Raw genomic sequence first — 56,984 nt, 5'->3', positions numbered from 1 at the left:
GAAGCGCGCGCAGCAGTATGTACGCCATGGAATTGGCAATGGGTACGAGCTGCAGCGTGCCGTCGCCCGGGCCTTGCGGCGTCAAGGCAGTCCAGCCCTGGAAAGTGCGGAACATCGAGCAGACGGCGGGCGACGCGATCTCCTCTACGTCAGGGCGAAAAGCTGCGTCGAATGGATCATAGTCACGCCAGTTTCCGGCAAATACATGGCGGTACACCTTGCGGAAATTGCTTTCGATCCAGCGCTCCACTGAGCCGCCGTCGCAATGCGCCGACAAGCCGAGCGACGCTGAACCCGGTGGCCTGCGACGCAGACGATCGGCATACGCCGGCACGCGTTCCGGATCGAAGTGCACGCGCCCCTCGCTCTCGTTGCGCCATAACCGGTTCAGGAATACACGTGCTTCGGTCAGCGATTCCGACTCACGGGCCAGCACTTGTGGTTTCGACCAGTACACGCCATAGATTTGCGGCTTGCTGGAAGCCAGTTGTCCGAAGTATTTGTCTTCAGCGCGATTTTCCAGGTGTTTGTCGAGATTATTGCGCTCGACATAGCCGGCAATATCCTCGTCCCAGCTCTGCACCAGCGCGCGGGGGAAAACCTGACGAATCACGCATGCCCCGCGCGCCTTGACGAGCGCGATCTGATCCGCGGTGACGCGTTTCCCGGCGATATCGGAAAACTGAATCTCGGGAATGACGTTCTCTCCACGATCGCGTTGCGCGGCGATTCGCTGCGCCTCGGCACCGATCGATTCATCGAGTTCCGCGAAGACCTCCCGGTAGTTCGGCAACGCCGCGCGCAGCTCTCTTTTCGCTTGCCGGATCGCACCTGGCAAATCGTCGATTCTCAACGCCATGACTGTCTCCACATCGAATTGATAGCGCTGAGCATATGATGTGAAGGCGATCTCCGGTGATACTATTCAGACAATCAATTTGCGTTTTCGGCCATGAAACCAGCCTACGAGCACGTCGAGTTCGGTCGGGACTGTTCGCTCCGGGTTTACCATCGGCGGCTCGCGCGTATTCCGTTCGAATGGCATCACCATCCCGAGTACGAGCTGACGCTGACGATGAACAGTCATGGCAAGCGCTACATCGGCGACGCTGTCAACGACTACGAGGCGGAGGATCTCGTGCTCGTGCCGCCGGATCTTCCCCACACCTGGGCGTCGAATCGTTCGATCGATTCATCCTCGCCGCAGGTCGCCATCGTTATCTGGTTCGACGGCGGCTGGGCGCGGCGTATGGCGGATTGCTGCCCCGAATACGAACCGCTGCGCAAGCTGCTCCGCAGGGCCGCGTGTGGGCTAGCCTTCGAACCGCCCGCAGGCGAATCGATGCGCAAGCGCCTCGCGCAACTACTCTCGAACGACGCACGCGAGCGCCTTGGCGCAGCCCTCGATACCTTGTGCACGCTTGCCGATGCGCCCGGCCGACCGCTCGCCTCACCGAGCGCGTTCAATCATCCAGACGCCGGACCATCCGGCCACGAACCTGAACGGATCAACCGGGTTCTTTCAATGATCGATGCGCGCTTTGCCGAACCTCTGCGACTGTCAGAACTCTGTGCGGTCGCCAGCCTGTCAGAGCGCACGCTCACACGTTACTTCGTGCAGCATATTGGTGAGAGCGTGGGCCGGTATATCGCCCGGGTTCGTATCGGACACGCATGCCGGATGTTGACAGACACGTCTCTGCCCGTCGCCGTCATCGCCGCTCGCTCCGGCTTCGCGAACCTCGCCAATTTCAACCGACAGTTCAGGAGCGCAAAGCAAACAACGCCCGCCGAATATCGGCGGCTGTTCGCGGCTGCGGGCGCGCCGGATAATGACAACGCCCGCTTGACCGAGCGGTCCCCTTCGCTTCAAAGGGAACAGACACTAGCCGGTAAGCGAGACGACCGAGAGGCCGGAGGTCCGCAACGAGGATAGGTCCCGCAGTTCGTGAAGGGGCAAGTCATGAGTTCACTTGCAGACAAGACGAACGGTTCGCCAAAAATTATCCTCGTCTCATTGCGGCCAGAGCCAGTTCAAGGAGAGTGCCATGCATTCGGTTTCAAATCTGGATCTGCCGTACGCACCGACATTCAGGGACATCCACCCTGTGGGACCGCAAGAATGGAAGCGCTCGCTCGACGATATCGTGATGCCGGGCGATCTGCTGTTTCCGGATACCGATGAAGCCGGCCAGGTGCGTGCCTGCCGGCTGACCGGCGGCGGGGTGCTCGCAACGGTACGGCTGGGGCACCAGGAAGTGCGGCACGACGCCCGGCACGCCGCGGCGTTCCCGGACGACGACGTGATCGTGCTGGTTGCCCTGTCCGGCAGCGGTTCGATCAGTCAGAAGGGCAAGACGCTAAACTTTCGGGCGGGAGACATCACGTACCGGCGCGCCCGGCTACCGTCGCATGCGAGGCTCGAGGAAACCACCACGCTCGTCATGATCCGTCTGCCGCTCACGCGGTTCTTCGGCCATGCCATCTCGCGGCATGCTTCATTCGAGCCGCATTGTGCGGATGCGCAGTCCGCTCCTGTTCGATTGATCCACCATTTCATCGATACTGTGTTGCCGGAATTCCCGCACATGAGTGCCGACGCGGTAACGGCCGCCGAGCAAGCGTTCGTGTCCCTGTTGTGCGCTGCTTATCTGAACGCCGCGGATCAGCACGCTCGCACCAGTGCACGGGTCCCGGCGTCATGCAATGCATTGCGCTGGTCGCACCTGAGCGCCTACCTGATGGCCAACATCCGCGACCCCGAACTCGACGTCACGGCGTGCGCAACAGCCTTGGGCGTATCGCGGCGTTACATCCATAGAATGTTCGAATCCACCGGTACGCCGTACCGGACGTTTGTCCTGCAGCATCGCCTCGAGTGCTGTCGCAGCGATCTGCTCAATCCAATGTGTGCTGCGCTGTCCATCGAGCAGATCGGCTGGCGCAACGGGTTCAAGGACGCCGCCCATTTCAGCCGGCGTTTTCACACCCGTTACGGCCTGTCGCCACGTGAGTTCCGCAAGCTGGGGGGCGTGCGGAGCGCCGTCCAGGCGGCGGAATCCGCGCGGACCTGATTCGGTCGCCGGAAACCGGCGCCGATAACCATCGTGTTGCAAACCTCATGGTGACGCACCGGAGCGCTCTTCCTTGCAATACGCTCAGAACAGCACCTCCGGCTCCCGCTTGATCACACGACGGCCGAACAACGCAAAGCTCGCGTTGACGATACTCGGCAACAACAGAAAATCATGCGACTCGGCGGCACGTTCAGCGTCGATGCGTTGGATCTCGCCCACCGATTGCGCAAGGATCTGACTGCGCGCGGCCCGTTCGATCAGCACGGACAGATACGCGGATTCCTCAAGCGACCGTGTCGCCGCCAGAAATCCGTGATTCGCGAGCAGGATCGTGCGTTTGGCTCCCAATGCGCCCGAGATGATTTCCCCTTCGTCATCGCCAATGGGCAAGCCTGGCCATTCGCGCAGGAACGCACAGTCGTCGAAGAAAGGCGTTGCGTCCATGTGCGCGACTTCCAGCGGCGTGCCGGTCATGGAAAGCGCATTGATGTAGGGCGGATGAGTATGAATAATGCACTTCACTTCCGGACGCCGCCGATAGATCCAGAGATGAAAACGGATCGCGGGATTCGCCATGCCGTTGCCCTCGACAACCTGCATGGAATCGTCGATACGAATCACATTGCTCCGTGTAATCTCATCGAAGCCAATGGCCATGGGTGTAGTCAGGAATGTGCCGTCTTCTTGCCGCACGCTAATCTGACCCGCAAGCGTCTCCGAGTGCCCTTCATGCGCGAGCATGCGGCACGCGAGTGCGATTTTCTGCCGGCTGTCCCACCTGCCCTGCTCCAGTTTTTCATCCATCTGCGAAACCAGGGTTTCGTTGTTCTTTTCGACCATCTGCATCTCCAGGAAATGTCTATCGGCAATGACGGGTTGCGAATCTCTACGGATGATTCCCTTGTGCGGGCGTTTCATTGCCCGCGAGATTGCCCGCGAGAACGGCTGCATGCGACGCGTTGCGCTCCCTCGATCCGCGCGGAGCGAGTGCAACAAAACATGCGGCAATCAATGCGCTGATCGTGATGTAGAGCGCGACACTGAATGGATCGCCGCCGCGATGTGCCAGCAGCGATGAACAGATCACAGGATTGATCCCGCCGCCGACCACCGCGCCGATAGCACCGATGGATACACCGGAGAAGCGCACTCGCACATCGAACATGTCAGCGAAGAAGCCACCTTGCGGTCCATACATCAATGGATGCACGATACCAAGCGCAATCACGATAGCAAGCGTGATGATCACCGGATTACGTGTATCGAGCATATGAAAATATGGCCACACATAAACCGCGCACGTAAGGAGTCCAAGAAGATAGAGGGGTTTGCGTCCGATCCGATCAGACAACGCCGCGAGCAACGGCACAGTGAACACCGCGCTTGCGGCGCCCGCCATGATGGCGGTGAGAACCACGGACCGCGGCACCTTGAGTTGCACGGTCACGTAAGCGACGGAGAACAGCAGAACAAACACGGACCACGTGATCTCCCCTAGCCTCGCCATAAACACGATTACGACCTGGCGGCGGTGATCGCGTAACAGATCACGTAACGGAAATCGGGCGACGGATGCAGTCGCCTTCAACTGCGTGAATTCACGCGTCTCCGGCAATCTCGCGCGCCCTACCAGACCAATCACGACCAGCACCGCGCTGAACAGAAAGGGAAGACGCCAGCCCCAGCTGAGAAAGTCCTGCTCCGGCAAGCGCGACGTCAACAGCAGCGCCCCGGTCGACAATAGCGCGCCCCCATAGCTCCCCGAATTGCTCCAGCTCCCATACAGCCCGCGCCGATGCACCGGCGCGCTCTCGACGCCCAGCACGATCGCCCCGCTTTGCTCGCCACCGATGGCAAAACCCTGCAACACGCGCAGCGACGTCAGCAGGATGGGCGCCCAGATCCCGATCGACGCGTAGGTCGGCAAACAGCCCACCAGCGTGGACGCGATGCCCATCACCAGCAGCGTGGTCAACAACAACGTCTTGCGCCCGATGCGATCCCCGAAGTGTCCGCAGATCAGCGCACCTGCACCACGCGCAAAGTACCCTGCCGCATACGTGCCAAGTGCGGCGATCGTGCCGGCAAGCGGATCTAGGTTGGGGAAGAAAATCCTGTTGAAAACGAGTGCCGACGCGGTGCCGTATAGCAGGAAATCGTATTGCTCGATGGCGGTGCCGAGGAAGGCCGAAACGAACACATAGGGCCGTCGGGAACGAGGACTGGATGACATGGGGGACCCGGATGATTTTGCTTTGGTGCCGCCAGTATCAATTTTGTCCAGTCAGCCGATTTGTCCGCAGATGAACCGATGTCTTGATTTTGAGTGAACCCGGATGCGCACCGCGATAGCTGCCGCGAAGCGGTACTGGAGCGACCGGTTGCAGTAATGAGAACGCCGGGACGATGTGTCACGGCGTTCTCAGGGCTCAAGACGCAGGGCTCAGGTCTCGATCAGATGGAGGAACTGCCTGACGCGCGCACTGCTCCCCTCACCAAAGAAGGCTTGCGGTGTCGTGTCCTCGGCAACCACGCCGCCGTCCATGAAAACCACCCGATCCGCAACGTCTCGTGCAAACCGCACTTCGTGCGTGACGATCAGCATGGTCATGCCCTGTCTGGCGACGTCGCGCATGACCGTCAGGACATCCTCTCGCAGCGCCGGATCGAGAGCGGAGGTGGGTTCGTCGAAGAATATGACCTCCGGATCCATCGCAAGCGCCCGCGCGATCGCCACGCGCTGCTTCTGGCCGCCAGACAGCCGCGCAGGGTACTCATTGGCTTTCGCGGCCAGGCCAACCTGAGTCAGCAGACGCATTGCGCGTTCCGACGCCTGAGCGCGGGGGACGCCCTTGACGCTGACCGGACCTTCCATCACGTTTTCCAGTGCCGTCCTGTGCGGAAAGAGATTGAAGGACTGAAACACCATTGCCGTGCGCTGCCGGATCGCGCGTATCTTCTTCTGTTGCACGCGCGACGGTTTCGACGAGCCATTACATTCGACATCGATGCCGCACACCGTCACCGTGCCGGCATCCGGCATCTCGAGGAAATTCAGTGAGCGCAGCAGCGTGGTCTTGCCCGATCCGGACGGCCCCATCACAACGACAACTTCGCCTTTCGATACGCTGAAATCGACGCCGCGCAACACCGGGTTATCGCCGAAAGTCTTTGACAGACTTCGGACTTCAATCGTACTGATATCCGTATTCATACAAAACGCCTCGACAAGCGATTCTCGAGGACCGTCTGGACTATCGTGAGAATCTGGTTGATGCCCCAGTAGATGAGACCGACCATCAGGAACATTTCCATGTAGCGGAAGGTGGATGCGCCCACCTGGTCGGCCACGCGGGTCAGTTCTACCACCGTAATGGTCGAGGCCAGGGACGTGTCTTTGATCAGTGCAATCATGCGGCTGCCAACGGGCGGAATTGCGATGCGTAGACCCTGAGGGAGGATGACCCGCGACATGGCCTTCCAGTAACTCATACCCAGCGACATCGCGGCTTCCCACTGCCCCCGGTCCACCGCATTGATGCCGGAACGAAAGTTCTCGCTCAGGTACGCGGCCGAAAACAGCGTCAGCGCGAGGAGCGCGGCAGGAACCGGGTCAAGCGTCAAACCGTAACGCGGCAATCCGAAATAAATAAGCAGGATCTGCACGAGCAGCGGCGTGCCGCGAAAGATGGATACGTACGCGAATGCGAACACGCGCAGTACACCGATACTCGAGATGCGGGCCAGCGCGACGAGCAAGCCCAGCGTCGAACCCAGCACGAACGACGATAACCCGAGGAAGAGTGTCATCAGCACCGCGCTCTTCAACAGCGGCAGCGAGCGGATGAAAAGTTCGATCATGACTACTCCTTCTGTGCCTTGGCTTTGGCGATCGTGCCGACCATATCGTAATCGCGCCCCACCCACTTCTTCGCGATGGCCTGAATCGTTCCGTCAGCCATCATTTCCGCGACCGCCTTGTTGACAGCCGCACGCAGGGCCGGCTGGCCTTTTTCCATAGCCGGCGCCGAAAGCTGATAGATCAAGGGTTCGCCCACTTCCTTCACGGGCAAGTGGTTGACGTTGGCGTATTTCATGCCGCCGAAGTGAGAAATGATCACCGCGTCGATGCGCCCGCTACCGAGATCGTTGAAGACAAGTCCCCCGTTGTCGTATGAACGAATATCGGAATCCTTAAGGTGTGCCAATGCCCATGTTTCATTGCTGGAGCCGGTAGCCACGCCTACTCGCTTGCCTTTAAGCGTGTCCTTGCCCTTGATATCCGTGTTGCCGGCAGAGACGAAAATGCGGAAATCCTCCACGCCGTACGGGTCACCGAAATCCACCTGCCGCTCACGTTCCGGCGTGGGCGTGAGATCGTTCATCACGAGATCGTACTTACCGGTCTTCAACCCTTCCACGAAGTTCTTGAACGAATCAGCGACGAATACGACATTCGGCACGCCAATGCGCTTGCCGACTTCCTTTGCAATCGCGACGTCATAGCCAACCGGCTTGTTGTTCTCGTCAAGCATGCTCCATGGCGGACTGCTCTGCGTATTGGCGATGCGCAGCGTGCCGTTTGCCTTCGCCTGTGCAAGCAGGTCCGCCGCTTGCACCGTTGCGGGTGAGCTGATTGCCGCGCAAAGCGCCACGAAACTCACTAGCGTGAAAGCGCGTCCCCATCCATTGATTGTTTTCATCTTGTACTCGCTAATTCAGGTAAGTTAAGCGAAAAAATATTACGTGGCAGTCGCACGGGTTCGTTTGAATGCATCGAGACCGGCGTTCAGGTCCGCAAGCAGCATCGCGGGATCCTCCAGTCCGATCGAAAGACGTACGATGGGCTGGTCGGTAAGCGGAAACGCGCGTTCGGCCTGCAACGGCGCCGGATAGTAAGCAGCGAGGCTATGCACGCCTCCCCAGCTCGCGCCAATAGCGAAATGTTGGAGCGCGTCGAAGAAGGCGTTGAATGCGACCTCGCGTGCTGGCTGAAGAATCAGTGAGAAGAGACAGCCGCTGCTCGAAAAGTCCCGTTTCCAGATCGCGTGGCCCGCGTCGGACGGTAGTGCCGGGAACAGCACCTTGCTTACTTCCGGGTGGCGTTCCAGCTCCCTCGCGATCTGCAGCGTCGCGGCACTCTGGGCGGCGAAACGGACTTTCAGGGTCTCCAGACCGCGCATCACGAGGAAGCAATCGTCGGGGCTCGTCTGCTGGCCGAGAATGCTCTGCGTCTCGCGCACGGTCGCGTAGTAACCCGCGTCGTTCATGCTGATACAGCCCACCAGCAGATCCGAATGCCCGCCGAAAAATTTCGTTGCCGCCTCGATGCTGAAGTCCACACCGTGCTCGAGCGGCTTGAAGGCGAGCGGACTTCCCCAGGTGTTGTCCATCATCGTCATTACGCCATGACGTTTCGCGACTTCGACAATCGCCGGAATGTCCGGCATCTCCATCGTCACCGTGCCCGGCGACTCCAGGCAGATCATGCGCGTATTGGACTTGATGCGCTTCTCGATCTCTGCCCCGATTGCCGGCGGATACAACTCGACCTCGACGTTGAAATGCGCCAGCCAATTATGCGCGAACGTCTTTAGCGCACCGTAGCAGGCAGCCGATACGAGCAGGTGATCGCCGCCGCGCACGAAACCCATGACGGTCGTCATCAACGCGGACTGTCCGGAGGGTGTCACCACGCAATGTGCTCCTCCTTCGAGTTCCGCGATGCGATGTTCCAGTTGGCGGGCCGTCGGAGTGCCCGTGATGCCATAGCTGTAACCGTCCGGTTGCCGCTCCTTGCGGCGCGTAAATTCGGCGAGGGAATCGAATACGACGGTGGATGCCCGCACGACGGCGGGCGAGAGGCTGCGAAACGGCTGCGGCATTTTCTGGGTAGTACTTGTCATCATGCTCTCGTTGGTTGCCTGGTGATGAATCGATGAGCACAGTTTACTTTCGCCCTGGATTCCATCAACATCGGAAATAATTAGGTCAATAAGTCCACGTTATGAGAATTCGCGATATCGAGGTATTTCGGGCAGTTATGACGGCGGGAAGCACGAGCAAAGCGGCCGCGCTGCTCGGCATTTCGCAACCGGCTGTGAGCCAGTCCATCAGACGCCTGGAAACCATGGCGGACTTCGCGCTGTTCGAGCGGGTACGCAGCCGGCTCGTTCCCACCCAGGAAGCCGTTGCCCTGATGCGTGAGGTCGATCAGTACTTCCGCGGATTCGAGGTCATCGAACATCGAATCCGTAGTTTGCGATCCTACGGATTGGGGCGAATGGCGATCGCCTGTCTGCCGGCCCTGGGCACCGGTTTTCTGCCCCGCGTCATCGCAGCGTTCGATGCCCCGTCCAGAAACGTGCAGATATCGCTACAGGTAATGAGCTCACGCGAAGTGCACGAGAAAGTCTCGGCGGGCCAGGTGGATTTCGGTCTGATGTCAGACGAAATGTCGATGGCCGGCCTGGAGCACTCGGAATTCGTGCGTATGCCGGGGGTGGCGGTGATGAACCGGCATCACCCGCTGGCCGCGCGCCCCTTCATCGCTGTCGCGGACCTGCCTGCCTTTCCCTTCATTGCGCTGAATCCTGAAGACAGCACCAGACTTCGCCTGGAAACACAGCTCACAGCACGTGAAATACGCCTCAAGCCTGTCGTCGAAACGCCTTATTCACATACGGTATGCGAGCTGGCGCTCGCCGGAGTCGGTATAGGCATCGCGCATCCGATCGTGACGCTGGACTTCGCGCAGCGGGGGCTCGTCGTGAAGCCGATTGATGTCGAAGCCATGTTCTCGGGCGTACTCGTGTTTCGCCCGGGTACGCCACTCACGGAAACCGCGCGGCAGTTCATGCGGCACATGAGAATGCAGCTCGATCGTGACCAGAAGGCGCTCAAACTGGCGCTAAACGTTGCGGAACAGGAGAGGGACGAACTCGCCACTCGCAAGCGTAGTCGCCGCCCGGCGAGTGGGCGTACGGCAAGAAGCCGTTAGCGCTTGCAATCAGGAAAATGCATAACCGGGAGTTATAGAGTTAATTTTGGACAGACTGGGTTCGCGTCAAGGAAGCCTTAAGCTTTATTGCGTGTGAGGCACGCAATGTTTGAAGAGCCGTTAGCACAGCTATCACTTCAAAAAGCGAAGAGGAGACGACATATGAACCGCAGAGAGTTTTTCCCTTTTCTGGCAGCCCCTCTCGTAGGCGCGCTGCCTACGATCAGCATGGCCGCTCGAACCGATGACAAAGTCATCGTCATTGGCAGCGGCGTCATGGGCGCATCGATTGCGTACCATCTCGCCAAACGTGGCGCCGATGTCACGCTGCTGGAGAAAGAAGCGCCGGCGTCCGGTACAACGCGCAATTCATTCGCCTGGATCAACGCCAACAACAAGACGCCGCTTTCTTACTATGCGCTGAACTACGAGGGAATCCTTGGATGGCGCCGCTTGCAGCTGGAGATCGGACCGTCTCTGCAGATTCAATGGGGTGGCGGAATCGCCTGGTGCGGCCCCGATCAGAAGCAGATCGACAACCTCAACTACACGACAGCCGTTCACCAACCGTGGGGGTATCCCATTGAGAACATCACTCGCGACGATCTGTTGAAGTTGGTGCCCGGGGTCGTACCGGGAGACTTCGGCGCCGGTTGGCATTCGACGATTGACGGCACGCTGGATCCGGTCGCAGCGACGCTCGCACTGGTTGAGGCCGGCGTGAAAGCGGGCGTCAAGCTGGTGAAAGCGAACGTGTCCAACCTGAACTTCAAGGATGCAAAAGCGACGGGCGTGACAACGGATCGGGGCAATTTCCCGGCGGATCATATTGTGATCGCGGCCGGTAACGACTGCACCCGTCTGGGCGCACAAGCGGAGATTCCCGTACCGTTGCGGACATCGAGGGGGATTCTGGCTCATAGCAAACCCATGCCGCCGCTGGTTAATCAGGTGCTGATGCCCTCAGGTGCCGATATCAAACAGAATCCGGACGGCCGGATCGTAACAGGCTCAAATTTTGGTGACACCGGGTCGCTTACGCCGACGCCAGAACTCGGAGCCAAACTGCTGGAGTACGTAACGAAGGTTCTCCCGAGCACCCGGGGCATTGAGCTCGACTATATGACGCTGGGATATCGAGTCATGCCAAGGGACGAGTATCCGATCATGGGGCGTGGCAGAAAGTACAAAAATGTACACGTAGCGGCAATGCACAGCGGTATGACGTCGGCACCGGCGATAGGGCAGTTACTGTCGATTGAGGTTCTCGACGGGGTTGAGACTGCCCAATTGCAGGAGTTCCGCCCACTGCGCTTTTACTCCTAGTTTTTTGCACGCGTGTCGAACGCTTCCGTATCCTGAGCAATCGCGCCATCGATCGTGTTCACGTGTCCACCTAATCGTTAGGCAGACACGTTTCTCCTCTTCATACACCTATTCCGACTACTGCTCCGCCGGATAGTGGATGGTCGAGATTGGCGAGAAATCCCTGGAATCACGGTTGATGAGGCGGTCGGGTGAATAGTCGTTGAGCAAGCCGTCTCTGCGTTGATGTATCAACTCCTCCGCAACCAGCCGTCCGAGCAAAGGGCCAAGTGTCATGCCACTATGCGTGGCGACAACGTACGCGCGTTGCTGTTTCGTTACGAAACCCACGGCGGGGAGCCCATCGGCAGGACGCGAACGCTGACCGACCGCGAGCCGCTCGATCCGCGCATAGTCAGTGTTGCAAAATAGACGACGCAAACGCGTCAGCATCTCCTGACCAATGAATCCGTCCACCGCGGCCTGATACGCGGGGTCTGCCCGATCGTCCAGGTCGGGGGCTTGCAGCAGCAAGCGCCCACCGCCGTCGGGACGCACGTTCATATCCGGGCTAATAATGTTGGCGCGTAGTTGAATGAATTGCGCCGTGGTGGAAGCAAGGAAACCGCATGCACGCTTGTCGGGCCGGTTGGCATCAATCATGGCCAACGACACGCCCAGGCTCGAGATAAGTTCGGGCGTCCAGCGTCCAGTCGCGAGGACACAATAGTCGCCCTCCCAGCGCTCGTTAGTCGATAGCTGCAGCGTTATGCCGTCCGGCGTTTCCGCGACATCGACCACGCCGATATGCTCGCGCAAAACCGCGCCATGGCTTCGTGCCTCCGACCAAAGGCGCGCCATCAATACCGACGGAGAGACCAACGCCTCCGTGGGAAAATGCCAGATATCCCCGCTACGCGGATCGATGCGCAATTCAGGGATGCGTTGCTGCAAGGCGGCGCGCGAAACGTCTTGCACTGGGTAACCCAACGATCTCAGCGATTGCACGCGAGCGCCAAGCCGCTCCTGTTGAACCGGACTGACCGCCCATTCAAAGGTGCCGCACACATCCAGCCAGCGGGCTTCAGTGGGGCTGCCATCTTGCAGCGTGACGTGTTCCGCCATGCCTGCGCAGTTAAGCGCGTGGTAACTTTCAGGATTCTTTCCGTTCGAGTTAATCCACGCGAAGGTCGTACTGCTTGTACCCGAACCCAGATGCGAGCGCTCGAAGAGCGACACTTGCGCACCGAGCAAAGCAAGCGAACGTGCCACCGACAAACCGATGACGCCTGCCCCTACAACGGCAATACGGGGAGATCTTTGGTTCATTGAATTTCCGCAGAGAATAATGAGTCAGCAAGCTACGGTGAACTGAACGTGTGGCAGTTCCGCCGATCGCGCGGCGAGTGGCAAAAATGCACTCGCAGAATGTGAACGAACAGCCGTTATTCTTGCTCAATTCGTGGCGAGTGAACAGCGATGATTACTCACGCGACTCCTGTTCGGTTTCCTCGAACGTCTGCGGCCTTTCTGTCAGCGCCGGCACGCAATATCAGGCGCGCCGGCGTCAACTCACTTCAAGCCAAAGCCTGCACGCGCGATCGCACTGCGCCCTGATCGACGCCCAATTGAGTCGCGAGCCAGTCGCAGATAAATTCCTGACCCAAGGTCGGATTGTCGACCTGGCAATGCGCGGCCCCTGTCTCATCCGGGTCGAACAGTTTGAGCTCCGCTTTCACGCCGTGCGCCTTTGCATAGTCGTAGGTGTCGGTCGCCGTCTTCAGACCGAGCCAATCCTCCGTGCCCTGCAGCACCAGATAGGGCACGGTGATCTTGTCGATGACGCCCTCGAGGCTGAACACTCTGGCCTTTTCCACCACGTCTTCCGGCGTGGCGCAGCCGAACACCCATTTCAGATGTCCCCAGATCAGCTTGTCAGGTGCATTGAGCCAGCCAGCGAACAATGAGGACATGTCGAACATAACGGAGTCGGAAACCGCCGCGACAATACGCTTTTCAAACGAAGCCGCACGCGCGGCATAGACCCCGCCGACGCTTGCGCCATACAAACCGATTTTCCTCGGATCGACGTCGGCGCGTGTCAGCAGGTAATCGACACAGGCGCCTACCGGCACCTCCGTATCGGGGCGGTTGACGATCTTCTGCCGGCGTAACGTGGCGCCCTGCCCCGGCAAATCCACCAGTAGCAAAGACATGCCACGCGTCAGTGCATGCTTCGGCATTTCATGCAGCAGTTCATCCTTGTACTCGTCAAGGCCGCCAAACGCGATCACGACTGGCGAACGTACCTCTTTCCCGGCGCACGGAATGAAATAGGCATCGAGATGCGCACCGTTTTCGTACGGGACTTTCACGACCTCCCCTGCCGGCGTCAGGCCAGCGAGATAGCGATGCGAGCAACGCTCGACGCTGTTGAATGTATCCAAACGCCTGAGATCGTCGTGCCCGAGATAGAACTCGGACGAACGATAGTAATTGGCCGCACGCAGCCAGTTGCTGCTGGCGGTCCGGAAACAGGCCCGTTCGAACGCATCAATTGCGCGCCGCTCACTGGTTTGTGCCAGAGCCTGCCATTCGCGATACCAGCTCTCAGTGTCGCCCGGAGTCATGCGCGAGGCGGCAAAGAAACACTCGCTGATGAGGCTAGCGCCTTCCTGTGCACCACCAAGCGTGCGCGCGAATTGAAAGCTCAGTTCCGGCTCGCCCGGCCATTGCACCCAACCTTCCTTCTGATAACGCCCTTGTGAAGTCACTTTTGTATCCACGATTTTCACTCCTAAAATTTACATATATGTAAAAACAGGGTCGTGCGCCGACCGTGCCGAACTCACATCGGCACGAACAATTGGGCTTCGCCTCGCTATGCACGAGGGTGGCGAAGCCGTACATCAAGCGTGACCTGCCAACTGGCACGCGAATCAACTCAACCCCGCAAACCACTTTAAACAATTTGCGATAGCTCAGCAAACGAAATTTGCCATTTTTCTTGCAAGCTTATGTTTTAAATGATATTTTTCTGTACATATATGTAAAAACAGGATCGGTGCCGAGGCAACTGCCGTTGCACAACCGTCGCGCCGCCATCTGCCAAAGACATGCTCTCAGGACTATTCATGACCCAGAAATCACGCACGGCGTCCATTCTCTCGGCCCTCCCGGCGCCGTCGAAAAAGAGATCTGCTGCGCGCATTCCCGCCGAAGAACTCGGCCGGCGCCTGAGACAACTCAGAAAATCCCGGGAGTTCTCGCTTACCGACGCGAGCCGTATGACCGGCGTCCCGGAGGCAACGCTGTCGCGCATCGAAACCAACAAGATGTCGCCCACCTTCGGCATGCTGTACAAGATCGTCGAAGGTCTGGGTTTCAAATGGCAGGACATCCTCACCACATCGCCCCGGGCGCCTTCGGCAATCAGTATTTCCCGCCTCGACAGCACCGCTACTACCCGCCTCGCCGACATACCGTACGGCTACTCCGTCCTGCATCAAAGAAACGCCAGTGGAATTGTTAGCCTGCTTCTGCGCGTGTATGCCACCGACCTTGGCGATGCAGGCGGACTCGCGGGTCATGAAGGAACGGAGTTTTGCTACGTGCTCAAGGGTGTCCTTGAATTGCACGTGAAGGACAAGGAACCGGTTACGCTTTCCTGCGGAGAAAGCGCCCTCTTCGACAGTTCCACGCCTCACGCGTACGTCACCCCGCTGCCTGACGTGACCGAAGTTCTTCTGGTGCTGACGACTCAGGACGCCACCGTCAAATTCTGACCCTGTCCCGTAGATTCGCGCTGTTTCGGCCCGTGGGCCGTCGGCACCGCTGTGTCATCCCTGAGCGGCACCATCCGTCACAGAAACTGAAAAAGATTAAAAAAATCCTTGCAGGACGGTTTTTGCCATGCTGGTATACCAGCTATGAACCAGACACAAACCAGTGAATCCGACGAGCCGTATGACCGCCTGCGCGCATTGATCGTCGATGGCTCGCTTCGCCCCGGCGAAGCGCTTTCCGAACGCAGCCTCGCAGAACGGCTTCAGGTCGGCCGCACGCCGATTCGCGAGGCGGTTAAATGGCTTGCGCGCGACGGCTTGCTCGAAATCGTGCCGATGCGCGGCACGTTCGTGCGAGAGATGTCGGTAAGCGACCTGCGCGAAATTCATGAAATGCGAATCGCGCTGGAGGGAATGGCAGCGTTCCTCGCAGCCCGTCATGGCTCATGCGCTTCGCTCGATGACGCGGCCGCGCGGCTGCAGGCGCTTGCAGCGGGCGTGGCGGCAGGAGAGGCACTCGACGTTGATGAGGCGCAAACAGTCGGATGGACATTCCACGATGCCATGTTCGAATGTGCCGACAATCAACGCCTGCGGCAAACCTACCAGAACTTGCGTGCTCAAAGCGGGCTCGCGCTGCGGCGCGTCGAACGCTATAGCGTCGAGCGGACAAAAGAGGCCGTGCTCGAACACCTTGAGATTTGCGCGGCCATCCAGGCCGGCGATGGCGAGCAGGCGCGCCGGCTCGTCTATGGGCACCTTGAGCGGGCAATGCAGATTCGCCTGAAGTTCCTTGCACACCTGGGCGAAGAGCGGGCGTAACCCCTCTCGCACTCACTTAACACCTGCCGTCACGCTGTTCCGGGAGAATCACCATGCAATCGCAGCACGGTCGTCGAAAAATCCCTTTGCCTGTCCAGATGCTCCTCGGGCTTGTGCTGGGGTGTGTTGTCGGGTTTCTGTTTCCGCATTTCGCTGCGGCGCTCGAGCCGATCGGAACGGCGTTCGTGCAGGCGATCAAGATGATCGTCGTGCCGCTCGTATTCACAGCGATTACGCTCGGCATCTATCAGATGGGCAATCAGGCGCGCTCGCTCGGACGGGTATCGGCGATCAGCCTGGGCTACTTCTTTGTGGCGACGGTGCTCTCTATTTTTATCGGTCTGGCGCTCAACGCGCTGTTTCATCCTGGCCTCGGCGCTAACCTTGCCGCAGCGGCTAAACCCGGCAAGGTGATCGCGACCAGCGTGGACTGGACGAAGTTCTTTCTCGACATGATTCCGAGCAACATCGTGGTCGCGATGTCCGGCGGCAATCTTTTGCCGGTGCTGTTTTTCGCCGTGCTTCTCGGACTCGCGCTCGCCTCGCTGGGCAATCGCGCAAAGCCGTTGATCGATGTACTCGACGCGCTGATGGGCGCCGTCTTCAAGGTGACTCACTGGATCATTTCGCTCTCGCCGATCGCTATTTTCGCGATCATCTCGTGGCTGTTCGCCACCCAGGGACTCGCGACGCTGCTTTCGCTCGTCAAGCTGGTGGGTGTGATGTACCTCGGCCTGGCGGTGCTTCTCGTGCTTTTCGCTATCGTCCTGAAGGTGATCGGCGAGAGTCCGCTGCAAGTGAGCCGCCAGATCAGCGAGCCCGTACTGCTGGCGTTTGCGACCCGCTCGTCGGAAGCGAGTCTGCCGGTGCATATGGAAAAGCTCGTCAAAATGGGCGTGCCGAAAGCCGTCGCATCGGTGGTGCTGCCGCTCGGCTACGCGTTCAATCGCGACGGTTCGATCATGTACTTTGCGCTCGCAGTCGGTTTTCTGGCGGATGCGTACCGGATTCCACTCGACTGGCACACGCTGCTGTCCATCGTGATCGTCACCACGCTCGCGAGCAAGGGCAGTGCGAATGTACCGTCGGGCGGCCTCGTGGCGGTCGCGATGGTGCTGAGCACGATCGGGGTTCCGGTCGAAGCCCTCGCGATCATCGCCGGCGTCGATGCGTTTCTCGACATGGGTCGCACTGCGATCAACGTCTATAGCAACACAGTAGCCGTCAAGTTAGTGATGAAGCTGGCCCATGTCGCGTATGAACACCCCGCCACCGAGCGTACGGCCGAGCCAGACGCACCGGAGAGCGGAACCGCCACACCCAGGGGACTTGCATGATCGATCTGCGCAGCGATACGGTGACACATCCCACTGAAGCGATGTGGGACGCGATGCGCAACGCGTCGCTCGGCGACGATACGCTGGAAGGCGACCCCACTGTCCACACGCTGGAACAGGAAGCAGCAAGCTTGCTGGGTAAAGAGGAAGCGCTCTTCGTATGCAGCGGCACGATGGGCAATGCCATTGCCACGCTCGTCCACGCACATCGCGGCGGTGAGGCCGTGCTCGATCAGCAGGCCCATATGGCCAACTCCGAAGGCGGAGGTGTCTCGCGCCTCGCAGGCCTGTTCTGCCGCACGATTCCGTCACATCGCGGGGAAATGGATCTCGACATGCTGCGCGATACCGTCCGCGGCGGGTACTCGCGCTACGGGGAGCCGACTGCGATGGTGGCGATTGAGACAAGCCACAATGCCGCTGGGGGATGCGTGCAGGGGCTCGACTATCTGGCGCAGATCGCCGGCATGGCGCATGAGCGAGGCGCTGCGGTCCATCTTGACGGAGCACGTCTATTCAACGCGGCCGTCGCTCTGGAGACCGATGTAAGCAATATTGCGCAGCATGGCGACAGCGTCACGTTTTGCCTATCAAAGGGGCTCAGCGCTCCGATGGGTTCGATATTGCTCGGCTCTCGCGAATTCATCGGGCGCGCGCGAACCTTTCGACGAACCCTTGGTGGCGGACTGAGACAAGCGGGAATTATGGCCGCCGCCGGTTTGGTCGCACTACGAACAATGCCCGCGAGGCTCGTGGAAGATCACCGGCGTACGCTGCTGCTTTGGGAGCGCCTGCAGAATAGCGTGGGAGTGGAGACCGACCCGCATCCGCCGCAAACCAATATTCTTCGGCTGGGGATACCGGGCGGGCAGGCGGAGGACTATGTGCGGCGGCTCGCAGATCAAGGCATCGCGATCCGCGCGAGCGGTCCGTACGCGGTGCGTCTCGTCGTTCATCGGCACATTGACGATGCGGCAATCGATGCGGTCAGCGAGGCGTTCGAAGGGCTCAGTCGCGATACGGCGATTCGCGACGATCTGGGCAACACCTGAACAGGTGCGATTCAAGGCACATCGTCAGAAGCTTTTTGAACCCACCCGGGAACGCCGTCCGGCAAATTCTTCACGACCTTGGTAACGATGTAGGTGAAGTAGCGCTCGATACCCAACTCATCTATCAGCAACGCGTCGATGAAACGCTGGTAGTGATCGATATCGCGCGTAAGCACATGCAGCACATAGTCCACGCCGCCGCCTGTCGCATAGCACTGCACTACTTCGGGCGCCGCCTGCACCCGTTCCTCAAAACGCCGCATGTCGTGCGCCGTATGTCTGGCCAACGTAACTTCCACGACAATGCGGCTGGCCGCCATCACGCCGGTCCAGTCGAGTTCCGCACGGTACCCTCTGATGACGCCGCTTTCCTCGAGTTTGCGCACCCGCTCCCAGGCGGGAGAAATCGACAGATTGACTTCTTCGGCGAGCCGCGACTTGGTAATGCGTCCATCTCGCGCAAGGATGCTCAGGATCGCGATGTCGTAGCGGTCGAGTTTGATCAACTTAGATCACCACCGGAACATTGCGCTCGACGATATCGGCGACGACAGCCACCGTGTCGCCAATCTGCACGCGCCCCGGAAAATGGCGCGCCGCGAGCAGCCCGCCACGGCGTGCGCGGTATTCGATCGCCGCCGCACCGGTGCGCGTCGCGTCGTGCACACGCGCAAGCAACTCGCCTTCCTGCACGACATCGCCTAAATCACGCCACATTTCGAGCAGACCAGCGTGTTCGCTCGTGATGTAGCACGTGCTGTCCGGCATATCCAGCAGCGTGGTAGTGCGTCCGGTTTCGTCGCCACCGAGCGTGTCACGCTCGAGTACGCCAGCATGCGCGAGCAGACCGTATATGCCGCGCTCCGCGACCGCGACGCTCGCGGCCGTCGCCGATCCGCCCCCGCCCAATTCGGTCGATACGAACACCTTGCCCGCTTCCTCCACGGCGCTGTCGAACATGCCGACGCTGTCCTGTTCGAGCATACGCATCGAATAGGGGGCGCCGAAGGCGCGCATCGCCGCTTCGCAGCGTGTCTGCTGTTGCGCGTCACTCAATTCGTGGACCGCCGCGAACGGGACGAAATCCAGCGTGCGGCCGCCCGCATGAATATCCAGCACATAGTCGGCAAGCGGCAGCAGATGCCGCTGAAAATAATCGGCGATACGTTCCGTCACGGTGCCATCGGGCTTGCCCGGAAAACTGCGGTTCAGATTGCCCGCATCGATCGGAGAAGTTCGCGTGCCCGCCTGAAAGGCCGGGAAATTCATGAATGGAACCACGATCACGCGGCCGGTGATGTCGCCTGCCTGAAGGGTGGAAGCGAGCTTGGACAGCGCGATCGGTCCTTCATATTCATCGCCGTGATTGCCGCCTGTCAGAAGCACCGTCGGTCCGTCGCCGCGCTTGAGCACGGTGATCGGGATCATCACCGCGCCCCATGCGGAATCGTCACGGGAATATGGCAGTTTGAGAAAACCGTGCTGTTCTCCGTCGGCGTCGAAGTCCACCGTGGGACAAATCGTGGAAGCCCGCATTCAATATTCCTTCACGAACAGTGTTCCTCAGCCTTATTGCACTTTGCTCGCCGTGGCGACCCATTGATCGAATTGCGCTTTGTTGGCCGCCAGCCATTCGTCCGCGAGCTTCATGATCTGCGCCTGCGAGCCGCCGTTCTTACTGATCGCGTATTCCCAGCGCGACCAGGTCGGGACCGGAAATTTGATCTGCTCGATCAACACCTTGATAGCAGGATTGGCGGCGATGAACTGGCGGTTCGCGACGGCGCCCCAGTTCCAGGATGCCATCGCCATCCGGCACGGATTGGCCCCACCCGCACAACCGTCCACGCCGCTCACAAGTGCACTGCCCTTGTTCGGCACGTTGGGCGGCAGCGCATCCGCGGGCGTGGGCAACCAGACGACGTCTTTGCCCGGCACCAACGCATTCGTCACCCAGGACGGACTCCACGCATAGAACAACGCCGGCTTGCCGTTCTTCACACGCGTCACCGCATCCACCATCAACGCCTCATACTTGCCGCGCACCGCGCGCACCGTTTGCTTGAGACCGAATTTATCCAGCTGATAGTCCACCACGTCGCCGCAGCTCCAGCCCGGATCGCAACTGATCAGTTCCGCCTTGCCGTCCGAGCCGAACAGCCCGGCGATCTTCGGGTCCTTCAGTTGATCGAGGCTGGTGATGTTGTAGGCCTGCGCCGTTTTCTTGTCGATCAGATAGCCGTTAATGCCGCCGCCCATGATCATGCCGCTGCCGACGATAACCGCCTGCTTCTCGACCGCACGAAATCCGGGTTCGCGCTGCGGAAAGTTCACGTCGGTCGCGAGGTCGACGTCGCCCTGCGCCGCGGCCTGGAAGAACAACGTTGTGTTCATGGTGCTCAGCGTCACGTCGTAACCGAGCGCCCTGATCGCTTTCAGCACGAGTTGCACAGCGACGTAGTTCCCGCCGAGGCTGTCACCCTGTGCATAGTGAACCGTCTTGCCCTTGCCGGGCAGCGTCTGCGCGAAGGCCGCCGTACCAACCGAAGCCAGCGTGACGACAGCTGTCACAAGCAGTTTTCTTACCAAGGATCGCATCAATTTTCCTCTCCCGTGATCGTTCGATCGTCTGGTTGCCGTTGCGCCGCGCGATCACCCCGTTCATTCCGCCTGCACATGCAGCCGGTCCCATGCTTGCGTTGCAGCGCGGCGGCGATTCGCTCTCCCAAACGAAGGGGCCGCCGTTTCGCGTCGACAGGCTTTATTGCGCTTTGCTCGCCGTCGCAACCCATTGATCGAACTGTGACTTGTTCGCCGCGACCCAGTCGTCCGCGAGCTTCGCGATCTGCGCCTGCGAGCCGCCGTTCTTGCTGATCGCAAGCTCCCAGCCCGACCACGTCGCGCCCGGAAATTTGATCTGCTCGACCAGTGTCTTGACCGAAGGATTCGCGGCGATGAAGCTGCGATTCGTCACGGAACCGTAGTTCCACGAAGCCATTGCCATCCGGCACGGATTAGCGCCGCCGGCACAGCCTTCGACGCCGTTCACGAGCGCGGAACCGCGGTTCGGCACATTAGGCGGCAGCGCATCGGCGGGCGTGGGCAGCCACACGACGTCTTTCCCCGGCACCAGCACATTCGTCATCCACGACGGACTCCATGCGTAGAACAACGCCGGTTTGCCGTCCTTCACACGCGTCACCGCGTCCGCCATCAAGGCCTCGTACTTACCCCGCACCGGATGCACGGTCTGTCTGAGACCGAATTTATCGAGCTGGTACTCCACCACGTCGCCGCAGCTCCAGCCCGGGTCGCAACTGACCAGTTGAGCCTTGCCGTCGTCGCCGAACAACGCGGCAATCTTGGGGTCCTTCAGTTGTTCGAGGCTCGTGATGTTGTAGGCGAGCGCCGTCTTCCTGTCGATCAGATAGCCGTTGATGCCGCCCCCGACAATCATGCCGTTGCCGATCAGCTCCGCCTGTTTCTGAACCGCGCGGAAATACGGGTCGCTCTGCGGGAAGTTCGCATCGGTCCCAAGATCGGCGTCGCCTTGTCCGATGGCCTGGAAGAACAAGGGCGTGCTCATCGTGGTCATCGTCACGTCATAGCCGAGCGCCTTGATCGCTTTCGTGACGATCTGCACCTCGACATAATTCGCGCCCAGGCTGTCGCTCTGCGCGTAGTGCACCGTCTTGCCCTTGCCGGGCAGCGTCTGCGCCGATGCCGTCACGCTCATCGAAGCGAGCACGGCGAGTGCCGCCACTGCGAATGTTCTGGTCATTGTCCTCATGAACGTCTCCTATCCTTATCTCTTATGAAAATTCGAGTGTGTGTTCGACCTCGGCCGCACTCGCGGCCAGGCGATCTGCCAGTGCGCCGGGCGCCATCGCGTCCGCGCGCTTTGCATCACAGTGCTTTTTCCGCGTCGTGGGGATGATGTGCCGCCGTCTCGGCGGCAGCGCTGCGGTTGCCGATGAACAGACGCATAACGGTCGACAGCAGCGGGCTGCGATTGCCGGCCCGCGGTTGGGCGAGCTTCTGGGTGATGCGATCGAGCATCATTGCCAGCAGAACAATCGCGATGCCACCCACTGCCGCCTGCCCGACGTCGAGACGCCCGAGCCCCTGAAGCACGACCAGACCCAGTCCTTCCGCGCCGATCATCGCGATCACCACCGACATCACCATCGCGGTGAGCACCGTCTGGTTCAGGCCGCCGAGAATGGTTGGAATCGCGAGCGGCAACTGAACCTCCCACAACAGCTGGCGCCGGTTCGCGCCGAACGCGAGCCCCGCTTCGACGATCTCATGCTCGACCATCCTGATCCCGAGGTTGGTGAAGCGGATCAGCGGCGGCATCGCGGTGATCACGACCGCGACTTCCCCCGGCACGGTGCCGACGCCGAACAGCATCACGACCGGCACGAGATAGACGAAGGTCGGTGTCGTCTGCATGATGTCGAGAATCGGCCGCACAATCCGCCAGACCCGTTCACTGCGTGCACAGCAGATACCGATAGGAATGCCGAGCACGGCGCAGAACACGATCGCCGTGGCGATCAGCGAGAGTGTGGTCATCGCATCGCCCCAGACGCCGAGCACGGCGATCGCGACCAGCCCCGCCGCACTGAACACGGCGACGCCGAGGCTCGTCAGACGCCACGCCAGCACGAACGTCAAGAGCACCATGACGGGAAACGGGATCGCGTGCAGCACGTCGCCATTGAACGTCAGAAGCTTCTCGATCGGCCACTTGATCGCGAGAAAGGTGGGGCGCAAATGGAGCGCGATCCATTGCACGCCTTCCTGAATCCACTGGGCGATCGGCAAAACCGCAAGGTCGTCGGCTTTAAACATGGCGTGCTCCCACAGCGCCCTGGGCGCCGATACGGGCAAGAATCTGCCCCGCTTCCAGACGGCCGATCAGGCGGCCGGCATCGTCTATCACACCGATCGGTTCGTCGGTGTTGCAGCAGCCTGCCACGTCGACGAGCCGGGTATCGGCGCGCACACAGGTGAAGCGGGTATCCGGCCGGGGCAGCAAACCGCTGCCGCGCGCCTGCTCGATCTCGGAGGCCGTCACGGTGCCAAGAATCCGCTCGTCCGCGTCGAGCACGAAGCCCAGTCCCGGCCGCCCCGAGGCATCGCCTTTGAGGACCCCGCCCGGCCCGCTCAGCACCGTCACGAGCGAGGTCATCACCGAGCCCGCATCGAACAGCCGCGCGCGGTCGACTTCGCGAGTGAAAGCGGCGACGTAATCACTGCCGGGTTCGAGCACGATCGATTGGGGCGTACCCTCGCGAACCAGCCGTCCTTCCGACATGATCGCGATGCGCGTGCCGAGCTTGAGCGCCTCCTGGAAGTCATGCGTGATGAACAGAATGGTCTTGTTGAGCGTGCGTTGCAGCCGCAGCAGCTCGTCCTGCATCTCGGTGCGGATCAGCGGGTCGAGCGCGCTGAACGCTTCGTCCATGATGAGGATGTCGGCATCGGTGGCGAGCGCGCGCGCGAGGCCGACGCGTTGGCGCATCCCGCCGCTGAGTTCATGCGGCAGGTGATACGCCCAGCGCGCAAGACCGACAACGTTCAGCACTTCCTCGGCACGCCTGCGCCGTTGCTGCGCCGGCATGCCGCGCAGCTTGAGGCCGAACTCGACGTTTTCGATCACCCGCCGGTTCGGCAGCAAAGCGAAATGCTGGAACACCATCGAAATCCGGTTGCGCCGCACGTCGCGCAAACCGGCTTCGTCGAGTGTGCAGATATCCTGGTCGTCCAGCAGGATCCTGCCGGCGCTCGGTTCGTTAAGCCGGTTGATACAGCGCGCAAGCGTCGACTTGCCCGAACCCGACAGGCCCATGATCATGTACATCGCACCGGAGGGCACGCTCAGCGAAACATCGTCGAGACCGACGACGTGCCCCAGTTCCTGCTGCACCTCGGACTTGGTTTTGCCGGCCTGCAGCATCGCCAGCGCCTGTGCAGGTTTATCCGTGAACACCTTGTACAGGTGCTCGATCTTCAAGCGCTCAGTCATAGTCTCGTCTCCTCGTGTTGGTGGGAGAAACCGGACGGCAGCCGCAACGGCGAAAAGTCGGTCGGCACCAGAATCCTGTTTTCAGCCTGCTCGATGTTCTCCGACAGCTTCGGCAAGAAGGCCTGCCATCTATCGTCGTTCGCCAGTTGCCGGCGGCGCCGCGCACGGTCCTCGTAATCGGCGTAGCCCCACAGATGCGTCACCTGGCTCAGCGTACCAAACTCGGTCGTGAAATAGCCGATCAGATAGCCCAGAATCGGCTGCTGAATCGCGAGGCCTTCGTCCCGTACGAGCTGCAGATATTTGCCCATCCTGCCGTTCCTGATGCGATAGATACGCTCTTCGACAATCATGGCCGCACCTCCTTGCCGTCGTCGCTCAAAAAGCGGCGCATCAGCGCAGCCACCACGTCGGGCGCCTCGATCAGAATCGAATGGCGCAGACCCGGCAGGATCGCCAGTTGCGACTGACGAATGCACTGGTGCATGAAGTTCGCCATGCGCGGGTTCGAGCCCTGATCGTCTTCACCGGTCGCAATCAGCGTCGGCACGGCTATCCGGTCGATCAAACCGCCGAAGTCCGTTTGTGCCAGCACGCGGTAAGCAGCGGCGTAGCAGTCGGGATCGTTGTCGGCGTTGCGCTGACGCAGTTGAGCGACTAGCTCAGGATTGCGCTGCTGGAATTCTTCGGTGAGCCAGCGCGACAGCGACGCATCGTAGTGCGAGCCGCGGTCGCCGGACTCGAGCGCCGCGAGCCGCGCCGCGACCCGTTCGCGCTCCTCCGGCGTGCGGCCGGCAACCGTCGCCAGCAGCACGAGCTTGCGCAGACGCTGTGGATGCGTGAGCGCGAGCCGCTGCGCGACCAGCCCGCCGAGCGAAAAGCCGGCGAGGTCGAACTGCTCGAAGCCGGCGTGATCGGCAAGCGCCAGCACGTCGCCGACGAAGTCGTCGATCTCATAGCGCCCCTTTACCCGCGACGACCGGCCATGACCGCGCAGGTCGAAGCTCAGCACGCGGAACGCGTCGCCGAGCCGCGCGGCCACGCCGTCCCACGCTTCAAGATAGGAGCCGACACCATGAATACAGATCAGCGCCCGCGGCCCCTCTCCCTGAAGGCGATAGTTCAGCTCGACGCCGCGCACGCAGAGCGTGTGGTCGCCGCCCGTTTGAGTCGCGGTAGACACTGTCGCTTTCATCGCGGGTCACCCCTGGGTCGCGCGGTTCGACTCGAGTTCCCGGCTACGCTCGCGGGCAGCGAAGTGCGGCATCACCTCGTCGATGAACAGACGCAAGGTTCTGAGCTGAAACTCGAACGGCAGGTTGAACGACAGACCGAGGCAGAACTGGTCGACGCCCTGATCTTCATAAATCTGCAGCTTCCTGATCACTTCGTCCGGAGTGCCGAACATCAGATTGTCGCGCAGCGCAGCCGGATCGTAGTTGGCGCGGTTCGCTACGATTTCGTAAGGCACGGCTTCGGGGAACCCATTCGTGACGGTGCCAATGTTCTGCATCAGATTCTCGAAGGTACGGCCATAGTCGACACTGTGCCGCACGGCAACCTCCCAGTCCTCGGCCCGGTCGTAGACGCAGGTGCGCCGCTGCATCATGAATCTCGGGCGCGGCCGCTCGGGATGATCGGCCACCGCCTTGCGGAACTTCTCGCCGAGCACGGCCACCTCCGACGGCGGCGCCGACAGCGGCGTGGACAGAATGTTCGCGCCGATGCCCACGGCCCAGTCGAAGCTGCCCGGATCGCGAGTGGCGACCCAGATCGGGGGATGCGGCTGCTGCAAAGGTTTCGGCACCGAGGTCGCCAGCGGGAATTTCCAGTAGTGCCCATCATGAGCGTAATCGCCCGCCCATAGCTTCTGCACGGCCGGCACGAGCTCCTTCATATAGGCGACGCCTTCCTGCTGAGGAATACCGCCCGCCATCCGGTCGAACTCGTACTGATAGGCGCCGCGCGCGATGCCGAACTCGAGGCGCCCGCCGCTCAGGTGATCGCACATGGCGGCCTCACCCGCGAGCCGGATCGGCGACCAGTACGGCGCGACCAGCGTCGCCGTGCCGAGCCTGATGCGCTCCGTATGCTGGGCGAGCCACGCCAGCACGGTGAACGGGTTAGGCGACACCGTGCACTCGATCGTGTGATGCTCGGCTGTCCATAGCGTTTCGAAACCGCCCTCGTCGGCCATGCGGACCAACGTGAGCATATTGGCCATCTCGTCGGCCATCGAATCGGTCGGCGAGAAGCGCTCCATGCTGAGCGAAACGGCAAATTTCATTTGAAACCTCCTGATCTGTTTTCCGGTCGCGCGAAAAAGTTGTTGCCGCTTAGCGCAGACGAATCACGAATGGGTCTTGCATCGCGCCCGAGTAGTCGATCACAACATTCTTCAGACGCGAGAATTCGCGCATCACTTCGAAGCCGCCACGACGGCCATAGCCGCTGTTTTTGGTGCCGCCGTTCGCGGACATGTACGCAGCCGAGCGATAGGTGTTGATCCAGACGGTGCCCGCTTCCACGTCGCGCGCAAAGCGCAATGCGCGGTCGATGTTCTGCGTCCAGATGCCCGACGCGAGACCGTATTCGGTGTCGTTGGCGAGCCCGATCAATTCTTCTTCAGTGCTGAACGGCACCACGCCGACAACCGGACCGAAAATCTCTTCCTGCATGAAGCGCATGTCGTTGCGCGCCTGCGTCATCACGGTCGGCTCGAAATACCAGCCACGTTCCAGCGCCGAGTCGCGCGGCTTGCGCCCGCCGATCGCGATCTTCGCGCCCTCGTGCACGCCGGAAGCGACGTAGCCCTGCACTTTGTCGAGCTGCGCGGCAAGCGCGAGCGGTCCGATGTCGGTGTCCTCGGTCATCGGATGGCCGACCTTGATGCGCCGCGTGCGCTCCACCAGCGCCTCGACAAAGCGTTCGTACACCGGCGCTTCGACGAAACAGCGCGAACCCGCCACGCAGGTCTGCCCGGCCGCCGCGAACACACCCGACACCACGCCGTTCACCGCGCGCTCAACATCGACATCCGAAAACACGACGTGAGGCGACTTGCCGCCCAGTTCCATCTGGCACGGAACCAGATTTTCCGCGGCATTGCCGGCAATCTTGCGGCCGGTCACCGTGCTGCCGGTGAAGACGAACTTGGCAATGCCCGGATGCCGCGTGAGCGCGTCGCCGGTTGTCACGCCGTCGCCCGTGACCACGTTGAAGACACCCGGCGGAATGCCGGCTTCGATCGCCAGTTCGGCGAGCGCGAGGGTCGAGGCCGTTGCGTGCTCGGAGGGCTTGACGACAATCGTGTTGCCGATGGCGAGACACGGCGCCAGCGTGCCCGTCAGCATCATGAGCGGCGAATTCCACGGAATGATCATGCCCACCACGCCGATCGGTTCACGCAAGTTGAAATTCAGCGTATCGAGCTTGTTGACCGGAATCGTGTCACCCTGGAGCTTGTCGGCCATCCCGGCGAAATACAGATAGGAATCCGGAATGGCGCGCATCTGCGCGCGCATTTCCTTGATCAGCTTGCCGTTGTCGCGGCATTCGATCAGCGCCAGTTCCTCGGCATTCGCAAGCACGAGGTCGGCGAGGCGGCGCACCAGCTTGCCGCGATCCGTCTGCGTCATGCGCCGCCAGGCCGGATTCTTAAGCGCGGCCTGCGCCGAACTCACGGCGGCATCGACGTCCTCGGCGTCCGCCTGGGCAAACTGATACCAGGGTTCGGCCGTGGTCGGGTCGTAGCTCGGCACATACTGGCCGCTGTGCGGGCGCACGAAGCGTCCGTCGATGAACAGGTCCAGACGCGAGCCCTGCAAGTTTTCAACTGTCGTTTTCATCATGTCCTTCGAGGATCAAGGTTGCTGATGCGGGATTCGCGGCTGCGCCGCACCGACCATCGCGATACGGCCGCCGTCGTGCGAATCCATGTAAATACCGAATCGGCCGCCCGCACTTTCGCTCACGTAGCGGCGCAGCATCCCGCGAATTTCCGGGGTCGGAATTTCGTCGTAGGGGAGCTGATCGAGAGGGAAGAAACTGAATTGCTCAGGGAGATCGCAGGCCGCACGCGGCTGGGCAAGTCTTGCCCGGTAGATCAGGTAACCCGAATCGCTGCCGTCGACGTCGAAGACCGAGTAGAGAAAGGTGTCGTCCGGCAGCAATGCCAGATCGCCGCCGCCGGCCACCGGCAGCCGGCCGTTGGCGAGGCGGCGTGGCGCGCTCGGCAGCGTCCAGCCATGCTTGCCATCGCGAACCAGCAACAGCGTGCCTTCCGCCTCGACGAGGTAGCCCACGATCATGTCGTGTGATGAAAGCCAGCCAGGCGGCAGCGGATTCTTGACCTGCGCATAGCTGCCGCGACAGAAGCCCAGCGGTGCCGACGGACTGGTGCCGAACGCCTGAACCTTGCCGATCAGAATCGTATGATCGCCGGCGTCGACCCGGTCATGGACCGTGCAGTCGAACCAGGTCAGACAATCCGTCAGCACCGGTGCGCCGGTATGAATGCGATCGTGACTGACGGCTGCGAACTTATCCGCCGACTTGGAGGCGAACAGATTGGAGACGTCGGTCTGCGCCTCGCGCAGCAGATTGACCGCGAAGTGATCGGTTGCCTGAAAAACGGGGAAGCTGGACGCGCCCTTGCCGACACAGACCAGCAGCAGCGGTGGATCGAGCGACACCGAGGTGAACGAGTTCGCGGTCATGCCACGCGGGCGGCCTTCTGCGTCGCGCGTGGTCACCACGGTCACGCCCGTGACGAACGTGCCGAAGGCCCGGCGCAAGGCCACGGGATCGATGGCGATCGGTTTGTCTGTAACTTCGGCTTGCATGTCCTTCACCTCGAAACGTCATTGCGTTGAGGTAGAAGTTAAGCCATGCAAAAAAAGGTTTCTTCCGCTGGATCGGAGGACAAACGCAATTAATTAGCCTCGCATTCGAGGCATCGACTCCAGTGGACTCGCGGACGGTACGCTGTTCTCGATCAGGCTATGCAGTTGCAGCGCAAGTTCGATCGCGAAACGTTGCTCCGGTGTTTCAACCACGATGCCGAACAGGTCCGCGATCCGCGCGAGGCGGTAGCGCAGCGTTGTCACGTGCAGACCGATCGCATCGGCGCAGGGCTGACTGCGGCAACCGGAACGAATATAGGCAGCCAGGGTTTCCAGGTAGGTCGTGCCGTTCTTTCGATCATGGGCGACCACCCGGCCGATCGCGCCGTCGATAAAGTTGCGCACGTCGGTGGAGTCGGCCGCGCCGATCAGCATCGGCAACGGTCCCAGATCGGGAACGGCGATCACGCCTCTGCGGCCGAAGGTACGGGCAACCCGGATCATGCGCCAGCAGCGCTCCCACCCCTTCGCGTAGGCTTCCAGACCCTCGCACGTATCGCCGAACACCACGATGGGCTCGCTACCGAACGACCGTCCAAGCGTTTCGGAAATACGATGTGCGAGCCGCGCGACCAGATCCAGATTTTCGCCTGGCTCCTGGGGTACCAGACAGACGAGACCGCCGCCAACAGCGACAATGTGCACCGCAATGTGCTGCTGCGACGCAAGCAGCGCGACGGCATGCTGGGCGTCGACCGAAACATCCGCAGACGTGTCCGCGCGATCCGGAAAATCGATCACGAGCATGCGCGTCGGCGCGGCGAGCGACAACCCGAGACGCCGGGCCCGGTTAAGCACATCCTGCTCATCTCGCCAGCGGCGCTCGACGATTTCGAAAAATAACTCTGTGAACGTTCGTGTCTCGAAGCGATAGCGGATGACGCTACGCATCAATTGCACACTCAGTGCAAACTTCGCGCTCTCGATCAGCAGCTTGCGCAGGTCGCTCCCGTCGGGCTTGCCGAAAGTCAGCAGTGCGCCGACCGCCTCGTCGTCGACCATCAGCGGCTCGATCTGCGCGTCCAGTGACAGCGTCTCACCCATGCGCAACGCGAGCGTCCCGGTATGCCGGTACTTGATGGCATCGCGAACGTCGCTCAGCAACTGGCGTCCGGGCGCGCCGTCGAGCATCTTGCGCCACGCCGCGTTGTCATGCACATCAGGTACCGGCGACACGAAACCAACCATGCTGCTGGCGAAGAAATCGAGAACGAGCACCGGCGCGTTCAACAGATCGCCGAGCATCGTCACGAGTGCGTCTGTCGAGCCGCCGTCCAGCACTTCCCGCAACAGCGAGCTCTGTGCGCCCAGCACGCGGCGCAATTGCTCGGCTGCGGCAAGCTCCGCGCGATGCCGGTGCGCACGATCTACCGCGATTGCCCCGAGGTGCACGATGGTCGCCATGTAAGCGAGATCGTCCGCGGATACGTCCGTCACTTTCCGCGAAGCAACGGATACCACCATGGGACGCCCTTCGGCATCGGCACTGGCCATCGGAAAGACCAGCACGGTGCAGTAATCGCGCTCGTTCGCATCGCGCCGGTAACCGGGGAACTCCTCCGAATCTCGCGCATCGCGGATATACACCGGCTCGCTGCGCTGCAACGCGACCAAGGCCGGACTCGTGGCCAACTCCCAGCGGTCCGACAACGGACGCGGCAGCAAGGTGGTCTCGTAGCGGGCCATGACAAGCGACCAGCCATGCGCCAGATCCACCGCCATCACCGAACCCAGATCCCACGAACCATGCCGGCACGCTGCCTTGATGAGGTCACGCAGCAGAGCGTCAAGATCGCCGTCTGAATTGATCTGGCTTGCAACGTCACGCAGCGCGACTATCCGAGACAATTGATCTGACATTTCCACGGCTTCCGTATTGGCGTCGCCTCAATATATACGACACCTCGCAGTGGAAAATAATAGTTTCATCCATCGAAGCGGAGGAAGACGGGGACGGCGCACGTCCTTAGCATTCATCTCATACGAACCGCTAACCAATGGAGTGCGCACATGGAAACTGGACTTCGCAAGATTGCTACCTTTGTCGAGGAAACCGTCATCGAGGGTGGCAAGGCAACCGAACGGCCGATCACAACCGTGATCGTCGCGGCCGTACTTCGTAATCCCTGGGCGGGTCAGGGTTTTGTGGAAAACCTCCGGCCGGAGATTCTGCGTCTGGCTCCCGTGCTGGGGACGGAGATGACTCGCCGGCTCGTGGCGATCATGCCGGCCGATCGCGTCGAAGCCTACGGCAAGGCGGCGACAGTGGGCGTGAACGGTGAAATCGAGCATGGCTCGGCGCTGATTCACACGCTGCGTTTCGGCAACATGTATCGCGAGGCGGTCAACGGAACGGCGTTTCTCAGCTTCACGAACACGCGTGTCGGTCCCGGCGCGCTCCTGTCCGTTCCGATGATCCATAAGTCGGAAACCGGCAAGCGCTCGCACTTCATCACAGCGACCTTCCAGATGGCGGATGCACCCGGCCCTGACGAAATCCTGATCGCCATCGGTGCGGCTGACGGTGGCCGCGCTCATCCCCGTATTGCCGACCGCTTCCAGGACATGGCCGAGATCGAGGCGGAGAAGTCGAACGCCTGAGCCTCACCAGAGTCACCGAAAAGCGCGACGCGCAGCGGCGTTCGGCACCCCGTGCCGGGCTCGCTGTGCGCGCGCTTCCTCCATTTTGCTGAGTGCGCCATGTCAGACACGATTGCATTGATCAGCAACATCAGCGCCGATCAGGAGTCCCGATATCTGTCGGCCCTGGTAGCGGCTATGCCTGACGAGAAAATCGCGACGTTCCGAACCATGAACGAGGCACAACGCGTGCAGGCCCGGATCGCGATCGTCGCGAACCCCGATCCCGCCGATGTCGCCGCACTGCCGAATCTGGCCTGGGTTCAGAGCTTGTGGGCCGGCGTGGAGCAACTCGTCACCGCATGGCCGTCAGGCGGGCCGCCGATCGTGCGCCTGGTCGATCGGGAAATGTCCAGAACGATGGCGGAAGCCGTGCTCGCATGGACTTATTATCTGCAGCGCGATATGCCGGCCTACGCGCGTCAGCAACGTGCGGGCGTGTGGCGTCAGCAGGCCTATCGCAAGCCTTCGGCGTTGACGGTCGGTATCCTCGGACTAGGCGCGCTCGGCGCCGCCGCGGCCGCGCGTGTCGCGCAAGCGGGCTTCAAGGTGGCCGGTTGGAGTCGATCGGCGAAACTGCTGCCGGGCGTGAACACCTTCTCGAATGATGACGGACTCACCGAGATGCTGCGCATTAGCGATATCGTCGTTTGCCTCGTGCCGCTGACGGCGCAAACCCGCGGCCTGCTTCATGCCGGCCGGCTCGCGGCGATAAAACCGGGTGCGGCGCTCATCAACTTTGCTCGCGGACCCGTCGTGGTGACCGACGATCTGCTGAACTCGCTCGACAGCGGACATCTGACGCATGCGGTTCTCGACGTCTTCGACGAAGAACCGCTCGCACCGGACTCCCGCTTGTGGCGTCATCCGCAGGTGACCGTGCTCCCGCATATCTCGGCGCCCACCGACTTTGAAACCGCTGCGGCGGTGATTGCGGAGAACATTGCGGCCTATCGGGAGACGGGGGTTCTGCCGTGCGGGGTGGAAATCGCACGGGGTTATTGATGCGCTCGCGCGGCCTACGTCGCGCGAACCGTCGCCGCCTCGAGCCTCATCCTGCGACGCGCCCCGATCAGCGCGGCGAGCGCCGTACCAATCCCCAACGCGAACAGGCAGGCCGTCGGCACCAGCATCGGCGCAATCTGACTGTGCGCCACCTTGCCGACATAAGGCATCAGGTTCTGCCCGGCAAAACCGCCCAGGTTGCCGATCGCGTTGATCGCCGCCACGCTCGCTGCGGCCCTTGCGCCGGCGAAGAACCGCGGCGGCAACGACCAGAAACACGGATAGAGCAACGGAATACATGCACCGCCCAGGCACAGCGCGGCAAAACGCATCGACGCGGTCGGCAAGACGAGACTCGACGCGAAGCAAACAACGCCGACACCGGCCACCACGCTCATCGCCTTCAGCACGACGCGCTCACGTTTGAGCTTGCCGGGCAGCCACAGCAGAAGCAGCGTCGCGAGTGCCCACGGAATCATGTTCAACACGCCGTTCAGCGACGACGACACACCATCGCTTTTCAGCAGCGTCGGCATCCAGTAGGTCACCCCGTACAACGAGGTCGACATCAGCATGTACGTCAGCGCGAACATGAGAACCTTCGGATCGAGCAACGCCCCCCAAGGCCGCGTTGACCTGGCATCATCCGAAGCTTCCCGCTTGAGCGCGGCGACGACGACGTCCTTCTCCTGCTGCGAAAGAAACGGCGCGTCCTGCACCGAATCCGGCAGGAATCTGAGCGCGACGAACGCAATCAGAATGGCGGGAATACCGGTGGCGATAAATACCCATTGCCAACCCGCGAAGCCCCACGTGCCGCCCAATGTCAGCAGAAGCCCACCCACCAGCGAGCCCAGCATGTTGGCAAGCGAGCTGCCCAGCGTGAAGAACCCCAGCACCTTGGTGCGATAGCTTTGCGGGAACCACTGCGTGAGGTAGTAGATGACGCCGGGATAAAAACCGGCTTCGGCCACACCCAGTGCGAAGCGAAACGAATAGAAGACCGGCAGCGAACGCGCGAATGCCATCAGCACCGTGACCACGCCCCAGGTCATCATGATGCGGGCAAGCCAGGTCCGCGCGCCGAAACGATGCAGTGCCAGTGTGCTGGGTACCTCGAAGATAAGGTAGCCGATGAAGAAAAGCGAAGCCCCCAACCCGTATGAAGCTTCCGTCATGCCGAGGGCATGCACCATCTCCAGTTTGGCGAAACCGACGTTCTGGCGGTCAATAAACGAAATCAGAAACATGACGATCAGAAGCGGCATCAGCCGCCACGCCATCTTCCTCATTACCTGCTGCTCAAAGCCTGCCTGCATGGACATGTCCGCTCCGGTTTGCTCGCCGGCCGCCATCGACGCTCGCCCGGCGGCATGTCGGCCGCTACGTCGAGGAACACTGAGGGAACGGCCAGATTGATGTAGTCATATATATGTTTATATGAACTAGCATCGGGCACCATGAGGTGATACCCGAATAGGCGAGCTGCGGCCAGCGGTATTGCGGCGGGTTTCTGGCGGTTTTCCGGCTCTAGCGGATTTCCACCTGGTACTGGAACGTCGCAGCGGCGCCGCGAGTGCTACGCCACTCGAACGGCGAGCCGGCGAAGTCCGACGCCACACGGTGAACCTGGATAACAGGGCTGCCGGCCGCTACATCGAGAAGCGCAGCGTCGTTTGCCGTGGCTTGCTCTACTTTTAAAATTTCCGTGGCGGACGCCACGATTTGCCGGCAAAGACGTTCGTATAACGGATACAGCAGGTCCTCGAAATCGCCGAGTGGTAACGTGGCCAAGGGCTCGAAACGCGCACGCGGCAACCAGATTTCTTCCGACAGAACCGCTTGACCTTCGATCAGGCGCACGCGCGACAGGTGGATCGCTTTCTCGGAAGCTTTCATCCCCAGGCTAGCGCGAATTTCCTCGGCAGGTTTCACGATTTCGCGCTTGAGCACGCGCGCGGTCGGCCGCACCGGCTTGCCGTCACGCGACTTGAAGCGGAAAAAGCGAAACAGCGACGAATCGAAACGGGGCCGGCGGATGAATGTGCCCTTGCCCTGGCTGCGCGTGAGCACACCGTCGGCAACCAGCAGATCAATCGCCTTGCGGACCGTTCCGGTGGAGACGTTATAGAACTGCCCCAACTCCGCCTCGGTGGCGATGGCTTCCTCCAGCGCCCATTCGCCTGCAGCAATGCGGCCGACCAGGTCGTCACGCAATTGCTGATAACGGGGCAACCGGCCATCCGGCCTGGTCACAAAAGAGGCGGCTTCCATAGCATTCATATAGTTGTTCAGAGGAGTAACTACTGTACAACATCCCGCAGCGACGACGTGAGCAAGGGTTAATACTCAATGACTTTCGACGGCATTGCGGTCACCATTCATGTAGTCATATATATGACTACATGAATGGCATAACGGAGACGGCTATGTTCACGTGGTACAAGCAGGGCACGCCCCTGGAACGCAACACCTTTTGGGGATGCTTTGCGGGTTGGGGACTCGACGCGCTCGACGTGCAGATGTTCACCCTGGCCATTCCCGCGATCATTGCCGCGTATGGCATCGACCATACGCAGGCGGGCGCGATCAGCAGCGTGACGCTGATATCTTCGGCGCTCGGCGGCTGGATCGCAGGCGCGTTGTCGGACCGCATCGGGCGAGTCCGGACGCTGCAGATGACGATCCTCTGGTTTGCCGGCTTCACGTTTCTCTGCGCCTTCGCGCAAAATTTCCCGCAACTCCTGGTGCTCAAGGCGTTTCAAGGATTCGGATTCGGCGGCGAGTGGGCAGCCGGCGCGGTGTTGATGGCGGAAACCATTCGTACCGAACACCGCGGCAAGGCAATGGGTGCCGTGCAAAGCGCCTGGGCGGTTGGGTGGGGCGCGGCCGTGCTGGTGTATGCCGTGGCATTCTCCTGGTTACCCTCGGACACCGCATGGCGCGTGATGTTTGCCGTCGGCCTCGTGCCGGCCGGCCTGGTTCTGTTCGTACGGCGCAATCTGAAAGAGCCGGCACGCGTCGCGCCCGCAAGCGCCGCCTCCAGGACCTCGGTGCTCGGGCAGATAACCCAGGTCTTCCAGCCGCGAGTACTCAAGACCACCGTGATCGGCGCCGTGCTGGGCACTGGCGCGCATGGCGGGTACTACGCGATCATGACCTGGCTGCCCACTTTCCTTGCCAAGGAACGGCACCTGTCGGTTCTGAACACCGGTGGCTATCTGGCGGTTGTCATCGTGGCTTTCTGGTGCGGTTGCATGGCGAGTGCCTACCTGCTCGACCGCATTGGCCGCCGGCGCAATATCGCCCTCTTCGCGTTCTGCTGCATCGTGACGGTTCTCGCCTACGTGATGCTGCCGTTGACCAACACGCAAATGCTCATACTGGGCTTCCCACTCGGCTTGTTCGCCGCGGGCATTCCCGCAAGCCTCGGCCCGCTTTTCAACGAACTGTATCCGGCCGACATGCGCGGCACCGGTGTCGGATTCTGCTACAACTTCGGACGGATCGCCTCGGCGGGATTTCCTGTCCTTGTTGGCTACATGAGCCATTCGATGTCTCTCGGCATGGCAATCGGAATCGACGCGGCAATTGCATACGGTCTCGCGATGATCGCTGTATTGCTGCTTCCCGAGACGCGCGGCAAACGCCTGCGTGGCGTGGTATCCGAATCGGCTCCCGATGCTGTCGATCACGCGCGATTGACCCTGGACCAGCCGCGGAGCTGAGCATGCGTATTCCTGTATTCCCAGCTCGACCCCAGGCCTGCCGCGTGGACACTCACGCGCATGTCTTCCAGAGAGACTTGCCGCTCACGGATAGCCGGCGCTACGCGCCTGACTACGACGCGGCGCTCGACACCTATTTGCAATTACTGAACGCGCACGACATCGGGCGTGCGGTTCTGGTGCAGCCGAGTTTTCTCGGAACGGACAATCGCTACCTGCTGCAGGCGCTGTCCCAAAACAGGCACCGCCTGAGGGGCGTAGCAGTGGTCACGCCCGACGTTTCCGAAGAAGAGTTGACCGCGTTGCATGCTCGTGGCGTAACCGGCATACGGCTCAACCTGATCGGGCAGCCATTGCCGGATCTCGAAGCGAAATCGTGGATACCGTTGTTCGAACGCGTGTCGAAACTCGGTTGGCACATCGAACTACACCGGAATGCGCAGGACCTGGCACCCATGCTCGACCGGTTGCTGGAAATTGGCGTACCCGTGGTCGTCGATCATTTTGGACGCCCCGATCCGGAGAAAGGCATTCAAGATCCCGGCTTCAGGGCCTTGCTCGGATACGGCAGAACCCGCCGCGTGTGGGTCAAGGTCTCAGGCGCCTACCGGTGTGCGGCACCAGGTTCTGGCTTTGTGCATGAGGCGACGAGCCTGCTTCTCGAACACTTCGGCGCTGAGCGGCTGATGTGGGGCAGCGACTGGCCCCATACTCAATACGAGCAGGTGATGAACTACGGCCAGTCACTAGCGACGCTATTGGAACTCGGTCTGGACGCAACGGTGGTCGAGACGATTCTGTGCACCACCCCTGCATCGTTCTACGGATTCGAGCAGGAGTCCGGGAACCACGCCGCGTCGACAACGACGATGCTTCAACGCGCTTCCTGAGCGGAACGCCCAGGCCAAAGTCCGCCGAGCCTCATCGGCAACGGCAGACTGCCTGATCAGGCCGGTGGCAACATCAGTCCGGCCGGATAGCGATCAGCTCTGCGCCAGCGAGGCAGAACGCGCCGCGTCGCGCGCACCCTCCTGATGCATGCGCGTAATCAAGCCCAGCGCACAGAACAGCGTAATCAGCACATGCAATATCCCCAACGCCACAACCGAAAGAATCGATCCGGTTGCGCCTAGCAGGTACTGCCCGAGAATCGGCGTGGTGCCGGCGAACACCATGCCGCAAATCTGATAGGAAAGCGAAATACCCGTGTAGCGCACCTGAACCGGAAACGACTTCGCCAGAATGCCTGCCATCGCCGCGTAGTACAGCGAGTGCGGAATCGAGGCGAGCGCCATGCCCAGCATCGCAAGCTTCGTCGAACCGGTGGCGATCAGTGAGAACATCACGGGTAGCGCGATGATTTCCGGCACCAGCATGTAAATGACCGCTTTTTTCAGGTCCATTTTCGTGGCGAGCACCGCACCGAACGGTTGCACAATCAGCTGCACGACAATCGCACCGGTAATCACCGTAAGAAACTGTGTGCGATCGAAACCGATGCTCGTAACGGCCCACGAAAGTGCAAACGTCGTCTTAAAGTAAGTCGCGGACAGGCCGATCACACAAGCGCCCACACCCATTGCCACCAGTCCCTTATGGTTGCGCAGGACCTCGCCGATCGGCAGTTTCGCGACCTTGTTCTTGTCCTTCAATTCCTGCATGGCCGGCGACTCTTCGACGCTCATGCGGATGAACATGCCGACCACCACCAGCAGCGCCGAGAACAGGAACGGAATGCGCCAGCCCCACGTCATGAACTGGTGGTCGGGCAGCATCGAGGTCAACAGGAAGGCCACCGTTGCCAGCAGATTGCCTGCGGGCGAGCCTTGTTGCGCGAAAGCGGAGTAGAGAATCTCCTTGCCCTTGGGCGCGTGTTCCGACGACAGCACCACCGCGCCTCCCCACTCGCCGCCCATCGCTACCCCCTGCATGAGACGGAACAGAATCAGCAGCGCGGGTGCCAGCAGACCGACCTGGTTGTAGGTGGGCAGCAAGCCCATGCCGGTCGTGCAACACCCCATCAGCATCAGCGTGATGATCAGCGTCTTCTTGCGGCCGACCTTGTCGCCGAGGTGGCCGAAGATGATCCCGCCGATCGGCCGCGCCAGAAAGCCTACCCAGAAAGTCGCGAACGCCGCGAGCGTGCCGGCCAGCGCGGAGGTGGTCGGAAAGAATATCTTGCCGAGCACCAGTGCTGCCGCCGTGCTGTACGCATAGAAGTCATACCATTCGATCGTTGTCCCAACGAATGATGCGATACCCGCTTTACGGGCATTCCGGTGTTGCGTTTCGAGCGTGAGCGCCATCGTGGTACGTCTCCATTTTGTGTCGCGAATGCATGGGGCGGACTTAACGTCCATTCCCCGTTTGTTCGTATCAAGAACTTAATTTCCGTTATCGAACAAGAAGCGCGACTATAGGTAGCGCTCATAACAAGCGTCAACCAAGGGATTACCCGTGGCTGCCTCGTGGAACGAGGGCAAAGAACTAGGTGTATACCCGACACCCTATTGTCATCGAGTTATCGAAATGTCGATAATGTTCTCATGGATGTGAAAACAGCAGTACGCGTCTTCGACGTGATAAACCTCTTTGCCGAAGTGCGGCAACCCATGATCTACAGCGAGATCGCGCGTCGAACCGAGATCCCGCTGTCGAGTTGTCACGCGCTGTTGCAAACCATGGTGGCCAAGGGCTACCTCTATGCGCCGGGCGTGAAAGCCGGCTATTACCCCACGCAGCGGCTGCTGCACGTGGCGCGCGACATTTGCAGCGAAGACCCGCTGACGCTGCTGTTCCAGCCGCTGCTCAGCTCCCTGCGCGACGCCACCGGCGAGACTGCCGCGCTCGCCACGCTGGCAGGCAATCGCGTCGTCTACCTTGACGTGATGGAGTCGCGCCAGAAGATCCGCTATAGCGACGAGCCCGGTGGCTTCATGTACGTGCATGCCAGCGCGGCAGGCAAAGCGTTGCTCGGCGCGCTCTCCGTGGATGCGCGCCGCAAGCTGCTCGATAGTTGCGAGCCCTTGAGCGCCTCGACCGATGGCACGGTGATCGATCGGAAGACGCTCGAGATCGAAGTGGAGCAAGGCGTGAAAAACGGCTGGCATCGCTCGACGGGCGAAAACGTCGAAGACGTGGCCGGACTGGCGCGCGGCTTCCTGATTCACGGCGAGGCGTTCGCCCTTGTGATCGGCGGCCCGAAAGCGCGGCTGTTGAAAAACGAACCGCGCGCGATCGAAGCGCTGCTTGAAATTTACGGCCAGATCCCGCCTGCCCTGCTTGCGTGACGATGCGCTGCACGACTCACTGCCCGCATCTGCGAGCAGTGCGGCGCTTAGGCCAGATCAGTAGAGGAAGGTGCAATGCGCTGGAAGAACAAACCCGAAGGATCCAACTGGGGCGACTTCGGTCCTGACGATCAACTCGGCAGGCCGAATCTGATCGGCGCGGAACAGGTACTCAAGGGCGCGCGTGAAATCCGCGCAGGTTTGAGTTTTTGCCTGTCACTGCCGCTCGACTTTCCCGGCGACAACAAGCTGAACGTGCGCCGCCATCCGCCGGTACTGCGCCCGACCTTCAGGGACGGCCTGCCATACGTCAACTTCCCCCTTGCGCGCAACGAGGCAGGCGCCACCGACGTGGTCAGCGACGACCAGGTGCTGCTGAGCCTGCAATACTCGACGCAATGGGATTCGCTCGCGCACGTGGGCGCACGCTTCGACGCGGACGGCGACGGCGTGCCCGAAAGCGTCTACTACAACGGCTACCGCGCCAATGCGGATATCGTGGGCCCAATCGAGTATCGAGCGGACGACGGTTTCGCACCGCATGCCTGCGGCGGCGAACACAGCCACGCCGATGTGCTCGGCATCGAAAACCTCGCCGTGAAGGGCATGCAGGGCCGCGGCGTACTGGTCGATCTGGTGGCGCACTATGCGCGCGAACATCGAACAGTCGGTTACGACGATCTGATGTTTGCGATCGAAGCCGATCGCATCGAGATCGAACGCGGCGACATGCTGGTGTTGCGTACCGGCTTCGCCGAGATGGTGCTGGAGATGAATCGCCAGCCCGACGAGGCGGTGCTCAACCGTCACTGTTGCGCACTCGATGGCCGGGACGAACGTCTGCTGCAATGGATTACTGATTCCGGCATCGCCGCACTCGCCGCCGACAACTACGCGGTGGAACGCTATCCGGCACGCACGCCGGCCACACCGGGCGAGCACCTTTCGCTGCCACTGCACCACCATTGCCTGTTCAAGCTCGGCCTGCCGCTAGGTGAACTCTGGTATCTGCGCGAGTTAGCCGCGTGGCTGCGCACGAACGGTCGCTCGCATTTCATGCTGACCGCGCCGCCGCTCAGGTTGCCGGGTGCGATGGGTTCGCCGGTCACGCCAATCGCTACCGTCTGAACCTTTCTTCTCTGATTACCCCGAATCCGAAACATGACCAAAGAACGAGTTTTGATTACCGGCGGCGCTGCCGGCATCGGCGCCGCATGCGCTGAGCGTTGCAAGGCGGATGGTTATGACGTGGTCGTGATCGACCGTGTCGGCGCTGGACTGATCGCCGATCTGTCGGACCCGCAGGCAACGGCGGCGGCGCTTGAACGCGCGCTCGAAGACGGTCCGATCACGCGCCTCGTGAATAACGTCGGCGTTGTGGTGCCGGCGTCTGCGGAAGCGCAATCGCTCGAAGAACTCGAACGCGCCTGGGCACTCAACGTCCGCTGCTCGCTGCAATGCATGCAGGCCTTGTTGCCCGGCATGAAGGCTGCGGGCTTTGGCCGGATCGTGAATATGTCGTCGCGGGCGGCGCTCGGCAAGGAATTGCGGACCGCCTATTCGGCCACCAAGGCCGCGCTGATCGGCATGACGCGCGTGTGGGCGCTCGAACTCGGCGCGTTCGGCGTGACCGCGAATGCGATCGGCCCAGGCCCGATTCGCACCGAGTTGTTCGATCGTGCGAATCCGCCAGACGCACCGCGCACGCGCGCGATCATCGACAGCGTGCCGGTCAAACGTGTCGGCACACCGGATGACGTCGCGCATGCCGCGTCGTATCTGCTCGACGCGCGTAGCGGCTTCGTGACCGGCCAGGTGTTGTACGTGTGCGGCGGCATGACCGTCGGCGTCGCGGGAGTCTGAGCATGAACGCACAGGCGATACGGCGTGCGGGGATTGTCGGCGGCGGGAGCATCGGCATTGCCTTCGCCGTGGTGTTCGCGCGAGCCGGTTGGCAAGTGCGCCTGTTCGATCCGGCGGCCGCGCGGCGCGAGCTTGCGCCGGTTGAAATCAAGCAACGGCTTAGCGAGTTGAGCCGCTTCGGTCTGCTCAACGAAGCCGCCGTCGACGTGGCCGCGCGCGTCGAAATCGTGGCGACACTTGAGGCGGCCGCAGCCGACGCCGATCTCGTGCAGGAATGTGCACCGGAGCGTGAAGAGATCAAACGTGAGTTGTTCATCGCACTCGATCGCGCTGCGCCACCGCACGCGATTCTGGCGAGCGCATCGTCGTTTCTCGCGGCCTCACGTTTTGTCGACGAAACGCTGCCGGGACGCGGCCGGTGCCTCGTCGCTCATCCGGGCAATCCGCCCTATCTGATCCCGGTCGTCGAAGTCGTGCCCGCGTCCTTTACGGACGAAGGCGCCGTCGCACGTGCAATCGCCCTCTTCACCGAGGCTGGCCTTAAGCCGGTGCGCGTGGCAAAAGAAGTGGAAGGGTTCATCTTCAACCGGCTGCAAGGCGCGCTATTGCGCGAAGCGTATTGCCTCGTGCGCGACGGCGTGGCTTCTGTGGACGACGTCGATACCGTCGTGCGCGAAGGGCTGGGGCTGCGCTGGTCGGTCATCGGGCCGTTCGAGACCGCGGATCTGAATACGCGTGGCGGCATCGCCTCGCATGCGCAGAAGATGGGGCCGTCGTATGCGCGCATGGGCGCGGAACGCGGTCAGAACGATCCGTGGACGCCTGAACTCGTCGCCGATGTTGAAGCCGCGCGCCGCAGCACGTTACCGCTCGAACAATGGGAAGAACGCGTGGCGTGGCGCGACCGCGCATTGATGCGACTGACCCGCTATCGCAAGGACTCCGCACAAAACGATTCGTAAGCAGTACACGCCGTACTCACCGCATGATCCGATAAATATTATTCGACCAACACCAGAGACAGTCACATGCAGAAAATCACCGCCTTCTTCACGGAGCTGATGCGCAAGTATCTGCCCGATCCGTTCGTCTTTGCCATCGGTCTCACCTTGCTCACGATGATTCTCGCCGTGCTGGTCCAGGGCCAGGCGGTGAGCGCGCTCACCCTGAGTTGGGGCAAGGGCTTCTGGGCGCTGCTCGCGTTCACGACTCAAATGGCGGTGATTCTCGCAGCGGGCTATGTGCTCGCCACCGCGCCGCTCACCGAACGCTTTCTCGATCGCCTCGTCGCACGGGTGCACGATCCGCGCATGGCGGTAATCGTCGCGACGCTGGTGGGCGGCATCGGCAGTTATCTGAACTGGGGCTTTGGTCTGGTGATCGGCGGCATCGTGGCGCGCAAGCTGGCGCTGAGCATCAAGGGCGTGCATTACCCCTTGATCATCGCGTCGGCATATAGCGGCTTTACGATGTACGGCCTCGGTCTGTCGGCCAGTATTCCGGTGCTGATCTCCACCAAGGGGCACCCGATGGAAGCGCAAATGGGCGTGATTCCGCTGTCGGAAACGATCTTCTCGCCTGCGATGCTGATCACTAGCCTCGTTGTCCTCATCACGCTGCCGCTCCTGAATGCCTGGCTGCATCCCAAGCCGGGCCAGCCGGTGACCGAGATCGACCGCGCGCTGAACGACGCACCCAAAGCTGCAGCGCCGGCATTGGATATCGACGAGAGCAACACGCTTGCCAGTCGCCTGAATAACAGCCGCCTGCTGAGCTATCTGATCGGCGCAATCGGCGTGGTTTACGTGGTGCTGTATTTCCACGGTGGCGGTTCGATGGACCTGAACCTGATCAACTTCATCATTCTGTTCCTCGGCATCATTCTGCTTGGCACGCCGATTCGCTACGTCGAGAAGCTGAACGAAGGTATACGCACGATTAGCGGCATCATCCTCCAGTATCCGTTTTATGCCGGCATCATGGCGATCATGGCGTCGTCGGGTCTGGTCAACACGTTCTCGCACTTCTTCGTCAAGATCGCGACACCTGCCACGCTGCCGTTCTGGGGCTTGATCAGTTCGTTCTTCATCAACTTCTTCGCACCGTCGGGCGGCGGTCACTGGGTGATTCAGGGGCCGTTCATGATCGAGGCGGCCAAGTCGATCGGCGCATCGGTGGGACATACGGCGACCGCCGTCATGCTCGGCAACGCATGGAACGATCTGGTGCAGCCGTTCTGGATTCTGCCGGCGCTCGCGCTCTCGAAGCTGAAACTGAAGGACATCATGGGCTATACGGTCATCATGATGTTCTGGATCGGCATCGTGTACACGGTGGCGATTCTCGCCTGGGGTTGAGCAAACATCCGGCCGCCACAGCGCGGCCTATTCGATGGAGAAGGTCGCATGTTGTATCTCGTTCATATGCAGGTTCAGATTCCCGCCGACGCCGACAAGGTGTTCATCGATCGCCTGAAGGCCGAAGAAAAGGCGTTTTCGCAGAAGCTGCAGCGTGAGGGTAAATGGCGCCATCTGTGGCGCGTGGCCGGTCAGTACGCAAATTACAGCGTGTTCGATGTCGAATCGAACGACGAGTTGCATACACTGCTCAGTTCGCTGCCGCTCTTTCCGTACCTGGTTATCGACGTAACACCGCTCGCGCAGCATCCATCCGCCATCGCGCCGAACTGAGAGGAACACGCATGCCCTATATCATCGAAACGTTCGACAAACCCGGCCACGCCGACGTGCGCATACGCGAGCGCGAGACGCACCTGGCGTTTCTGGAAAAGAACAAGGCACTGCTGCTCGCCTGTGGCGCGAAGCTGAACGAGGACGGGAGCGGCGCGGGCGGTGGTGTGTATGTCGTCGATCTGGAAACACGTGAGGAAGCCGAAAAGTTTATTGCGGCCGATCCGTTTTCTCAGGTCGACTTGTTCGAGCGCGTGACGATCACGCGCTGGCGCAAGGCGTACTTTGACGGCGAGTGCTGTCTTTAAGCTAAGTATCCAGGCCCGGACTCGCTGTCAGTTGTACGGGCTTGGACCATATTTTTCTACGGCTCTCGAATGGCCGCTCAATCAGCCAGCGCCTCGCGAATCGCAGCGAGCCACAACGCCACGGCATGTGCGCCGGGGTCCACGTAACCGAGAGCGCGATCCCCGACATAACTCGACCGGCCGCGCCGCGGATGCATCGACGCAGTACGCGCCGCGCCCTCGGTTGCCGCATCGACCGCAGCTTTCAACGCCGCGTCGAGACCGCCCTCTGACTTTGCGAGCGCCGCTTGCAACGCATCGGCCGCAGGTTTCAGCGCATCGACCATCGTGCGGTCACCAGGATTTGCACCGCCTAACGCCATCAATCCGGCAACGCCCTCACTGAACGCCGCCGACCACGCCCTCGCCGACTCACCACCTGCCTGTTCGAGCGCGGCCGCACCGCGCAACAACATCACCGCGTAGAGCGGGCCGGAGGTACCGCCCACGACGCGACGCACCGTTGCGGACAAGCTGCGCAACACCGCACCCGGCGTCGCTTCCGAAGGGTAGGCATCGAGCTCGTTGAGAATGCCGTTCGCTCCACGCGACAGGCTGATGCCGAGGTCGCCATCCCCAACGCGCTGGTCCATGTCGGTCAAGACCGGTTCGGCTTCGAGCAGACATGCACAAACGGCCTCGATCACGCGGCGCAACGTTGCCTCGCGCGTGAGCGTCGCGCCGCTTGCACGATCTGGCGTAGCGGGTGCAGGCCGCAGCGAAACCTGTGCGACGCGCCCGCTCAACGCGGGCCATGCGGTGGTGTGCGTGGCGGCATCGAGCCTGCCGAGCCGCTCGTCGTCCACGCGCAGCAGTGTCAGCGAGACGCCGGCCATCTCGAGCGCGCTCAGGAACGTACCCGCCCATGCACGCTCCACATGGATGCCGAGTGCCGCCAGATAACGAAGCGCGGATCCGGCCACGATGCTCAACTCGCTCGAAGGCGTGCCGCCAAGGTTGTTCACCAGCAAGGCCACCCGCGCACCGCGTTGCAACGACAAGTCGCCGACGATCGTCGCGAGCAGCCTTTCGACGATCGCGTCGGCCGGCACCATCGCGCCACGTTCGACACCCGCTTCGCCGTGAATGCCCAAGCCCCATTCGATTTCGCCATCGGTCAGCTCGAACCCCGGCTTGCCCGCTGCCGGCACCGTGCAAGGCGTGAGCGCGACGCCCATCGTGCCGAGCGAGGCGGCCACGTCGCGCGCAATCTGCGCGACTTCGGCCAATGGGCGGCCGGCTGCCGCAGCCGCGCCAGCGATCTTGTGCACCAGCACGGTCCCCGCGAGCCCGCGACGGCCCGCATGATCACCGCTCGCCGCGAGCGCGACATCGTCGGCGACGATGACCATTTCCGTTGGGATCCCTTCGGCACGCGCGATCTCGGCGGCAAGGCCAAAGTTGAAACGGTCGCCCGTATAGTTCTTCACAATTAGCAGGACACCGGCGGTGCCGGCCACAGCGCGGATCGCATCGAGCACGGCATCCGTGGAAGGCGACGTGAACACCTCGCCCGCTACCGCGGCGCTCAGCATGCCATGACCTACATAACCGCCATGAGCCGGTTCGTGACCCGATCCGCCACCCGATATCAGCGCAACCTCGCCGCGCGCGGCAACGGCCTCGGCATCGGCGCGCACGACGATCGTGCCGCCTTGCAATAGCGAGAGATTGGGATTGAGCGCCGCGAGCCCGTCGAGCATGTCCGGGACGAGCGCGGAGACGTCGTTGATCAGCTTCTTCATTTCGTCAGCTTCCTTTTAAGCCGCCGGCCCTGTGTCGCGAGCTCACGGCAGTTTATGCAGTTGCGAGACCTGGAGGCTCAACTGTACCGCGCATCGGGAGAATGCGACGCGAAGCGGCCGACGCGAACGTGCAAAAGCATCAGCGAACGAGGCGGACTGTGGCGAAACAGAAGCGATACGAAAAGGGGAGACTGACAGGACAGTCGCACGATAACGATGTGCGCCGATGCGAAGCGAGAAGATGAACGTAGACGAAAACGGAACCGTTTTCGTCTACGTCACCGATGCGTTGGTAGGCTCGATTGGATTCGAACCAACGACCCCCACCATGTCAAGGTGGTGCTCTAACCAACTGAGCTACGAGCCTTTAGAGGCGCGAATTATAGAGACTCCGGGCGCGCAGCACAAGTCCCGCACGGCAAGTCTGTGCACGCGTGCGTGTCCATCGGTTCGTCGCGCGGCGGGTTGTCGAACCTGCTTCAGTTCGCCGACGCCCACCCGGTTTGCATATCCAGCGGAAAAACCGGCCGCTTCACGTGCTGGAAACGGAACAGCCCATAGTCCGAACTTGTCACACCGCGGCTATCGCACTCCACCAGCGCTGCGGCGATCGGCACAAAAACCGGGCGGCAGTACATGCGGGATTTGAGCAGCAGGAAACGCGCGCGGCGCGGGTCGATGCCGACGCTCTCGAATACGCCGAGGTCCCATGGTTCGTGCGTGCGCTCGGTCACCACGAGCTTGACCGAGCCTGTGTCGAGCACCGCCGCGCGCCCCATGAACGCCCGCTGACCTGTATAGGTCGGGCCGCTGATTACGTACTCGCCGTCCGTCAACGCACGCACTACGCCGGTCACCGCAAACGGCGGCCGCGGCGTCACCGCATCGCTTGCGACCTTGTTGCCGATCGTCACCGTCACCGTGCTGCCGACGCCTGCCGCCATCAGCGCCGCGACGGCCTGCGGATCGCACAGTGGCCCGCTTACGATTCCTTCGAGCTTCTGCTTGAGCGCCTCTTCCAGCAGGTCCATCGTGTCGCACGTGCCGCCCGACATGCAGTTGTCGCCGTGATCGAGCAACAGCACCGGTTTGCTCGCGCCTTGCGCGAGCGCGGCGGCCTGCGCCACCGACTCCGCCAGCGGCGCGCTGCGATAAACGAAATCCTCGCGCCCGTTCCAGATCTGCCGCGCGATGCGCTCCGCGACCACTTCCGCCTGCGCACGCTCGCCGTTCGCCACCACCACGACGCTGATACACGGCGCCTCGATGTCGGCGAGCGAAAAGCCGGACAAGACCGACACCGCGAGCATGCCATCGGCCTCTGCTGCACGCGCGGCATCCACGGCGCGCTTCATTGCGCCTTCGGCCGTCGCGCTGCGCAGCGTATGCGTGAGCAACGGCGGCTGGCGCCATGCGATCACCGGCTTCGCCTTGCCGTGGAAAAGATCGAACATCAAGCGCGCCGCATGCGCGCCAGTCTCGTACATATCGACGTGCGGATAGGTTTTGAAGCTGACAATCACGTCGGCGTTGTCGATCATTTTCTGCGTGACGTTGCCATGCAGATCGAGCGCAACCGCAATCGGTGCATGGGGCAGCGCGGCGCGCACGCGTTCGAGCAGATCGCCTTCGCCGTCGTTCGAATTCTCGGCGACCATCGCGCCGTGCAGGTCGAGCATCACCGCATCGCAGCCTGTTGCGGCCGCCACGATCGCATCGCAGATCGCGTCGTAAGCGGCGGCCTCGACCCGCCCGCTCGGATTCGCCGATGCGGAAACGGGCGTCACGATCGCGGCATGCTCGCGCTCGGCTGCGTCGATGAACGCGGCCATCGCCGTCTGCATGCCCTTGTTTTCGTTGAACGCGTCCTCGCCGTAGCTCGGGCCGTTACGGCCGAACGCGGCTAGCGGCGTGGCCACCGGAGAGAACGTGTTGGTCTCGTGGTTCATCCTTGCAATCAGGATCTTCATGCTTCCGCGCTCCCCGCCGTTTGTGCGACGTTCAGCATGGCCTGCAACAGGACGTTGCAGCCCGCTTCCAGGTGATCCGCGCGTGCGTCCTCGATTTCGTTGTGGCTGATGCCGTCCTTGCACGGCACAAAGATCATGGCCGCCGGCGCCACGCGCGCGAGATAAACGGCGTCATGGCCCGCGCCGCTGATCACGTCCATCGACGAAAAACCGAGAGCGTCCGCGCCCCGCTGAACCGCGCCAACCAGCTCCGCCGCGAACGGTTGCGGCGGAAAATACACCACCTGTTCAACATCGACGGTGATACCTGCCTTCTCACCCGCGGCCGCGCAAACCGCTAGTAGTGCCGCATCCATCGCGGTGAGCGAGGCGTCGTCGGCAGCCCGCAGGTCGACCGTCAGGGTCACGCGGCCAGGAATCACGTTGCGTGAATTCGGATGCACGTCGAGCCAGCCGACCGTTCCGCGTCCATGCGGTGCGTGGTCGAGGGCAATGCGATTCACCGCGTGAATCAGATCCGCCGCGACGAGCAGCGCGTCACGGCGCAAGGCCATCGGCGTAGGACCCGCGTGCGCTTCCATGCCGTGCACCGTCACGTCGTACCAGCGTTGACCCAACGCGCCCTGTACCACGCCGATCGTCGTGTCATGCGCCTCCAGCACGGGCCCCTGTTCGATATGGGCTTCGAAATACGCACCGACCGCATGAGGCTTGCCGTTTTCGCCTGCATAGCCGATAGAAGCGAGTGCATCGCGCACCGAAATACCCTCGCGATCGCGTTGTTCGAGCGCATGCTCCAACGTGAACGCACCGGCGAACACGCCTGAGCCCATCATCACCGGCACAAAACGCGAACCCTCTTCATTGGTCCATACGGCAACCTCCAGCGGCGCAAGCGTGCGAACGTTGGCGTCAGCCAGCGTGCGTAGTACTTCGAGACCGGCCAGCACGCCGTAATTGCCGTCGAACTTGCCACCCGTGGGCTGCGTATCGATGTGGCTGCCGGTCATCACCGGCGGCAGCGTGTCGTTCACACCCGCGCGGCGCGCGAAGATATTGCCGATCGCGTCGATCCTCACGCTGCAGCCAATCTCCTTAGCCCACACGATAAAGAGGTCGCGCGCCTTGCGATCCAGCTCGGTCAACGCGAGCCGGCACACACCGCCTTTATCCGTCGCGCCGATTTGTGCGAGTTGCATGAGACTGTCCCAGAGCCGCGCACCGTCGACACGCAGATCGGCGAGCGTTCCGACGGTTGTTGATTCATGAACCTGCATCGATGCTTCCTCATAGTAAAGACAGCGTGCGCGTCAGACGACGCCGACGCCCAGATAACGGTCCTTGATCGAATCGTCGGCGGCGAACGAAGCGTTGCTGCCTTCGTAGACGATCACGCCCTGTTCAATGATGTAGTGGCGATCCGCGAGTTGTGTGCAGACTTCCAGGTTCTGCTCGACCAGCAGAATCGCGACGCCCGCTTCACGGATCAACTTCAGCTGTGCGACGATCTCTTCCACGATCACCGGAGCGAGGCCCTCAACCGGCTCGTCGAGCATCAACAGGCGCGGATGATTCATCAGCGCGCGGCCGATCGCGAGCATCTGCTGTTCGCCGCCGGAGAGTTGCGCACCACCGTTCGTACGCCGCTCTTTCAGGCGCGGGAAAATGCGGTAAATATCGTCGAGTTGCCACGGCGAATCCTTGCGCGCACCGAGCCGCAGATTTTCTTCGACAGTCAGCAGACGAAACACACCGCGATGTTCGGGTACGAAGCACACACCGCGGGAAGCGATCTTGTGCGGCGGCATGCCGTTGATGGCAACGCCGTTGAACGTCAGCGTACCGCGCTGTGGCGTAACCACACCGGCAATAGCCTTGAGCGTGGTCGACTTGCCTGCGCCGTTGCGGCCTAACAGCGTGACAGTCTCGCCTTCGTCGATTTGCAGCGATACCCCTTGCAGGATATGGCTCTTACCGTAGAAACCGTGAATCTGCTGCACGTCGAGAATCATGCGCGGCCTCCTGTGATCATGTTGCCCAGATAGGCGCTGCGTACGCGCTCGTCGCCGCGAATATCGTCCGGGCGCCCTTCCACCAGCACGCGCCCTTGCTGCATGACGGTGATCGTATCGGAGATGTCCATCACGATGCCCATGTTGTGCTCGATCAGCACGACGGTGTAATCATCGCGCAGGCCGCGAATCAGCTGCTTCATGTCGTCGAGATCGTCGATGCCCATGCCGGAAGTCGGCTCATCCAGAAAGATCGCCTTGGGCCGCGCGGCGAGCGCCATGCCGACTTCGAGCCGCCGTTGCTGACCGTGCGACAGCGCGCCCGCAAGCGCCTCGCTAAAGCGCTGTAACGCGAGGCGTTCAAGCACACTGTCAACCGTGTCCGCATGGGTGAGCGCGCCATGCGGCGGCGTCCAGGCGTTCAACGCACGGACCGCGTCGACACCCTGCGCGGCGAGCCGCAAATTTTCGCGCACGCTCAGATTGGCGAACAGGCTCGTCACCTGAAACGAACGCGCGACACCGCGGCGCACGCGCTTATGGTCGGGTTCGTGCGTCACGTCATGACCGTCGAAGACGATTTTCCCTTCGGTGATGGGCAAGGTGCCCGTCAACACGTGGAACAGCGTTGTCTTGCCCGCGCCATTTGGACCGATCACCGAATGCACCGTACGCGGCATGACGCGCAAGTTGACTTCGGAGAGCGCCGTGAATTTGCCGTACCGCTTCACCACGCCGCTCGCTTGCAGAATCGCTTCGCTCATACGTGCTCCCTGGCTGCGTGGTTGCCGGTATCGTCGTCAGCATCATCGCCGGATGGATTGCGCCGCAATGCCTGCCAGATTCGTTCGCCCAAACCCCATAGGCCGCGTTGCATGAAAAGGCTAACAGCGATCAGCACGATGCCGAGCAGCAGCAGCCAGCGTGGCCATAGCGTGGAAAGCCAATCGGCGAACAGCACATAGAACGCCGCGCCCAGCACCGACGCGAACAGGTTGCCTGTGCCGCCGATGACCGTCATCACAAGGATCATCTCGCTCGTGTGGTAATCGATGTTGGACAGTGGCGCGATGCCGGTCATCAGTGCATGCAACGCGCCTGCGAGGCCTGTCACAGCGCCGGAGATCACGAACGCCATGAGCTTGAAGCGCTTGACGTCGTAGCCGACCGCGGCCGCGCGCGCTTCGTTGTCGCGGATCGCCAGCAACGTGCGTCCGAATACCGAATGCGAGACACGCATCAGCAGCCAGAACACCACGAGGAACAGCACAGCGACGAAACCGTAGTACTGCCACGGCGAGGTCAACGGCACGAGTTCTTTGCCGAACAGCCCGAGCGCCGGGCGCGGGATGTCGAGCAGGCCATTGTCGCCGCCGGTCAGATCGGGCGTGGTGTAGGCGAGGAAGTAGAAGAGTTGCCCGAATGCGAGCGTCAACATGACGAAGTACGTGCCGCGCTGACGAATCGAAAACCAGCCGACCAGTGCAGCGGCAGCCGCGCCGATCACGATCGCGGCGAGCAGCGCCACGGGTATCGGCATTGCCGTCCGGGTAAGGACAAGGCCCGCGCAATAGCTGCCGAGTCCAAAGAAGATGCCCTGCCCGAACGAGAGCAAGCCGGTATGACCGAGCAGCAGATTACAGCCGAGTGCGGCGAGCGCGAACACCAGCACTTCCGTGGCAAGCGACCCGGAGCGCAGCGTGAGGGGCAGCACGCACACAACCAGCAACGCAAGCAGGAGGAAGCGATAGCGATGCAACGCGCGCTTCAGGCTGGGTTGAACCGCCCGGGGAGACGCGTCTTGCACGATAGGCTTTGACGGTTCGATCATGCCGCTCTCCCCAGCAGGCCATTCGGCCGTAGCAACAGCACCGCGGCCATCGCGACATAGATCATCAACCGCGCGCCCTCCGGCCACAGCGTACTCATCACGCTCTGCACGATGCCGACCAACAGCCCGCCGACCAGCGCGCCGAGAAAATTGCCCATGCCGCCGACCACGACCACGACGAATGCGACGCTAAGCGCTTCAATGCCCATGAACGGATCGACGCCACGAATCGGCGCGGCGAGCACACCCGCCAATGCGGCGGTAGCGGCACCCAGCGCAAACACCAGACTGAAGACGCGTGTCACGTTGATGCCAAGCAGCGACACCATCTCGGTCGATTCGCTGCCGGCACGCACCGCACTGCCGAGCCGCGTGCCTTCCAGCACCCACCACAACAGCACGGCCAGCGCCGCTGTGAATCCGATCACGAACAGGCGGTACTTCGGATACACGAAACTGCCCCAGATCACCACGCCATTCAGCATGTCGGGAACCGGCACGTTGTCGCCAATCGGGCCCCAGATCAGGATCGCGCATTCCTGCACGACGAGAGCAAGGCCGACCGTCACGAGAATATGAAACTCGTGCTGTTGCGCGTAGACGTACCGCAAGATCAGCTTTTCGACGACCCACGCAAGCGCGCCGACAACGATCGGCACGACGACAAGCGCGGTCCAGAAATTCATCGACCACTGCATGGCCTGGTAGCAGAAATACGCACCGAGCAGATAGAACGCGCCGTGCGCGAAATTCACAAACCGCAGCAGGCCGAACACGATCGACAAGCCGACCGCGAGCAGGAAATACAGCATCCCCACTCCGATGCCGTTGACGATCTGCAGGAGATAAACGTTCATGGCGTCCGTCTAAAGGATGTAGCGATGGGGTTTCGCTAATGAGCGTGCCGCGTTGCATACGGCACGGATGCATCAGGCCATCTTGCAGCCGGTCTGTTCGAGCGGCAGGAACGACTGGCCGGAACTCACGATATCGGCGTAGTCGTCGGCGTTTTTCATCTTGTTCTTCGCCTTGCCCTTCAACAGATAGTAGTTCTTCAGTACCTGATGGTCGCCTTTGCGGATTTCTTCCGGACCGGTCAAGCCGTCGTACTTCATACCCTCGAGCGTCGCCACCACCTTCTTCGGGTCGACCGTGCCCGCTTTCACGATGCCGTCGAGCAGAATCTTTGTGCAGATATAAGAACCCGCGAGGCTGTAGTTGGGATTGGCCTTGAACGCCGCATTGCTACGTTTGACGAGATCGCGATTGAGCGGCGAGTCGATGCCATGCCAATACTGCGCGCCGAAGTAAACACCTTCGCACAGGTCCGCACCGAGCGATTCGAATTGCTCCAGACCAGAAGCCCAGGCAAGCAGAATCGTGCAATTGTTCTTCATGCCGAAGCTCACCGCCTGGCGCAAGGTATCGGACGACTGCGACCCGAAGTTGAGAATCAGCAGAACATCAGGCTTCGCGGCGACGGCGTTCGTCAGATAACCGCTGAATTCCTTTTCGTTGAGCGAGTGGTAGCTATTGCCAACATGCTCGATACCCTTTTCCTTGAAGATCGCCTTTGCCGCCGATAGCAAACCGTCGCCGAATACGTATTGCGGCGTGATGGTGTACCAGCGCTTTGCTTTGGGCATCACCTGGATCAGCGGACGCACGGTCTGTTCGATCGCACCGTAGGTCGGCACCGACCAGCGGAAGGTCGCGTCGTTGCAATCCTTGCCCGTGATTTCATCCGCGCCTGCCGTGGTGATGAAAATACCGCCGGCCTTCTGCACTTCTTTGCCCATCGCCAAAGCTTCGGAGGACAAAATACCGCCGGCGAAGAAGCGCGCATTCTTCTGCTGTGCGATTTCCTGCACGCGACGCACCGCTGTCGCGGGCTTGCCTTCGGTATCGAGCACCGTATAAGCAAGCGGCTGGCCGAGTACCTTGCCGTACTGTTCGATCGCGAGCTTCATGCCGAGGTCGGCGTACTTGCCGTTCGCGGCGAATGGGCCCGACATCGGCACCGGGCATGCGAACTGCAAAGCCCCGGCCTGCGCGAACGCAGTACGCGCGACCAGTGAGCCCAACGTTCCCGGAACGGCCGACAACGCGGCCAGCTTCAACATATTTCGGCGATTCAAAATGACGCTCCTTAGGAAAGAGACAAGCACTGACCGACTGCGAAACTGAAAGACTGCGCGAACGACTACGAAAGCTTGCTGGCCACTGGGAAGTTTTTCATCACGCCAGCTTTATTCTATTTATCATGATAAATAGGTTGGACTCGATCGTAGGTACAATAAATTCGAGTGTCAATAAGGCAAAATTCCTGGCGGCAGCGATACGGCTTTCCGTGTCACGACGGGCTCGGTGGCTGGTCGAAGAAAGCGCGCACAGGACGAAACTGGGAGTAACGAAGATGACCATGGACCGCGCCAAGGCTGGCGCCGCGATTGAGATCAAGCAGCAAAAGCGCGGCGATCTGGTCGCCGAGGAGATCAAGCGACTCATCACGGAGAAGGATCTGAAACCGGGCGACCGCCTGCCGCGCGAGGTGGAACTGCAGCAGCTCTTTTCAGTAAGCAAAAGCACGATCCGCGAGGCGCTGAAGTCGCTCGAGGTACAGGGTCTCATCAAGGTGACCACGGGTCCGAGCGGCGGCGGCATGGTGGTCGAAGTGCCGCTCGATCGCACGTTGCAGCTCTTGCAGAACTACCTGTTCTTCAAGGACGTATCGATCGACGATATTTACACCGTGCGTAAATTACTGGAGCCGGAGTTGGCCGCGGGTGCCGTGCCGCATCTGACAGAGCAGGATTTCGAGGCGCTCGAAGCGAGCATTGCGTGCTGCGATCGACCGGCATCGTCGCATGGCGGGCAGGACATCGTGCGGCAACGTCAGGAAGACGTCAATTTTCATGACATCCTCGCAGCGGCGAATCCGAATCCGTTCCTGCGCTTCAGTTGCGAATTGATCAACGAAATGATCCGGCAGCTGATCGAGTTTCGTAACGATACGCCGCAAGCAGAACACGAGCGTTTCGGTCAGGCCAACGTGAAGATCCACAAAGCAATCACGAAAGCGGCGCGCGAACGCGATGTGGAGAAGGTGCGCGAGTTGATGGTCGTTCACATGACAGAAGCGCCGCGCTATGTGAAACGGATGAAGGGCAAGCTGCGCGGGCGGCTGATTCTCGATTCGGAGATTCGCCGGCGCGTAAGGGCGCGCAGCGTAGCGCCGGCTGATGAGGCAGATCAGGAGTGACGTCGACGGGGGAGACTGAAAGAATCAGCCAAAGCAAAATGAAAGCACGAACGTGCCGGTTGGCCGAGTGCGATTAGCTTGTACGCAGCTATCCCGTTGCTCAAGGCGGGCAATTGTGTCGCCGTAGCCACGTGAGGGCTCAACCTTTTACGGCCCGCGCCGTTATTGCATCTGCACAGGCATAACACTGGACCGTCATGGCACAACCTATTCCGTTTTCCCGCAACACCGGCGCTGCACGCGCCCGGCATGACAAAGCCACGCTGCTGCCGATTACCCGGAAGATCGCCGACGACCTTGCCTTGCGCGTACATCTGGCGCTTGACGCCTTGCGCCGCGGAACCGGCGGCACGAGCGATGCACAAACGCTCACACAGACCATGCTGTTGACGGGTTTTCTGGCTGAATCCGGCTTCGGTTCGATGACCGGCGAGCAACTCGGTGCGGCGGAGCGCGCGGTGTCGGCGGTTTTCGATATCGGCCGTGAAACCGGCACTTGGAAACTGGACAGCGGAGGTTTTGCGCTTTTCTCCGAAATCGCGACGAATTACGATCGGCAACTACACAGCGCGCCCCTTTGGGCGATCACCGACGCCAGCGAACGACTCGACCGGTTTACCGCAGGTGTGTCGTATCAGGCGCCGGTGAGAAAGCGGGCTTAGTTGGCAGGCTTGGTCGAAGAGCCGGCAGGAGTTGAAGGGTTACGCGAAGGCGTTCTGCCTTGCGGCGTCTGCAGCGGGCATGCATGCGCCGGATCGAGGGAGTCCGGGCTGGTGCTGAGCTGACGGGGATTTACGAGAGTCGAGAGTCCTGTGCGATCGCACGATGGCAAAGTCCTGTGCTGTTTTCGCCGCCGTAAACGCAGAAACCCCACCTTTTCGGGGTGGGGTTTCTGGTGCTGCTAGGGAGCCTGACGATTACCTACTTTCACACGGGAATCCGCACTATCATCGGCGTGGAGTCGTTTCACGGTCCTGTTCGGGATGGGAAGGGGTGGGACCGACTCGCTATGGTCATCAGGCATGACTTGTTGTCGTGCTGTCTTTGGGGGACAGCACAACCAATCTGGAAGAAGTAGTTTCTGGTGATGCTCACCAGAGGGAGATTCGGGGGTTGTGTTGTTTCTGGCACAACACTGATCTCTCAACCGTGCGTCATGTCTTGCCCCCTTCGGGGGTGGGGTCCTGGTAAATGCTGAAGCATTAACCATGACCGACACGAAACACACCTGTTATAGGATCAAGCCTTACGGGCAATTAGTATCAGTTAGCTTAACGCATTACTG

Annotated in this window: 53 protein-coding genes, 1 tRNA gene and 1 rRNA gene (1 of these 55 running past the window's edge); 21 read left to right on the top strand and 34 right to left on the bottom strand. The window is 61.3% G+C overall.

What is annotated here, in order from left to right:
- Positions 1-859, bottom strand: the 5' portion of a protein-coding gene (locus tag BCY88_RS08530; protein WP_120343833.1) for a DUF1479 domain-containing protein. The gene continues 386 nt to the left of window position 1, outside the view; only the first 859 of its 1,245 coding nucleotides appear in the window; the start codon lies at positions 857-859; its stop codon lies off the left edge, out of view.
- Between the two features lie 93 nt (positions 860-952).
- Between BCY88_RS08530 and BCY88_RS08525 the strand changes: the two genes are divergently transcribed.
- Positions 953-1,936 carry a helix-turn-helix domain-containing protein gene (locus tag BCY88_RS08525; RefSeq protein WP_120343832.1) on the top strand — a complete coding sequence of 328 codons (984 nt, stop codon included), beginning with the start codon at positions 953-955 and terminating at the stop codon, positions 1,934-1,936.
- A gap of 112 nt (positions 1,937-2,048) precedes the next feature.
- Entirely contained in the window at positions 2,049-3,074 is a 1,026-nt protein-coding gene (locus BCY88_RS08520) for a helix-turn-helix domain-containing protein (protein WP_120343831.1), read from the top strand.
- Between the two features lie 84 nt (positions 3,075-3,158).
- Here the strand turns inward: BCY88_RS08520 and BCY88_RS08515 are convergent, their stop codons facing one another.
- From BCY88_RS08515 to metC, 6 genes are all read right to left on the bottom strand, one after another.
- Positions 3,159-3,917, bottom strand: a complete 759-nt coding sequence (locus BCY88_RS08515; protein ID WP_183081316.1) for an aldolase — start codon at positions 3,915-3,917, stop codon at positions 3,159-3,161.
- A 46-nt stretch (positions 3,918-3,963) separates the two neighbouring features.
- Positions 3,964-5,310: an MFS transporter gene (locus tag BCY88_RS08510; protein ID WP_120343829.1), complete on the bottom strand. Its 1,347-nt coding sequence runs from the start codon at positions 5,308-5,310 to the stop codon at positions 3,964-3,966.
- 210 nt (positions 5,311-5,520) lie between these two features.
- Positions 5,521-6,291, bottom strand: a complete 771-nt coding sequence (locus BCY88_RS08505) for an amino acid ABC transporter ATP-binding protein (protein ID WP_120343828.1) — start codon at positions 6,289-6,291, stop codon at positions 5,521-5,523.
- Entirely contained in the window at positions 6,288-6,938 is a 651-nt protein-coding gene (locus BCY88_RS08500) for an amino acid ABC transporter permease (RefSeq protein ID WP_120343827.1), read from the bottom strand. The genes BCY88_RS08505 and BCY88_RS08500 overlap by 4 nt, the downstream gene beginning before the upstream one ends.
- 2 nt (positions 6,939-6,940) lie before the next feature.
- Positions 6,941-7,780, bottom strand: coding sequence for an ABC transporter substrate-binding protein (locus tag BCY88_RS08495; RefSeq protein WP_120343826.1), 840 nt, complete (start codon positions 7,778-7,780; stop codon positions 6,941-6,943).
- A 39-nt stretch (positions 7,781-7,819) separates the two neighbouring features.
- Complete coding sequence (metC, locus tag BCY88_RS08490; RefSeq protein ID WP_120343825.1) at positions 7,820-8,983, bottom strand: cystathionine beta-lyase; 1,164 nt, start codon at positions 8,981-8,983, stop codon at positions 7,820-7,822.
- A gap of 101 nt (positions 8,984-9,084) precedes the next feature.
- On the opposite strand from metC, the gene BCY88_RS08485 reads away from it, so the two are divergent.
- Together BCY88_RS08485 and BCY88_RS08480 are read left to right on the top strand one after the other, a co-directional pair.
- Positions 9,085-10,077 carry a LysR substrate-binding domain-containing protein gene (locus tag BCY88_RS08485; protein WP_259461284.1) on the top strand — a complete coding sequence of 331 codons (993 nt, stop codon included), beginning with the start codon at positions 9,085-9,087 and terminating at the stop codon, positions 10,075-10,077.
- Positions 10,078-10,239: 162 nt separating this feature from the next.
- Entirely contained in the window at positions 10,240-11,403 is a 1,164-nt protein-coding gene (locus BCY88_RS08480; RefSeq protein ID WP_183081315.1) for an NAD(P)/FAD-dependent oxidoreductase, read from the top strand.
- A 117-nt stretch (positions 11,404-11,520) separates the two neighbouring features.
- On the opposite strand, the gene BCY88_RS08475 is transcribed toward BCY88_RS08480, so the two are convergent.
- Positions 11,521-12,711 (bottom strand): NAD(P)/FAD-dependent oxidoreductase, encoded by a 1,191-nt coding sequence (locus BCY88_RS08475; protein ID WP_120343823.1) that lies wholly within the window; start codon positions 12,709-12,711, stop codon positions 11,521-11,523.
- 248 nt (positions 12,712-12,959) lie between these two features.
- Positions 12,960-14,168, bottom strand: coding sequence for an alpha/beta hydrolase family protein (locus BCY88_RS08470; protein ID WP_120343822.1), 1,209 nt, complete (start codon positions 14,166-14,168; stop codon positions 12,960-12,962).
- A gap of 348 nt (positions 14,169-14,516) precedes the next feature.
- Here BCY88_RS08470 and BCY88_RS08465 point away from each other — a divergent pair, with 348 nt between their 5' ends.
- From BCY88_RS08465 to BCY88_RS08450, 4 genes are all read left to right on the top strand, one after another.
- Entirely contained in the window at positions 14,517-15,167 is a 651-nt protein-coding gene (locus BCY88_RS08465) for a helix-turn-helix domain-containing protein (RefSeq protein WP_183081314.1), read from the top strand.
- 144 nt (positions 15,168-15,311) lie between these two features.
- Positions 15,312-15,989, top strand: a complete 678-nt coding sequence (locus BCY88_RS08460) for a GntR family transcriptional regulator (protein WP_120343820.1) — start codon at positions 15,312-15,314, stop codon at positions 15,987-15,989.
- Between the two features lie 53 nt (positions 15,990-16,042).
- Positions 16,043-17,326: a dicarboxylate/amino acid:cation symporter gene (locus BCY88_RS08455; RefSeq protein ID WP_259461283.1), complete on the top strand. Its 1,284-nt coding sequence runs from the start codon at positions 16,043-16,045 to the stop codon at positions 17,324-17,326.
- Positions 17,323-18,378: a threonine aldolase family protein gene (locus BCY88_RS08450; RefSeq protein ID WP_120343818.1), complete on the top strand. Its 1,056-nt coding sequence runs from the start codon at positions 17,323-17,325 to the stop codon at positions 18,376-18,378. The genes BCY88_RS08455 and BCY88_RS08450 overlap by 4 nt, the downstream gene beginning before the upstream one ends.
- Before the next feature lie 11 nt (positions 18,379-18,389).
- Here BCY88_RS08450 and BCY88_RS08445 read toward each other — a convergent pair whose 3' ends face one another.
- The 12 genes from BCY88_RS08445 to BCY88_RS08390 all read right to left on the bottom strand — a co-directional run bounded on the left by BCY88_RS08445 (position 18,390) and on the right by BCY88_RS08390 (position 31,176).
- A complete protein-coding gene (locus tag BCY88_RS08445) occupies positions 18,390-18,884 on the bottom strand; it encodes an Lrp/AsnC family transcriptional regulator (protein ID WP_120343817.1) in 495 nt (164 codons plus the stop codon).
- 1 nt (position 18,885) lies between these two features.
- Positions 18,886-19,914, bottom strand: coding sequence for a N(2)-acetyl-L-2,4-diaminobutanoate deacetylase DoeB (doeB, locus tag BCY88_RS08440; protein ID WP_120343816.1), 1,029 nt, complete (start codon positions 19,912-19,914; stop codon positions 18,886-18,888).
- 33 nt (positions 19,915-19,947) lie between these two features.
- The gene (gene proX / locus BCY88_RS08435; protein WP_120343815.1) at positions 19,948-20,976 is read right to left on the bottom strand and encodes a glycine betaine/L-proline ABC transporter substrate-binding protein ProX; all 1,029 of its coding nucleotides are present in this window, start codon (positions 20,974-20,976) and stop codon (positions 19,948-19,950) included.
- Between the two features lie 163 nt (positions 20,977-21,139).
- The gene (gene proX / locus BCY88_RS08430) at positions 21,140-22,168 is read right to left on the bottom strand and encodes a glycine betaine/L-proline ABC transporter substrate-binding protein ProX (protein ID WP_120343814.1); all 1,029 of its coding nucleotides are present in this window, start codon (positions 22,166-22,168) and stop codon (positions 21,140-21,142) included.
- A gap of 116 nt (positions 22,169-22,284) precedes the next feature.
- On the bottom strand, positions 22,285-23,235 hold the full coding sequence (locus BCY88_RS08425) for an ABC transporter permease (RefSeq protein WP_120343813.1): 951 nt from the start codon (positions 23,233-23,235) through the stop codon (positions 22,285-22,287).
- Entirely contained in the window at positions 23,228-24,412 is a 1,185-nt protein-coding gene (locus BCY88_RS08420) for a quaternary amine ABC transporter ATP-binding protein (protein ID WP_120343812.1), read from the bottom strand. Before BCY88_RS08420 ends, BCY88_RS08425 begins: the two co-directional genes overlap by 8 nt.
- Positions 24,409-24,765 carry an NIPSNAP family protein gene (locus BCY88_RS08415; protein WP_120343811.1) on the bottom strand — a complete coding sequence of 119 codons (357 nt, stop codon included), beginning with the start codon at positions 24,763-24,765 and terminating at the stop codon, positions 24,409-24,411. The genes BCY88_RS08420 and BCY88_RS08415 overlap by 4 nt, the downstream gene beginning before the upstream one ends.
- The gene (locus BCY88_RS08410; protein WP_120343810.1) at positions 24,762-25,607 is read right to left on the bottom strand and encodes an alpha/beta fold hydrolase; all 846 of its coding nucleotides are present in this window, start codon (positions 25,605-25,607) and stop codon (positions 24,762-24,764) included. Before BCY88_RS08410 ends, BCY88_RS08415 begins: the two co-directional genes overlap by 4 nt.
- Before the next feature lie 6 nt (positions 25,608-25,613).
- Positions 25,614-26,699, bottom strand: coding sequence for an LLM class flavin-dependent oxidoreductase (locus BCY88_RS08405; protein WP_120343809.1), 1,086 nt, complete (start codon positions 26,697-26,699; stop codon positions 25,614-25,616).
- A 49-nt stretch (positions 26,700-26,748) separates the two neighbouring features.
- On the bottom strand, positions 26,749-28,260 hold the full coding sequence (locus BCY88_RS08400) for an aldehyde dehydrogenase (protein ID WP_120343953.1): 1,512 nt from the start codon (positions 28,258-28,260) through the stop codon (positions 26,749-26,751).
- Positions 28,261-28,275: 15 nt separating this feature from the next.
- Positions 28,276-29,256 carry a flavin reductase gene (locus BCY88_RS08395; RefSeq protein ID WP_120343808.1) on the bottom strand — a complete coding sequence of 327 codons (981 nt, stop codon included), beginning with the start codon at positions 29,254-29,256 and terminating at the stop codon, positions 28,276-28,278.
- Positions 29,257-29,349: 93 nt separating this feature from the next.
- Positions 29,350-31,176 carry a helix-turn-helix domain-containing protein gene (locus BCY88_RS08390; RefSeq protein ID WP_120343807.1) on the bottom strand — a complete coding sequence of 609 codons (1,827 nt, stop codon included), beginning with the start codon at positions 31,174-31,176 and terminating at the stop codon, positions 29,350-29,352.
- Positions 31,177-31,326: 150 nt separating this feature from the next.
- On the opposite strand from BCY88_RS08390, the gene BCY88_RS08385 reads away from it, so the two are divergent.
- Both BCY88_RS08385 and BCY88_RS08380 read left to right on the top strand, forming a co-directional pair.
- The gene (locus BCY88_RS08385; protein WP_120343806.1) at positions 31,327-31,917 is read left to right on the top strand and encodes an amino acid synthesis family protein; all 591 of its coding nucleotides are present in this window, start codon (positions 31,327-31,329) and stop codon (positions 31,915-31,917) included.
- A gap of 99 nt (positions 31,918-32,016) precedes the next feature.
- Positions 32,017-32,961: a 2-hydroxyacid dehydrogenase gene (locus tag BCY88_RS08380; RefSeq protein ID WP_120343805.1), complete on the top strand. Its 945-nt coding sequence runs from the start codon at positions 32,017-32,019 to the stop codon at positions 32,959-32,961.
- A 14-nt stretch (positions 32,962-32,975) separates the two neighbouring features.
- Here BCY88_RS08380 and BCY88_RS08375 read toward each other — a convergent pair whose 3' ends face one another.
- Positions 32,976-34,286: an MFS transporter gene (locus BCY88_RS08375; RefSeq protein ID WP_120343952.1), complete on the bottom strand. Its 1,311-nt coding sequence runs from the start codon at positions 34,284-34,286 to the stop codon at positions 32,976-32,978.
- Between the two features lie 205 nt (positions 34,287-34,491).
- Positions 34,492-35,235, bottom strand: a complete 744-nt coding sequence (locus BCY88_RS08370) for a GntR family transcriptional regulator (protein WP_120343804.1) — start codon at positions 35,233-35,235, stop codon at positions 34,492-34,494.
- A gap of 155 nt (positions 35,236-35,390) precedes the next feature.
- On the opposite strand from BCY88_RS08370, the gene BCY88_RS08365 reads away from it, so the two are divergent.
- Both BCY88_RS08365 and BCY88_RS08360 read left to right on the top strand, forming a co-directional pair.
- Positions 35,391-36,689 (top strand): MFS transporter, encoded by a 1,299-nt coding sequence (locus tag BCY88_RS08365; protein WP_120343803.1) that lies wholly within the window; start codon positions 35,391-35,393, stop codon positions 36,687-36,689.
- 2 nt (positions 36,690-36,691) lie between these two features.
- Positions 36,692-37,579: an amidohydrolase family protein gene (locus tag BCY88_RS08360; protein WP_120343802.1), complete on the top strand. Its 888-nt coding sequence runs from the start codon at positions 36,692-36,694 to the stop codon at positions 37,577-37,579.
- 93 nt (positions 37,580-37,672) lie between these two features.
- On the opposite strand, the gene BCY88_RS08355 is transcribed toward BCY88_RS08360, so the two are convergent.
- Positions 37,673-38,995 (bottom strand): MFS transporter, encoded by a 1,323-nt coding sequence (locus BCY88_RS08355; protein WP_120343801.1) that lies wholly within the window; start codon positions 38,993-38,995, stop codon positions 37,673-37,675.
- 240 nt (positions 38,996-39,235) lie between these two features.
- Here BCY88_RS08355 and BCY88_RS08350 point away from each other — a divergent pair, with 240 nt between their 5' ends.
- The 7 genes from BCY88_RS08350 to BCY88_RS08320 all read left to right on the top strand — a co-directional run bounded on the left by BCY88_RS08350 (position 39,236) and on the right by BCY88_RS08320 (position 44,840).
- The gene (locus BCY88_RS08350) at positions 39,236-39,979 is read left to right on the top strand and encodes an IclR family transcriptional regulator (protein WP_120343800.1); all 744 of its coding nucleotides are present in this window, start codon (positions 39,236-39,238) and stop codon (positions 39,977-39,979) included.
- A 75-nt stretch (positions 39,980-40,054) separates the two neighbouring features.
- Complete coding sequence (locus BCY88_RS08345) at positions 40,055-41,107, top strand: cyclase family protein (RefSeq protein ID WP_120343799.1); 1,053 nt, start codon at positions 40,055-40,057, stop codon at positions 41,105-41,107.
- Between the two features lie 33 nt (positions 41,108-41,140).
- Entirely contained in the window at positions 41,141-41,842 is a 702-nt protein-coding gene (locus BCY88_RS08340) for an SDR family oxidoreductase (RefSeq protein WP_120343798.1), read from the top strand.
- Positions 41,843-41,844: 2 nt separating this feature from the next.
- Positions 41,845-42,804, top strand: coding sequence for a 3-hydroxyacyl-CoA dehydrogenase (locus BCY88_RS08335; protein ID WP_120343797.1), 960 nt, complete (start codon positions 41,845-41,847; stop codon positions 42,802-42,804).
- Positions 42,805-42,870: 66 nt separating this feature from the next.
- Positions 42,871-44,199, top strand: coding sequence for a short-chain fatty acid transporter (locus BCY88_RS08330; RefSeq protein ID WP_120343796.1), 1,329 nt, complete (start codon positions 42,871-42,873; stop codon positions 44,197-44,199).
- A 48-nt stretch (positions 44,200-44,247) separates the two neighbouring features.
- Complete coding sequence (gene catC / locus BCY88_RS08325; RefSeq protein WP_120343795.1) at positions 44,248-44,532, top strand: muconolactone Delta-isomerase; 285 nt, start codon at positions 44,248-44,250, stop codon at positions 44,530-44,532.
- An 11-nt stretch (positions 44,533-44,543) separates the two neighbouring features.
- Positions 44,544-44,840, top strand: coding sequence for a YciI family protein (locus BCY88_RS08320; RefSeq protein ID WP_120343794.1), 297 nt, complete (start codon positions 44,544-44,546; stop codon positions 44,838-44,840).
- Between the two features lie 77 nt (positions 44,841-44,917).
- Here BCY88_RS08320 and dhaL read toward each other — a convergent pair whose 3' ends face one another.
- The 9 genes from dhaL to BCY88_RS08275 all read right to left on the bottom strand — a co-directional run bounded on the left by dhaL (position 44,918) and on the right by BCY88_RS08275 (position 54,575).
- Complete coding sequence (dhaL, locus tag BCY88_RS08315; protein WP_120343793.1) at positions 44,918-46,624, bottom strand: dihydroxyacetone kinase subunit DhaL; 1,707 nt, start codon at positions 46,622-46,624, stop codon at positions 44,918-44,920.
- A gap of 290 nt (positions 46,625-46,914) precedes the next feature.
- A tRNA-Val gene (locus tag BCY88_RS08310) sits at positions 46,915-46,991 on the bottom strand.
- 112 nt (positions 46,992-47,103) lie between these two features.
- A complete protein-coding gene (locus BCY88_RS08305; protein WP_120343792.1) occupies positions 47,104-48,594 on the bottom strand; it encodes a M81 family metallopeptidase in 1,491 nt (496 codons plus the stop codon).
- Entirely contained in the window at positions 48,591-49,871 is a 1,281-nt protein-coding gene (locus BCY88_RS08300; RefSeq protein ID WP_120343791.1) for a Zn-dependent hydrolase, read from the bottom strand. The genes BCY88_RS08305 and BCY88_RS08300 overlap by 4 nt, the downstream gene beginning before the upstream one ends.
- 33 nt (positions 49,872-49,904) lie before the next feature.
- Positions 49,905-50,606: an ABC transporter ATP-binding protein gene (locus BCY88_RS08295; RefSeq protein ID WP_120343790.1), complete on the bottom strand. Its 702-nt coding sequence runs from the start codon at positions 50,604-50,606 to the stop codon at positions 49,905-49,907.
- Entirely contained in the window at positions 50,603-51,370 is a 768-nt protein-coding gene (locus BCY88_RS08290) for an ABC transporter ATP-binding protein (RefSeq protein ID WP_120343789.1), read from the bottom strand. Before BCY88_RS08290 ends, BCY88_RS08295 begins: the two co-directional genes overlap by 4 nt.
- Positions 51,367-52,437, bottom strand: coding sequence for a branched-chain amino acid ABC transporter permease (locus BCY88_RS08285; protein WP_120343788.1), 1,071 nt, complete (start codon positions 52,435-52,437; stop codon positions 51,367-51,369). Before BCY88_RS08285 ends, BCY88_RS08290 begins: the two co-directional genes overlap by 4 nt.
- The gene (locus BCY88_RS08280; RefSeq protein ID WP_120343787.1) at positions 52,434-53,294 is read right to left on the bottom strand and encodes a branched-chain amino acid ABC transporter permease; all 861 of its coding nucleotides are present in this window, start codon (positions 53,292-53,294) and stop codon (positions 52,434-52,436) included. Before BCY88_RS08280 ends, BCY88_RS08285 begins: the two co-directional genes overlap by 4 nt.
- Before the next feature lie 72 nt (positions 53,295-53,366).
- Positions 53,367-54,575, bottom strand: a complete 1,209-nt coding sequence (locus tag BCY88_RS08275; RefSeq protein ID WP_120343786.1) for an ABC transporter substrate-binding protein — start codon at positions 54,573-54,575, stop codon at positions 53,367-53,369.
- Between the two features lie 278 nt (positions 54,576-54,853).
- On the opposite strand from BCY88_RS08275, the gene BCY88_RS08270 reads away from it, so the two are divergent.
- Entirely contained in the window at positions 54,854-55,699 is an 846-nt protein-coding gene (locus BCY88_RS08270; protein WP_120343785.1) for a FadR/GntR family transcriptional regulator, read from the top strand.
- A 197-nt stretch (positions 55,700-55,896) separates the two neighbouring features.
- The gene (locus BCY88_RS08265) at positions 55,897-56,361 is read left to right on the top strand and encodes a hypothetical protein (protein ID WP_120343784.1); all 465 of its coding nucleotides are present in this window, start codon (positions 55,897-55,899) and stop codon (positions 56,359-56,361) included.
- Between the two features lie 246 nt (positions 56,362-56,607).
- On the opposite strand, the gene rrf is transcribed toward BCY88_RS08265, so the two are convergent.
- Positions 56,608-56,720 (bottom strand): 5S ribosomal RNA (gene rrf, locus BCY88_RS08260).
- Positions 56,721-56,984: the final 264 nt, after the last annotated feature.

The organism is Paraburkholderia fungorum, from assembly GCF_003610895.1.
In the GTDB taxonomy this organism is placed as follows: domain Bacteria; phylum Pseudomonadota; class Gammaproteobacteria; order Burkholderiales; family Burkholderiaceae; genus Paraburkholderia; species Paraburkholderia fungorum_B.
Note: the sequence above shows the minus strand (reverse complement) of the source record. Positions and strands in the feature narration are given on the sequence as shown.

Bases quoted from the DNA above. Each gene is read 5' to 3' on its own strand.
- BCY88_RS08295 (WP_120343790.1), bottom strand. From the start codon at position 50,606: ATGATTCTCGACGTGCAGCAGATTCACGGTTTCTACGGTAAGAGCCAT.
- BCY88_RS08495 (WP_120343826.1), bottom strand. From the start codon at position 7,780: ATGAAAACAATCAATGGATGGGGACGCGCTTTCACGCTAGTGAGTTTC.
- BCY88_RS08280 (WP_120343787.1), bottom strand. From the start codon at position 53,294: ATGAACGTTTATCTCCTGCAGATCGTCAACGGCATCGGAGTGGGGATG.
- BCY88_RS08360 (WP_120343802.1), top strand. From the start codon at position 36,692: ATGCGTATTCCTGTATTCCCAGCTCGACCCCAGGCCTGCCGCGTGGAC.
- BCY88_RS08335 (WP_120343797.1), top strand. From the start codon at position 41,845: ATGAACGCACAGGCGATACGGCGTGCGGGGATTGTCGGCGGCGGGAGC.
- BCY88_RS08460 (WP_120343820.1), top strand. From the start codon at position 15,312: ATGAACCAGACACAAACCAGTGAATCCGACGAGCCGTATGACCGCCTG.
- BCY88_RS08485 (WP_259461284.1), top strand. From the start codon at position 9,085: ATGAGAATTCGCGATATCGAGGTATTTCGGGCAGTTATGACGGCGGGA.
- BCY88_RS08345 (WP_120343799.1), top strand. From the start codon at position 40,055: ATGCGCTGGAAGAACAAACCCGAAGGATCCAACTGGGGCGACTTCGGT.
- BCY88_RS08300 (WP_120343791.1), bottom strand. From the start codon at position 49,871: ATGCAGGTTCATGAATCAACAACCGTCGGAACGCTCGCCGATCTGCGT.
- doeB (WP_120343816.1), bottom strand. From the start codon at position 19,914: ATGCGGGCTTCCACGATTTGTCCCACGGTGGACTTCGACGCCGACGGA.
- BCY88_RS08350 (WP_120343800.1), top strand. From the start codon at position 39,236: ATGGATGTGAAAACAGCAGTACGCGTCTTCGACGTGATAAACCTCTTT.
- BCY88_RS08455 (WP_259461283.1), top strand. From the start codon at position 16,043: ATGCAATCGCAGCACGGTCGTCGAAAAATCCCTTTGCCTGTCCAGATG.
- BCY88_RS08480 (WP_183081315.1), top strand. From the start codon at position 10,240: ATGAACCGCAGAGAGTTTTTCCCTTTTCTGGCAGCCCCTCTCGTAGGC.
- BCY88_RS08465 (WP_183081314.1), top strand. From the start codon at position 14,517: ATGACCCAGAAATCACGCACGGCGTCCATTCTCTCGGCCCTCCCGGCG.
- BCY88_RS08500 (WP_120343827.1), bottom strand. From the start codon at position 6,938: ATGATCGAACTTTTCATCCGCTCGCTGCCGCTGTTGAAGAGCGCGGTG.
- BCY88_RS08330 (WP_120343796.1), top strand. From the start codon at position 42,871: ATGCAGAAAATCACCGCCTTCTTCACGGAGCTGATGCGCAAGTATCTG.
- BCY88_RS08515 (WP_183081316.1), bottom strand. From the start codon at position 3,917: ATGGTCGAAAAGAACAACGAAACCCTGGTTTCGCAGATGGATGAAAAA.
- BCY88_RS08395 (WP_120343808.1), bottom strand. From the start codon at position 29,256: ATGCAAGCCGAAGTTACAGACAAACCGATCGCCATCGATCCCGTGGCC.
- metC (WP_120343825.1), bottom strand. From the start codon at position 8,983: ATGACAAGTACTACCCAGAAAATGCCGCAGCCGTTTCGCAGCCTCTCG.
- BCY88_RS08420 (WP_120343812.1), bottom strand. From the start codon at position 24,412: ATGACTGAGCGCTTGAAGATCGAGCACCTGTACAAGGTGTTCACGGAT.
- BCY88_RS08450 (WP_120343818.1), top strand. From the start codon at position 17,323: ATGATCGATCTGCGCAGCGATACGGTGACACATCCCACTGAAGCGATG.
- BCY88_RS08355 (WP_120343801.1), bottom strand. From the start codon at position 38,995: ATGGCGCTCACGCTCGAAACGCAACACCGGAATGCCCGTAAAGCGGGT.
- BCY88_RS08405 (WP_120343809.1), bottom strand. From the start codon at position 26,699: ATGAAATTTGCCGTTTCGCTCAGCATGGAGCGCTTCTCGCCGACCGAT.
- BCY88_RS08365 (WP_120343803.1), top strand. From the start codon at position 35,391: ATGTTCACGTGGTACAAGCAGGGCACGCCCCTGGAACGCAACACCTTT.
- BCY88_RS08270 (WP_120343785.1), top strand. From the start codon at position 54,854: ATGACCATGGACCGCGCCAAGGCTGGCGCCGCGATTGAGATCAAGCAG.
- BCY88_RS08375 (WP_120343952.1), bottom strand. From the start codon at position 34,286: ATGTCCATGCAGGCAGGCTTTGAGCAGCAGGTAATGAGGAAGATGGCG.
- BCY88_RS08510 (WP_120343829.1), bottom strand. From the start codon at position 5,310: ATGTCATCCAGTCCTCGTTCCCGACGGCCCTATGTGTTCGTTTCGGCC.
- BCY88_RS08290 (WP_120343789.1), bottom strand. From the start codon at position 51,370: ATGAGCGAAGCGATTCTGCAAGCGAGCGGCGTGGTGAAGCGGTACGGC.
- BCY88_RS08305 (WP_120343792.1), bottom strand. From the start codon at position 48,594: ATGAAGATCCTGATTGCAAGGATGAACCACGAGACCAACACGTTCTCT.
- BCY88_RS08410 (WP_120343810.1), bottom strand. From the start codon at position 25,607: ATGAAAGCGACAGTGTCTACCGCGACTCAAACGGGCGGCGACCACACG.
- BCY88_RS08385 (WP_120343806.1), top strand. From the start codon at position 31,327: ATGGAAACTGGACTTCGCAAGATTGCTACCTTTGTCGAGGAAACCGTC.
- BCY88_RS08380 (WP_120343805.1), top strand. From the start codon at position 32,017: ATGTCAGACACGATTGCATTGATCAGCAACATCAGCGCCGATCAGGAG.
- BCY88_RS08285 (WP_120343788.1), bottom strand. From the start codon at position 52,437: ATGATCGAACCGTCAAAGCCTATCGTGCAAGACGCGTCTCCCCGGGCG.
- BCY88_RS08415 (WP_120343811.1), bottom strand. From the start codon at position 24,765: ATGATTGTCGAAGAGCGTATCTATCGCATCAGGAACGGCAGGATGGGC.
- BCY88_RS08505 (WP_120343828.1), bottom strand. From the start codon at position 6,291: ATGAATACGGATATCAGTACGATTGAAGTCCGAAGTCTGTCAAAGACT.
- BCY88_RS08475 (WP_120343823.1), bottom strand. From the start codon at position 12,711: ATGAACCAAAGATCTCCCCGTATTGCCGTTGTAGGGGCAGGCGTCATC.
- BCY88_RS08520 (WP_120343831.1), top strand. From the start codon at position 2,049: ATGCATTCGGTTTCAAATCTGGATCTGCCGTACGCACCGACATTCAGG.
- BCY88_RS08370 (WP_120343804.1), bottom strand. From the start codon at position 35,235: ATGGAAGCCGCCTCTTTTGTGACCAGGCCGGATGGCCGGTTGCCCCGT.
- proX (WP_120343815.1), bottom strand. From the start codon at position 20,976: ATGCGATCCTTGGTAAGAAAACTGCTTGTGACAGCTGTCGTCACGCTG.
- BCY88_RS08390 (WP_120343807.1), bottom strand. From the start codon at position 31,176: ATGTCAGATCAATTGTCTCGGATAGTCGCGCTGCGTGACGTTGCAAGC.
- BCY88_RS08265 (WP_120343784.1), top strand. From the start codon at position 55,897: ATGGCACAACCTATTCCGTTTTCCCGCAACACCGGCGCTGCACGCGCC.
- BCY88_RS08340 (WP_120343798.1), top strand. From the start codon at position 41,141: ATGACCAAAGAACGAGTTTTGATTACCGGCGGCGCTGCCGGCATCGGC.
- catC (WP_120343795.1), top strand. From the start codon at position 44,248: ATGTTGTATCTCGTTCATATGCAGGTTCAGATTCCCGCCGACGCCGAC.
- BCY88_RS08525 (WP_120343832.1), top strand. From the start codon at position 953: ATGAAACCAGCCTACGAGCACGTCGAGTTCGGTCGGGACTGTTCGCTC.
- dhaL (WP_120343793.1), bottom strand. From the start codon at position 46,624: ATGAAGAAGCTGATCAACGACGTCTCCGCGCTCGTCCCGGACATGCTC.
- proX (WP_120343814.1), bottom strand. From the start codon at position 22,168: ATGAGGACAATGACCAGAACATTCGCAGTGGCGGCACTCGCCGTGCTC.
- BCY88_RS08320 (WP_120343794.1), top strand. From the start codon at position 44,544: ATGCCCTATATCATCGAAACGTTCGACAAACCCGGCCACGCCGACGTG.
- BCY88_RS08400 (WP_120343953.1), bottom strand. From the start codon at position 28,260: ATGAAAACGACAGTTGAAAACTTGCAGGGCTCGCGTCTGGACCTGTTC.
- BCY88_RS08425 (WP_120343813.1), bottom strand. From the start codon at position 23,235: ATGTTTAAAGCCGACGACCTTGCGGTTTTGCCGATCGCCCAGTGGATT.